The organism is Streptomyces flaveus, from assembly GCF_014647675.1.
Classification (GTDB): Bacteria; Actinomycetota; Actinomycetes; order Streptomycetales; family Streptomycetaceae; genus Streptomyces; species Streptomyces flaveus.
In genome coordinates this window covers 1-54,725 of record NZ_BMPQ01000023.1, presented here as the reverse complement: position 1 = coordinate 54,725, position 54,725 = coordinate 1, and the positions used below count along the sequence as shown (strand labels likewise).

Here is a 54,725-nt window from a genome sequence, read left to right as displayed (position 1 = left end):
CTCGTTCCTGCGCCTCGAAAGGGTGCCCGCGTGACCTTGTACTACTTCGGCAACTGCCGGACAGCGGAGCAGCGCGCGGAGATGGAGCGACTGGACAACGAGGGCATCTGTCTCTTCTGCCCGGAAGTCATCCGCGAGCACGAGCAACAGCAGATCCTCTGGGAGACAGCACACTGGATGGTCACGCCCAATGAGTTCCCGTATGCCGGGACACGGCTGCATCTGCTGCTCATTCCCAAGGAGCACGCCACCGATCTGCTCGAACTCTCCTCCGACGCCCGCGCGGACTTCTGGGAAGCCCTGGCGTCCACGAAGGATCGGTACGGCCTGGACCACTACGGCTTGGGCGTCCGCAACGGTGACTGCCGGTACACGGGCGGGACCATAAGGCATCTGCACGTGCATGTTCTCACCGGCCCGGGCGAGGTCGCAGCCGACAAGGAATTCACCCCGGTTCGCATGAGATTCACTTCGGCTCCGGGGCGCTAGAGGTACCGTCGAGAGCCATGTCGACCCAGATCAGCTCGACGCCCCCCGACCGAAGGACCTCCTCCCCGTCCAGCATCGAGTAGGGACCGGCGAAGAAGCACTTCTGGAATCCGGCCTCGGCCACGAGCCGGGCACAGGCAGGACAGGGGAACGTGCTGACGTAGAGGTCCGAACTCGCCAGGCTCAGCCCCTCACGTGCCGCCGTGGCCACCAGGGATGCCTCGGCGTGGATGGCGGTGGACAGGTCCGGCCGTACCCCTCTGCGGAAGTCGTTGCGTGGGTCGCCATCGATGTACGGCGTGTACTCGGTTGGATGGTGGTGGTTGTGGGCGACCTTGAGGACCTGTCCGTCGCGCACGGCCACCGCGCCGACCTGGCGCCACCAGTCCGAACTGCGCCGCGATTCCCGCTCCGTCCGGGCCATGAACCGGCGGTCCAGACTCGATCGCGAGATCCTGTGGTCGAACCGGACGGGCTTCGTCGCACGACTCCATTCCCGGTCCCAGCGCAGGAACGTCGACTCGAATCGAAGCTGGGTCTTGTCAGGGAAGCCCGGAAGCTCGACGAGCCGGTGCATGATTTCCTCGTCCGGCAGTACGACGAGGTCAGCCAGTACGGCGTCAGCCAGATCGGCCGGCTCGACCAGCCGCACACGAGCCTTGGGAACGATCAGGCGGGCATGCTCCACCGCACGCTCCGGGCTCAGGCCCCGGATCTCCTTCGCGAGTTCAGGGAAGACGTCACTGAATCTCCGGCCCAGAATCAGGATCTCGTCGGAGTCCGCATGCCGGTTCAAAAACGCTTCATAGCCGGCGTGCACCACAGGCAGGTAAAGAATCGTCTGCTTCACTGGCGTGCTGAATCCCTCTACGCCGAGCTGCCGGGGAGCTGCTGTCCAGGACCCGGTCCGCTGCCGTCGGCCCATTCCGTGAGGCCCAGTTGGAGCCGGCGCAGGCGGGCCGAGGTGCTGACGGTCGCCATGCGGTCCAGGACCTCGACGCGGCCACAGTGCTTTGCTTCGAGCTCGGCGATCTCGTCGGCCGTGTAGGTGTCCGCCGTGGCGACCAGTACATCGGGGCGGACGGCATCGATCAGGGACCAGCGAGGGTGGTCGACCTGCTTCAGGGTAACGAGGCCGACACCACGTTGATGGGTCACCATCCGCAGCCGCTCCATCTCCGGCACGGCGGGGCGGTTGGGGCCCTTGCGTTGCCTGATCTTCTCATCACTGTCGAGGCCGACGATAAGGAATTCACCAAATTTCCGGGCAGCCTCGAGATACATCGAATGCCCCTCATGTATGATGTCAAAAGAACCACTTGTCAACACGACTCGCATATTCAGAACGCGGAGCGCCTCAACAATTTCTGTGATCTTTTCGTAATCCTCCACAAAACGCAAGTCGAAGTGGGATTCGTCTGCGAAAAGATCTTTGCCGAACATAGGATCCTCGCGAATCAAGTCATTGGCCCATGGGGCATATTTTGACCTGCTCGTCATTTTCCTCTGGACCTCATCGGGATCTGTCTGGGGCGGGCTCGTGAATCACGTATTCTCATTCAATCTCAAGATCACCTTACCTCCTTCGAGGTTGAGGCAACGCGTTCGATGGTAGCCGCGCATCTTACCGGAGCGCCCCCTCTCGGTCTTGTCGCATCTCCGAACGGCCCGTCGCCGCGGCCCGCCCCGCCCCGTACCGGCGCGCATGGCACTCCAACCCCCTTCCACAGCAGGCGAGTTCACCGTAGGGTTGGGTCCCTGAAGAGCGCGAGGGAAGGCCAGGTAATGGTTGCTGAAAGTGGTCGGCGTCCGCGGCGCCCTGGTTGCCTCCTCTCCCAACAGGATCTGCTCACCGAGCTGCAGGGCTCCGAACGCATCTTCCGGTCGACGTCCTGGAAGCCCGAACAACTGCTCGGTGCGGGATACTCGGTCCGACTCGGCGACGATTTGCTGGTCATTCCGGACAACCCCGGGGAATCCAAGTACACGGCCATCAAGGGCAACAATGTGATGCCCGAATTCACGCTGGCCCCGGGAGACACCGCGCTGATCTCCACGATCGAGAAATTCTCGCTCGATTTCGATGTCACCGCGACCATCGGCGACAGGTTCGGCCTCGCGGCCAAAGGGCTTCTCATCCTGCACGGTTCCACCGTGCACCCCGGTTACGGCCGGGAAATCGACCCGGAGAACGGGAGTTGGCGTCTCAAGGCCGACGAGCGTCTCTACTTCATCGTGGCAAATGTCGGCCCGAAGAACATCACGATGCGAAAAGGCGACTCGATTGCCTATCTACAGTTCTTCGACATCGAGCGGGCGCCGGAAACCCCCGTGGCCAACGTGGGATTCGACCACTTGAGCACACTGTTCGGGGCGGGCCAGCACACGGAAGACGGCGGGCTGTCCTACTTTCGCAACGTCAAGGACCTCCGCGCCGAAGTCGAAAGTGAGCGCCAGAGGATCGACAGCGGGCTTGCGGACATGGGGCGCACCGTTGAGGCCAACCACGCGGAGATGAGGAGCCTCGTGACCGATGCCCAGACTGCCGTGGACCGCGTCACCAACACGAGCAACATGATCGTCGTGTTCGGAGTCTTCCTGATCGCGACCACCTTGCTGGGAGTCGTGCTCGTGATGCTCGGCGACCTGGTCGACAAGCTCTCCGACATGGACGTCTGGAAAATAGTCCTGCTCTCGTCGCTGGCGTCGCTGTACGCCGGAGCCACGGTCACGGGATCGGTACTGGTGGCCAGGGCGGCAGGACGAGCGGTGGTCCCCGGGGCGACGAGGGGCAACAGCGGCGACGGCTGACCGCCTCGCCCGTGAGCGGCCGGAGGGGCTCTGCCGTGTGCGCTGCAGCGCCCCATTGTGCGTCAGCCGTCCATCAACAGACCCCGAAGCCCGGGCCCGGTGCTGCGTGGATGCGGTACAGTGGGCGAGCGCTCAGGCGCGGAGCGATCGGCACCAAATGCGGGTGTAGTTTAATGGTAGAACATCAGCTTCCCAAGCTGAGAGCGCGAGTTCGATTCTCGTCACCCGCTCCAGAATGAAACCCCAGGTCAGTGATCTGGGGTTTGTTTGTTGTCTAGTCCAATTTGGGGGGTTGCGTGCCCTCTGCGTGCCCTAAGCGGATGAAAGACGCTGTCGCGCACGTCGCCGAAGCCCTCGTCACCGCCCTGTTCCTGCGCGCCGCCGGACTGGAATGGGGAGAACAAGGAGACGTTTGGGGGCAGATCGAAGCCCGACGACCACTCCCCGAAGACGTGTCCCCAGACCAGGTCAGCCGCATGACGGACACGCTACAGCGCCTCCTGACGCTCGACCCCGGCTCCGCACTCACCGGCGGCCCACTTGTGCCGCTGGGGAACTGGGTGACCGGCATGGAGCGGGGCGGCTGAACCCTCGCGGACGCGGCACGCGCGGGCAGCCTTCAGCTCGGCCTGCGCGGCATCCTGGCACGGCACATCCTCTTCCACTGGAACCGCATGGGCTTCACCACGCGCCAGCAAGCCATCTGGGCCCGAGCGGCACGCGAGACGATCCTCGGTAACTGAGCACGTTCTACGCCGACTTCCGTGAGCCGCGGTTCAGCCAGTGGACCACCGCCCGCGCGGCGGCCAAGTTGCAACAGCTTGTTCTGGACGAGCCCGACTCACGCGGTGAGCGAGGTCAACCTGAGTACCGGCGTAGACCGTCATCAAGCCGATCGCGTCCGCCTTCGACTTCCGCGATGCCGAACGCCGGCGCCCCCGCACACGGCGTGCGACCACACGCCGAGCCCGCAGGCACCTCCTCACGGTCACCTGTTGAGAACCGGATAACCGATCGCTTGCCTCTAGGAAACCGATCGGTGTACCGTGATGGAAACCGATCGGTTCCAAGGGTCTCGTGACCCACGGACATCGGCGCAGCGCCAGTCGGCCGGTGCCGTTGATCGCCAAGCCGATGCGGAGATCCGTCCCGAACGCACCGCGCCCAGCGCGTGCTGATCGCGTACGTACTCAACCTCCGGAGTCAAAAACCATGTCTTCTCATGCCACCTCCACCATCTTCGTAGTAGGCGGTACGGGGGCCCAAGGGATACCCATCGTCCGCGCTCTTGTCGCCGACAAGAAGTACTCCGTCCGGGTCCTCACCCGGGATGCCACCTCCGCCCGGGCCCAGGCTCTCCTCGCGCTCGGCAACGTCTCCATCCTCGAGGGGTCATTCGCCGACGAGGACGTGCTGCGCGAAGGATTTCGCGGCTGTGACGGGGCGTTCATCAACATCGACGGGTTCAACACCGGCGAGAAGACCGAGACCTACTGGGCCATCCGCACTTACGAGATAGCGATCGAAGAAGGAATCAAGTTCTTCGTCTACGGAAACCTCGACTACGCCCTCAAGAAGTCAGGCTACGACTCCAGGTTCCGCACCGGCCACTATGACGGCAAAGGCCGCATGGCCGAGTGGGTACTGTTCCAGAACGAGAAGAACAGGGACCGCATGGGGGCAGCGGTCTTCACCTCGGGTCCCTACATCGAGATGGTGATCTCGCCGCTCACGCCCATGCAACCCAGCATCGAGGACGGCGTCGTCACGTGGCGAGTTCCGCTCGGCGAGGGAGCCGTTCCGCACGTGGCTCTCGAGGACTGCGGATTCTATGTCCGTTGGCTCTTCGATCATCCGGAACGGGCCAATGGCATGGACCTCGAAGTCGCCATCGAGCACATGACCTACACCGATATGGCTGCGGCGTTCGAGAAGGTCACCGGGCATCCGGCCCAGTACATCGACACCGATCTGGACACCTATTGGAACAGTCCGGACCTGAAGGGGATCGCTGATCACCCTGCCGGATACAACGCCGATCCCAACGACAAGAGCAGCATGAGCTTCCGCGACAATTTCACGGGCTTCTGGAACGTGTGGAAACACGGAATCATCACCAGGGACTACGCCCTGCTCGACGAAATCCACCCCAACAGGATCAAAAGCGCTGAGGAGTGGTTCCGCCGCGAAGACCAGTTGGGAAGGGAGCTCGGCAAGGGAAGTCTCTGGGAGAGGGTCCAGCCGGAGAACTGGACCATGGACTCCGCGGTCCTCAAGAGCAGCGCGGATTTCAGGACGGGCAAGTTGTAGACGGACGCGATCGGCGCCGCCCACGGCCCGTCCAACACGGTCAGGAGTGGGCGATCGGGCATTCCGGCAGGGGTCGCTCGGAGGCATCGGCCTACCTCGTCGAAGACCTCGGGGCGGCCGTCCGCCCCGGCGATCTCAACGACCTCGACGGGATCCGCCAGGCCGCAGCGGCGGCCGACGGCATGGTCCACCTGGCGAATACGCCCAACTGGCCGGTGAAAGATCATTCCGCGGCTCTGGCACGTGGGCTCTGCCCGGGCGAGTCCGGACGGGCCGACGGCCGGTGCCGTACGACCGGGCCTCTGCACCCCCGATCCGGGCTTGCAGGACCGCGACGCCGCGAAGGCGGCTTGGAGGTTGAACTCATGCCACAGGTGACACAGCGACCGCCGTCTGGTGAGGACTCCCTGACCAGTGGGTCCCAGTCAGTTGACCGTGTCCGTCATCGGACGGTTCGGGCAGGCGGGCTGGAGGTCCCGATCCTTGAGGCCGGCAGCGGGCCGCTGGTCCTCTGCCTCCACGGTTTTCCCGACCATGCCGCCAGCTGGGCAGGGCTCCTCGACCGTCTTGCCCAGGAAGGGTACTGGGCGGTCGCGCCCGCACAGCGCGGAACTGGCCCGGCGGCGCGGCGCCCGACGGCTCCTATCGCGTGTCAGCGACCGGACAGGACGTCCTGGACCTGATCGAAGCGCTCGGGCGCGAGCAGGCGGATCTCATCGGTCACGACCTCGGTGCCAGGGCGGCGTATGCGGCAGCGAGCCTCGCCGCGACACGTGTCCGCAAACTTGTCGGTATGGCGGTTCCCTATGGCCCTCAAGCGCGAACCGCATTCATCACCAACGGTGACCAGCAGCGACGCAGCTGGTACATGTTCTTCTTTCAGACACCCATGGCGGAGGCGGCCATCGAGCTCGACAACTTCGCCTTCATCGACCGGCTCTGGCGGGAATGGTCACCCGGCTACGAGCTGCCGGATGCGGAGCGTGTCGCGCTCAAGGAAACCCTCCGTGTTCCAGGAGTTCTGACCGAGATCCTGGGCTACTACCGCCAGTTGTTCACGCCTCCCGCGGACGAGGCGGCCCGAACCCTGGAGACCCGGGCGAGCGGTGCCATCACCGTCCCGTCGCTCTACCTCCATGGGGCCGACGACAACTGCATGTCCGTGGAGTTGAGCGACGGCATGGACGCCCAGTTCACGAACGGCTTCGAACGCATCGTCGTACCGGGTGCAGGGCACTTCCTGCACCTCGAGCAGCCCAAGACAGTCTCCGACCACATCCTGGGCTTTCTGAACAACTGACCCCCAACCAGCCTGGCCGCCAAGAAGAAGCCGGTGGAGTCCTGGGACCTGTCCGACCTCGGCATCGAGGCCGACGAGGTCGGTCTGGAGAACGCCCGCACGGTATCGGCGGGTGTCCGGCTCGCCTCGCAGTCCGCCTTGTTCGTGGCGCTGCCGGATCTCCAGCGGGGTGAGGTAGCCCCAGGCCGGGTGCTTCCGCAGCTGCCGGCGGTTGTAGAAGGTCTCGATGAACGCGAAGATCTCCGCGCGGGCGGTGGACCGGTCGGCCAGTGGCGGGTGCCGATCTCCTCCTTGAGGAGTGCGACGAACGATTCGGCGTCAGTCTCACAGTCCCAGCACTGCCCGAACTGGCCAAGTGCGGCGACGGCACGGACGCGATCGTCACAGCCGGCCTGGTCAACGGTTCGGGCAGCGGCTGTCCCGTCGGGCGGACGCCCTACGGCATCGTGTGGTCGATCGGCGCCATCCGCTCGATCGACAGCCGGGTGAGCCGCATGGCCTCGATGAGTTCCTCGGTCCTCGCGGAGTTGAGCCGGTCGATGGGGATCGAGCAGCTGATCGCGTCGATCGGGGGCGTGGTGAACCGGAGTGAGAATCCGTAGCAGACGACGCCGACGAAGTTCTCCTCGTTGTCGATGGCGTATCCGCGCTCGGCGGTGGCCCGCAGGTCCTTGATCAGGGTGTCGTGGTCGGCGTGGGTGTTCGGCGTGAGGGGCTTCAGCGTGTCGGGAACATGGTCGGCCAGGTCGGTGTCCAGCCGCTCGGCGAGCAGCGCCTTGCCCAGTGCCGTGCTGAAGGCCGGGAGCCGGCGGCCGACCCGGCTGAAGGAGCGGAGGTACTGGCTGGATTCGTGCGTCGCCAGATAGACGATGTCCGTGCGGTCCAGTCGCCCGTAGTGGATGGTCTCGTCGAGCTTGGCGCTCAGGTCGTTGATCAGCGGCTGGACGATGCGCAGATAAGGGTCCGCGTCCAGGTAGGTCGTCCCCGCGAGGAGGGCGCGGATGCCGACGCTGTAGAGCGTGCCGGAGGGATCGGTGCGGACCCAGCCGTGTTCCGTCAGGGTCCGCAGCAGAGCGTAGACGCTGCTGCGTGGGGCGCCGAGGGCCTCGCTGAGTTCTCGCAGCCGGGCGGGCCGGTTCTGCCGCGCGGCCAGGAGCTCGAGCAACTCGACCGTACGGGCTGCCGACTTCACGCCCCGTACGCCGCTGACCGCCTCAGGCTCACTCATCGCTACCCCTTCCGAACGCACTCGAAGAATTCTTGCACCGATGCTTGACGGTTATCAGCCATGTAGCCATGCTCTCCATCACGAGACGGCTGTCTACATATGGAGACAGGTGGCGCGCATGGAGACGACTCGGGATATCGAGCGTGACCGTGAGACGGCGGATCGGTTGCGCAAAGGGATGGCGCAGGGTGTCCTGTCCTTCCCGCTGACATCCTTCAACGCCGAAGGCGGCCTCGACCTCGACGGCTTCCGCACCCACCTGGCCGCGCAGCTCGCCGCCGGCCCGGGTGCCGTCTTCGTCGCCTGCGGAACCGGTGAGTTCTTCTCGCTGTCCGCAGAGGAGTACCACGCCGTCGTACGCACCGCCGTCGAGGTCGTGGCGGGACAGGTCCCGGTGGTGGCCGGTGTCGGGTACGGCTGGTCGCTGGGGCTGCAGTTCGCCCGGCTCGCAGAGGGGGCCGGTGCGGACGCCGGGCTGCTCATGCCGCACTACCTGATCTCCGCCCCGCAGTGCGGATACGTGGACCATGTTCGTGCGGTGGCGAGCGGCTCGCCCCTTCCCCTGATCGTCTACCAGCGCGGGCAGGTCAAGCTGAGCACAGCCGCGGTCAGGGAACTGGCCACGGTGGACGGCGTCGTCGGCCTCAAGGACGGGCACGGCGACCTCGACCAGATGCAGCGGCTGCGGCTGGTGGCGCCCGGCGACTGGCTGTTCTTCAACGGCGTGGCCACAGCCGAGATGCAGGTACGGGCGTACGCGAGCATCGGCATCCCCGCCTACTCCTCGGCGGTCCACGCCTTCGCACCCGAGATCGCGGGTGCCTTCTACGCGGCGCACCGGGCCGGAGACCACCCAAGAATGGAACACCTGCTGAGGGAGTTCTACCTGCCCCTCGTCGAACTGCGCGACCAGGGCACGGGCTATGCGGTGTCCCTGGTCAAGGCGGCGGCCCGGCTCCGCGGGGCCCCGGTCGGCCCGGTCCGCGCACCCCTGATGGAACCGGCCCCTGACCACCTGGGGCAGCTCGAGGCCCTCCTGCACACCGGCCTGGCGCTCGCAACGGGCAAGTGAGGGAACGTCGTGCTCAGCAGCGCGCCTCGCACCGTCAAAGTGACCGTCACCCCCATCCTCATCAGTGGCTCGCCGCCGCTCAACATCCTCGGTGTGCATCAGCCGTACACACCCCGCAGCATCGTCGAGACAGAGACCTCCGACGGCGTCGCCGGCACCGGTGAGACCTACGGCACCCGCGACCACCCCGACGAGGAGATCGCCGCCGTCCGCGCCCTGGCTGACACCTTCACCGACGGCGGCCCGGAGGTCACCGACACCCCGGGCCCTGCGTCGAACCCGCCCGGGATGCGCCGGCCCGCCCGCACGAACGGTTCGACCGGATGCCGCAGTGCCACGACCGCGACGACGTCGCGGCCATGCGGCGCAAGCACCCCGACTGGACGCAGCCACCGCTCCCGCGGTGGTGACCCCGGCTGGCCAGAACCTCATCCATGAAGGAGAACAATCATGTTCCAGGCCCGACTGCGCCAGGGCCGGCACCTCGCCGGCGCGGCTGTCTGCGCCGCTGCGCTTCTCACCCTCACCTCGTGCGGAGGGGTCCAGGGCGGCGGGGGAAGCGGCGAAGCCGCCGAGAACTATCCCACCAAGACCGTGGAGTGGACCGTGCCTTCCGACCCGGGCGGCAGCACCGACCTGATATCGCGCGCCGCCGCCAAGGCGTTGGAGGACCCCCTGGGACAGTCCGTTGTGGTGGAGAACAAGCCCGGCGCCAACGGCGCCGTGGGCGGCAAGGAGGTCCTCGGCCGCAAGCCCGACGGCTACAGCCTGGTCATGCTCTCCCAGTCGCTCATGTCGATCGGCCCGCACACCGTCGTCGACGATGACCCAATCAAGATGTCCGACATGGACGTCATCTCCGGGCTGACCGTGGAGGACTACGTCCTCGTCGTCCCGGCGAAGTCGGACATCGAGACCCTCGACGACCTGCTCGCGAAGAAGTCGGTCAAGTACGGCACCACAGGCGCCGGCACCGGCAGCGAGCTGGCCCAGGCCCTCCTCTTCGGCGACGCCGGCGTCAAAGCCGGCGGCATCCCGTTCGACGGCGGCGCGCCCACTGTGACCGCGCTGCTGGGCAGCCAGGTGGACGTCGGCGCCGTCCACGTGGCCGAGGCCGCTCCCCATCTCACGTCCGAAAAGCTGCGGCCACTGGCGGTTTTCGCCAAGGAGCGCATCGACTTCCTGCCCGACGTGCCCACCGCTGTCGAGTCCGGCCACGATGTCGTCGTGGACCAGCGCCGCTGGGTCGCCGGTCCGGCAGGACTGCCGGACAACGTCGTCTCCGAGCTGCGAGCGGCGGTGAAGAAGGCCTTCAAGGACCCGGAGTACGGCAAGTTCCTGGAGAACAACTACATCGGCCGCTGGGAGGCCTCGCCGGACGCCGTCGTCAAGCAGGTCGAGACCGCCAAGAAGCGCTACGGCGAGCTCATCGACGAGTTCGGTCTCGACTTGAAGACCGAGGGCTGACCATGAGGACCCAGGCACGGCTGGGGGCGCTGGTGCCGCTCGGCATCGGCGCCCTTGCTGCCCTGGCGGCCGTATCGATGGGGCTGGGTTCGCCTGCGGACCCCGGCCCCGGACTGTGGCCCCTGATCGTGAGCCTCACCATGGTGACGCTGTCCGCCTCGCTGCTCCTCAATCCCGGCGCGGACACCGAGCAGGAGCCGTTCAGCAGGCAAACCGCCGTGGTGGCCCTGGGCGCCCTGTCGCTGGTCGCGTACACCCTGCTCATCGAACGGGTGGGCTTCGAGGTCATGACGGTGCTGCTGCTGGTGCTGTGGATGCGCGGCTTCGGCCGGGACAGCTGGCGGCTCAGCCTGGCCGTGGCAGTGGCCGCGTGTGCAGCGTCGTATCTGCTCTTCATCGTCGCGCTGGGCGTCTCGCTGCCTCATCTCGTCGCGTTCTGATCCCTCGACACCTGTGAGAATCCGATGGACTTCCTCACTCCCGCTCTGGACGGCTTCGGCGTGGTCTTCGAGCCGCAGAACCTGCTGTACTGCCTGATCGGGGTGACTCTCGGCATGCTGGTCGGCGTGCTGCCCGGCCTCGGCCCGGCCGCCACCATCGCCATCCTGCTGCCGGTCACGTACACCCTCGAACCGGCCTCGGCGATCATCCTGCTCGCCGGCATCTTCTACGGCGCCCAGTACGGCGGCACGGTCACCTCGGTGCTGCTCCGCCTGCCCGGAGAGGCCTCGACGGTGGTGACCGCCATCGACGGCTACGAGATGGCCCGCACGGGCCGGGCCGGATCCGCGCTCGGCATCGCCGCGATCGGCTCCTTCATCGGCGGCACCGTAGGCATCGTCGGACTGACCGTGGCGGCCCCGTTGGTGGCGGGCTGGGCTCTGGCCTTCGGCCCGCCGGAGTACGCCGCGCTCGCGCTGCTCGGCATCCTGATGATCTCCACCCTGAGCACCGGATCCCTGCGCCGCAGCCTCCTTGCGGGCAGCATCGGGCTGCTGCTCGCCACCGTGGGCCGCGACCCGCTCCTGGGCAGCGCTCGCTACACGTTCGGCAGCGACCAACTCGCCGACGGGCTCGACTTCGTCATCCTCGCCATGGGCCTGTTCGGCATCGGCGAGATCCTGCACAGCCTCGAACGCCTCCGCCAAGGCGCCCCGCCGGAGCCCCGCGTCGGCCGGGCCCGGCCCAGCCGGGCGGAGTTCCTGCAGTCGAGGTGGGCGATCGCCCGGGGGACGGTGGTGGGCTTCCTCCTCGGCATTCTTCCCGGCGGCGGCGCCACGATGTCCTCGATGGTCGCGTACACGGTCGAGAAACGCTCCTCCAGGACGCCCGAGCGGTTCGGCAAGGGCGCGATCGAGGGGGTCGCGGGTCCGGAGGCGGCCAACAACACCGCCGCCACCTCCTCGTTCATCCCGCTGCTCACCCTCGGCATCCCGGCCAACGCGACCATGGCCGTCATGTTCGGCGCCCTGCTGCTGGCGGGCGTGACCCCGGGCCCGCAGATGATCGACGAACATCCCGAGGTGTTCTGGGGCGTCATCGACTCCATGTACATCGGGAACCTGTTCCTGATCATCCTCAGCATGCCGCTGATCGGGCTGTTCGTCCGCGTGCTGCGCGTCCGGGCCAGCGTCCTGGCGCCGCTGACCGTGCTCATCACCATGATCGGCGTCTACACGATCCGCTCCAGCATGTTCGACATGCTCGCCGTGGTCGTGCTCGGCGTCGTCGGCTACCTGATGAAGAAGGTCGGACTGCCACCCGGCCCGCTCGTCCTCGCCTTCGTGCTCGGCAACCTGCTGGAGACGGACTTCCGGCGCTCGATGCGGATGTTCGACGGCGACGTGACCGGCTTCCTGGGCCGCCCCGTCTCCGCCACGCTGCTCGCCTTCGTGGTCGTCTTCGCGGTCGCCGTGCCCCTCCTCAGCCTCCGCAAGAAGCTCCGGCAGCCCGCACCTCCCGACACCACGACCACTCTGGAGCGAACCCCGGACCACCCCCGTACGGCGGCCGAACCCGGCGGCCCCAGCGAGGAGCGACAGCATCCGGGCTGAGCCCTGGACCGGCCGTGAGGATGGCGCCTCGTCGACCTGCGCAGTCGGGCGGCCGCACCCGGCGTCAACCCGTCTGCGGGCACTCCCGGCGGGACATGCTCCACGTGCTCCGACACACCTACGCGAGCGTCCAGTCCGAAGCTGGTGAGTCCATCGAACCGTTCCGGGTTGGCCTGAGACTCAGGACTGTCCCGGCTTGCGCGGAGTCGCGTTACTGGGTTTCACGCTACAGGTGCTGTGCGTAGCTCGTACTCCACCAGGCTGAGCATGCCCAGCGCGGCGTGTCTGCGTTGCCGGTTGTGGAAGATCTCGAGGTACTCGAACAGGGCGGTGGACAACTCCAGCCGTGTCCGCCATCGCCTGCGGTTGAGCAGTTCGCCCTCGACCACCTCGATGCCTGCCTGGTGCCGGTGCCGACCCGTCCGGCACCGGCCCTGACGGGCCACGACCACTAGCCCATGGAAACCGAGCATGCGCTGGTGCCTCGGCGCGGCTTCCCTTCGAGGCTTCTACGGGAAGATCGCCTCTCGGATGCAGGCCGCCTGGCCGAGGGCTGCCAGTTCCAGATTCCGCTCCGGCGATGGGCACTTCGGCGGCCAGGTGCGCGCTCAGGGCGAGGCCCATCGACACCGCTTCGGAGCCCGTGACCTCCTTGCTGGTGAGGATCAGGTCCAAGGCGCGTTCCCGGCCCACGAGCTGCGGAAGCGAGACGGTCGCCCCAGAGGGTCACTGCTCTTCGTTTGTGACCAGGTGCGGAGGATTGAACGGGCGGCCACCGGCTGCAGACAGGTCGGAGACCGTGACCGAGTCGAGCAGGATGAAGACGTCTTCTGCATCGATGCCTGCCCGTAGGGTGAGGTTCTCGGCAATAGTGCGATAGAGGGCGTGCTTGCGCTCCACGGGGCGGTCTTTGCCGACGACGATGCGGATCAGCACGAAGTCTTCGGTCCGCGGACCGCCAAGAAAGTCCGGGCTGTAGATGAACTCGTGCGGCTCCTTCTGATGGATGACCTGAAACCGGTCTTCGACCGGGATGCCGAACTGATCGACGAGTGCCTGATGCACGCCGTCAGCGATCGCCCGGAGGACGCTGCGGCTCCGGCCGCGCCTGACCGTGATGTCGACGACGGGCATTGCCGACTCCTTTCTGATCACCAACGGAATAATGCCGTGGCTTTGTCCGGGGAGTACCGGTGGTCAGCAGTGGGCTGCCCCGAGTCGGGCAGCGACCCTCGGTGGCGACAGCCACCGAGGGTCGGTAAGCCGGACCGGCTGTCACCCGGCCCGGCAGGGGCCCCGGTCATGTCCTGCTCGTTTGCGCGCCAGGACGTCGGCGGTCAGGCCGCCGCGTTCAGCAGGTCGGCCAGCAGGTCGGGCCTCTCCAGAGCGATGAAGTGGCCCACTCCCGGCACCTGTGTGAAGTCGGCGGCAGGCAGCAGTTCCTTGTTGGCCTCGCGGTCCGAGGGCCGGGACCAGTCCTTCTCCCCGTAGACGAGGTGGATGGGGGCCTTGATCTCGGGGTAGTGCGAGCGGGCGGCGATGAGGCTGGGCAGGCTCTGGTACACGGCCCGGGCGACGTTCGGGTAGCCGGGGCGGCTGCCCACCTGGAGGAGTTCGTCCAGGTAGTCCTCCCGCAGCGCGCTCTTGTCGCCGAGGCCGCCCTGCAGGATCTTGCTGAGGGCGGCCCTGGGCTCCACCCCGGCGACCACCGGACCCACCCCCGGGGCGAGGACACCGCTGACGACCACACGGGCCAGGAGACTGGACCGGGCGATCCCGCCGCGGAAGTCGTAGGTGTTCACCGCGACGACGCGCCGTACTCGCTCCGGCAGATCGGCCGCCGTGGTCAGGGCGAGCACCGCCCCCATGGACTCCCCGACCAACGTCACGTCATTCAGGTCGAGTTCGGTGAGGAGCCGCTTGACGCCCGCGCGCATCGCCGGCTCGTCGTACGAGGCGCCGGGCACGATCTCGGAGTAGCCCATCCCGGGCAGGTCGAGGGCGTACACCGTGTACTGATTCGAGACCAGGGGGATGAGGTGGCGGAAGTGTTCGGCCTGGGTTCGCACGGTGTGCAGCAGGACCAGGGGGGCGCCGGTGCCCGCCTTGAGGTAGCGCAGGGTTCCCTCGCGGCCGTCAAGCCCCGCACGCGGGGCGAGGGTGTGGCTGGTGGTTCCCGGAATGTGAATCGTGGGACGTGACTCGTGGCTGGGCATCTCGCCGACTCCTTGGGTGTGAAGGGGTTACTTCGACAGCTGGGCGTACAGTCCCGCCAGGTCGCCGGCCAGGCCCGCCTTGACCTGGCGCGAGATGTCGTCGGCGAGTACCTCGTACGCGCCCGTCTCGACGCCATCGAGGGCGAGGGAGGCGACGTCACGTGGGTCGGACTTGGGTGCGTCGACGTCGGCCGCCAAGTCCGTGTCGGCGTAGCCGACGTGCAGTCCGGTGACGGCGATGCCGCGCGGCTGCAGTTCCAGGCGCAGGGAGTTGGTCTGCGACCACAGGGCAGCCTTGGAGGCACTGTAGGAGCCGCCGAGGGCCAGCCAGGAGAGCACGGAGTGCATGGTGAGGAGGTGGCCGCCGCCGTTGCGTTCGATGACCGGCACGAAGGCCCGGGTGAGCAGCAGGGGGCCGTAGAAGTTGGTCTCGAACTCCCGGCGTACGTCGTCGACCGGGGAGTCGAGGAAGGGCGCCCCGACCGCGGCACCGGCATTGTTGATCAGTACGGTGACATCTTCCGCCTGTGCGGCGGCGGCCGCCACGGAGGCCGGGTCGGTGACCTCCAGCGCCACCGGCACCGCGTCCGGGTGCGTCACGCTGCGCGGATCGCGGGCCGTGGCGTACACCTTGCCGGCACCGCGCGCGTACAGCTCCTCCACCAGCGCCTTGCCTGTGCCTCGGCTGCCGCCTGTGACGAAGACGTTCGCGCCCTTCAAAACAGTCATGACGCTCCCCGAAGAATGAGAAACCGATCGGTTTCCAGAAGAGTAAACCGATCGGTTCCCCGACACAAGCTCAAGCGTCAAGCCGATCCCCGCCGAATCGGCAGCTGAGCTCGGGCCGAGGGCGACCCTGGGAGATCTGGTGAATGAAGAGTGGGCCCGGCTGGAGGTGCATCTGCCGAAGGCCGGGCTGCGCGACGGTCGGTGGGCCGCATTGACTGGTCCATGATGTCCGTGGATTCCACCACCTGCCGGGTCCACCAGCACGCGGCCGGGGCACGCGAGAAGACCACGAGGGTGCCGGGAAAGGACACACTCCCCGGCAGCACCGCCCCGACGATGGCCTCGGACGCTCCCGGGGCGGTCTCACCAGCAAGCTCCACCTCGAGGGCGGGGGGCGGACGACGCCCCAGAAGGGGCCGGCTGTCCATGTGCACACGCAATGGCTCCGCGCAGTCGGCCCTGGCACGGACGACCCCATGCAAAAGGTGGGCCACTTCAGCGCGGCACCTACCCGTCGCCGAGCGCCGTGCCCATGGCGTGCCCATAAGACCGGTAAACCACGGTCAACTACGGTGCGATCGTGCACTCCCGGTTGCCACTCCAGAGTACGTATGCCCAGGTCAGAGGCTATCCGGCTCCTCAAGCGCCGTAGCTTCCCAAGCTGAGAGCGCGAGTTCGATTCTCGTCACCCGCTCCATGCGAAACCCTCAGGTCGATGACCCGGGGGTTCTTTGCTGTCTGGTTCGGTGGGCGGGGCGCGGCCGTTGTCCGAGCCGTTGAGGTCGGTGGCGTTGCCGCCGGGCGCGACGTCGGTGTCGAAGGAGCAGGTCACGTACGTCTCCGTACGTCGCCCACATCTTCACGCTGAAGCCGCGGGCGATCTCGTTGCCGGTGTTGGTGACGGAGAACGGCACGGTGAGGCTGGACCGGGTGGATGCGCGAATCCGGCAAGGGCGCCGTGATGCCCGGTCAGCTGATCCCCATCGAGTCCGCCGATCCCCGACGCCGTCGACGCCACCGGCCGCCACGGCATCGCCGTCACCCGCGAAGACCGACCGCTGACCTGCGCCATGCCGGGTCTCTTCAGGGGCAGTCGTACGTGAAGTGGGTGGTGACCGTGCGGTGGGTAGGGGACTGGAACTGTAGTTCGGCCTTTGCCGTGTAGTGGCCCTTGCCCTGGAAGGTCCACCGCAGGTGCAGACGTGCCTGTCTCTGGCCTCGGACCACCACTTCGCGCAGGACGCCCGAGGCGGTGCCGTCACTTCGGATCCAGCGGTAGGAGAGCGTGCCCGGCCGGCCGTTCGTGGCGACGAGGGCGACTATGTCCGCTGTCCCGTCGCAGCCCAGATCCGTCGGCCGGGCCGTGACCGCCGCCGTGCGCACCGCGACGGAGGGCCCGAGGCGCTGCCAGGCGAGGAAGGCGATGACGGCGATCAGCACGAGCGCGGGCAGAGCGTGTCTTCGCAGACGTCGGCGCGGGGGTATGCGAGGCGGCGCCACCGCGGGCAGCGTCCTGTGGGTACGGTGCGCGACGGCGGCTGTCACCCCCGGGCCGAAACGCAGCACGGTGCCTTCGGCACGGTCGGGCAGCGTCGGCGGCGGCGGCAGGATCCCCGTAGAGGGCGGCCCGAGGAAAGTGGTGTCCGGCTCGGGCCTCTGGATCCAGTGGCTGGCCAGCACCGTGGCGCTGTACTCGGCGTCGGCGGAGCCGAGTTCGTCGCTCGGGGCGTGTTCGTCGGTGGGGCCGAGGTGGAGGGTGGAGTGGTCGTCGGCCGGGTCGAGCACCCGGGTTTCGTCGGCGGAGCCGAACACCTGGGTGGGCTCCCAGTCCTCGGCAGACACGGGAGTGCGGTCGTTGTGAGCGCTCATCCGATGACACACCCCCTGGTCAGAAGCTGCTGCGAGGCGCCGCCGTCGGCGGAGGCCGGAGTGGTCGTGGCCTGCACCGTCCAGTAACAGCCGTTGCCCTGGAAGGTGTGATCGACGGTGAGCGTGTACTGGGTGGCGCCGCTGCGCTCGAACGTCTGGGACGCACCGTCCGGGGTGCCGAGCTGTCCCCCGGCGTCACCCGTGGACCACGAGACGGTGATGGAGAGCGGTCCGGTGCCGTCCGTGGTGATGTCGATCGTTGCCGAGGCGGTCGTCGGACCCGTCTGCCGGAAGCCCGACACCGCGACGTCCTTGACGGCGGGGGCGGTCGGCCCGGTGGGGGCGTCCGGCGCGGTGGGTGCGTCCGGCGAGGTGGGGGCAGCGGTCGTCGGCGTCGCCTCGGTGGTCGCCGCGCCGGGTGTCGTCGTCTCCGGGTCCGGGTCCGTGGTGGCGGCGGATGCCGAGGGCTCGCCGGTGCCGGCCGTCGCCGAGTCCGAGGGCGACAGACTGGGGGACACGGTGGACGCCGGGGGCGGCGGGGACGAGTTCGCCGACGCGGTCGGCGGAGCGATGAGCTCTCCCGACTCCACACCGGGCTGGGCTCTGCTGGTGGCCAGCGCCTGCGCCGCCTGCTGCGGATCCGCTCCCAGCGGAGTGTGCTGGATGCCGTAGGCCAGGACGACAGCCAGAAGCACGGCCGCACCGGCCACCAGCATCCCTGGCCGGCCGGGACGCCATGACTGCGCCCAGCCGAGGCCCGGTTCACGGCTCAGGACCGTGCGTGCGGTGTCCGTCGTGGTACGTGGGGCACTGCGGGCCGAGGGCAACAGCAGCGGCAGCAGGGCCACCAGCGCGGCGAGCCGACCGCGGCCGCGTTCCTCCCAGTCGGGCCCGTAGGCGGCGCCGGCCACCGCCTCCAGTTCCATGACGAAATCCTCGGCGTGTGTGGGCCGTTCCCGCGGGTCCTTGGCCAGACCACGCCGGACCAGTTCCCGCACCGCCTCGGGGGCCTCCTCGGCGGGGACGGGCGCGTCGACGTGCTGCAGCGCGAGTTCGGCGAGATTGTCACCCGAGTACGGCTTGTGGCCCGTCAGGCACTCGAAGAAGGTGGCCGTGGCCGCATACACGTCGGCGGCGGGAGAGGCGGGCGCGCCGGTCCACTGCTCCGGGGCCATGTAGGCGGGGGTTCCCGCAACGCCGACGCTGGTGCCCGCGTCCACCGCGATCCCGAAGTCGACCAGCTTGGACGATCCGTCCGGTACGACCAGGACGTTCGCCGGTTTGTAGTCGCGGTGGACGACGCCGATGCGGTGCGCGTCGGCCAGGCCGAGCAACGACCCCTTGAGGACCACGAGCGCGGCCTCGGGATCGAGCGGACTCTCCCTGGTCAGCAGGGTCCGCAACGAGACACCGTCCACCAGCTCCATCACGATGGCGGCGCCGTCCGGGCTCTCGACGTACTCGTACAACCCGGTGACGTACGGGCTCTCCAGGCCGCCGAGCAGCCGTGCCTCCGCCCTGAAATCGCGTACGAAGCCCGGCCGCGTGCGCAGTGACTCGCTGAGGTACTTCACCGCGACCGGCACGCCCGTCTCCTCGTGCACGGCCAGGACGACCCGCCCGCTCGCCCCTGATCCGAGCTCCAGTGACTCGGTGTATCCGGGCACTCCCCATGTGTTCATCCCAGCCCCCCAAGGCCGCATGTGCTACCGGAAACTCACCCGCCCCGGAGCTTCGGCCACGCGTCCAAAGACACGTTTTCAGCCACTGCGGTTGCGGTGCGGCATCCGATATCCCCGTTCCGGACACCGGCAGCCGGGATATCGGAGGAGCACCACTGGATAGTGCCTCAGAACCTGTACAGATCGACCCGGAACGCCGGTAACAGTCCGGCGCACGGCCCGCGTCCCACGCGGGTGCCGGACCGGTCCGACCCGTTTCCTGCCGCTTTTGCCGCGGCTGCGGAGTGAATCGCGGATGGCTGAAAAGATCACACGGATCGAGCGGAGGCGCCACCGGTGACCGGAATTCCGGCCCCAGAAAAGGAGCGGCACGGCGGTACGGTGTCGGCTGCCCCCGCAGCACCATGAGGCACAGCCGTGGCCCCCGCCACGGAATCCGGGGGCACGGTCGCGGCACCCGCCACGGCACCGGAAGTCGGTCCGGGCTCGGACGAAGAGCGGGACCACGCATTCCGCGTCCCTCAGAGCGGCCTGCAGGACCGGGTTGTCGTACACCCGCAGGTCCGCGGTGGACAGGGCGACGCAGACACGCACGGTTCCCTGAGCCACCCTCAGTGGGTACGGGCCGGTTCAAGGGCCGCCGATTCGGCCGCGGTGGCGATGTTGCGGGCCATGCCGCCGAAGACCGCGGCGTGGAAGGGGGCCACGCCCCACCAGTAGGCGTGCCCGGCCAGGCCGTGCGGATGGAACAGGGCCCGCTGCCGGTACACCGTGCGCCCCTGTGGATCCCGGTCGACGGCCATCTCCAGCCAGGCCAGGCCCGGCAGCCGCATCTCCGCGCGCAGCCGGAGCAGTCGGCCCGGCTCGATCTCCTCCACTCGCCAGAAGTCCAGGCTGTCGCCGACCCGCAGCCGGATCGCGTCCCGGCGGCCCCGGCGCAGGCCGACACCGCCCACCAGCGTGTCCAGCCAGCCCCGCAGGGACCAGGCCAGCGGCGAGGAGTACCAGCCGTTCTCGCCGCCGATCGCCTCCACCACCCGCCACAGCTCCTGCGGCGACGCCGCGACCGTGCGCTCGCGGTGATCCGTGTAGAGGCTCCCGCCCGCCCAGTCGGGGTCGGTCGGCAGCGGGTCGCTGGGGGCGCGGGGAGTCGAGGCCGAGGACCACCTGGTGGCCACGTCCGCGTCCTGCACGCGCCTCAGAGCCAGCCGGATCGCCCGGTCGAGGGTGACCGGTCCCTCCGGCGGATCCAGCACATAACGGACGATGTCCTGCTCGGCGCAGACCACCTCGTGCTTCAGTGACTCGACCAGCGGACGCGCGAGAGCGCCCGGCACCGGGGTGACCAGACCGACCCAGAGGCTGGACAACCGGGGGGTGAGTAGCGGAACGGGCAGGATGACCCGCTTCGGCAGCCGCGCGATGGCGGCGTACCGCCGCATCATCTCCTCGTACGTGACGACATCCGGCCCGCCGATGTCGAAGGCTCGGTTCACGTCGCACGGCAGCCGCGCGCACCCCACGAGGAGGCGGAGTACGTCGCGGACGGCGATCGGCTGGATGCGGGTGCGCACCCAGCTCGGGGTCACCATCACGGGGAGCCGCTCGGTCAGGTACCGCAGCATCTCGAACGAGGCCGAACCCGACCCGATGATCACGGCTGCCCGCAGTACGGCGGTCGGCACGCCCGAGGCCAGGAGGATGCGGCCCACTTCGGCGCGGGACCGCAGATGGGGTGACAGCGCGTGCTCGGGTACTCCGGAAGGGCTCAGCCCGCCGAGGTAGACGATCCGCCGGATTCCGGCAGCACGCGCCTGCTCACCGAAGATCCTGGCCGCGCGCCGGTCAGTCTCCTCGAAACCCCGCCCGGTGCCCAGCGCGTGCACCAGGTAGTACGCGACGTCCATTCCCTCCATGGCCGCGCGTACGGACTCCTCGTCCGTCACGTCACCGCGCACGGCCTCCGCCTGCCCGGCCCACGGATGGTCCCGCAGCTTGCCGGGCGAGCGGGCCAGGCAGCGCACCGAGTACCCGGCGGCCAGCAACTCCGGCACCAGCCTGCCGCCCAGGTACCCGGTGGCGCCGGTGACCAGACAGCGCGGCGGCCGGTCGTCGTCGGTCATGCCGATCGCGCCCATGCCGGTCGAGTGCGCCTTGTCCGGCGATGGCCGGCAGGCCGGGCCGCAAGAAACGTCATGGCTCTCATGTCTTCCCGGGACGTGCCCCTTGGAGGGGCTCTGTCGCTGTTCCCCTGAGCCCATGCTTGGGGCCGAGGACGAGCACCGCAACCTCGCCGAATTCCGGCCGGAGGGGACGGCGGGGTCGGCAGCGCGCCGTGCAGGTGCTCGCCCCCATCGCCGAGACCGCACGCGACGCAACGGACCTGCGTCCGCCCGGCTTTCCCACCGGCACGGCGGTGCCCGCACCGCTTCCGAGGCCTCTCCTGGTGGCCTTCCTGCCTGACTGCACGTGGCTCGAAAAGCTTGTCCCTCGCTGCGGCTGTTGAGCTAACTTTTCTGCCGCGGCACCAACGGTCATGAGGCGACCAAGCGCCCCCGCAGCATCCACGACAGGAGGAAGATCCGCCCAAGAGCACCCTGGGGGAACCATGAACACCCGCACGACCACCACCACCGCGGCCCTCGCCGGTGCCTTACTGCTCACCGCCTGCAGCGGCCTGACCCGGACCGCCACACCCGACGCCGAGGCCGCGCCTGAGAAGACCGTCACCGCCGCAGCGAGCGCGTCTCCGTCTCCCGGTTCGGCGGGCGGGTCCAAGGTCGGCGAGGAAGTCCGCAACGGCAGCGCGGTCGTCAAGATCAGCAAGGTGCACGAGGTCGACGGGATCCTCATGGACGGAGGCACCAGGAGCGCGGGTACCGAAGCGAAGTACGTGGCCCTGGAGACCGTCGTCTTCAATGACACGAAGTCCGGTATGGACCTCACGTGCTCGCGGCCCATCGTCAGCAGCCTGATCGACGACCGGGGCCGCCGTTACGACCCCATCGACGACCTGAACAGGATTCCGGGGAACCCGCAGTGCGACGAGCGGCTTCAGCCCGGCTCCAAGGACCAGATGGTGTTTGCTTACCGCGTGCCCAGGAGCGCCAAGATCACGGCTTGGGAGTTCCCCGAGTCCGACCGGGAGCCGTCCACCATCGACCTCGGCGGAACCTCCCCGACGTAGCTTGACCCCTGGCTGCGATCCGACCAGCAGGTGTGGGCCTCGCTGTCCTCGGTGATCAGTTGCCTCGCGCCGGATGCGTGTCCGCTCCTCCGAGTCCGAGCTGCGCGCAGGCCAGCAGAGCCACCTCGATGTCCAGTCGGTTCTCGGTGAGCGGGTGGCCGAGGATCTCCTCGGCCTTGCGTATGCGGTAGTGGACGGTGTTCTTGTGGACGTGCATACGTGCGGCGGCGTCGGTGAAACTGCCCTGGGCGTCCAGGAACACCTGCACGGTCTCGCGCAGGCGGACCGTGGCGCCGTCGTCGTTCATGAGGCCGCCGAGGACGCGTCCGGCCCACGCCCTGACGTCGGCTAGGTGATCGACGAGGAGGCCGGCGAGCGCGACCTGGGAGTGGAGGACGAGCGCGCGGTGCGGGTCGGCCGCGGTGACGGCGACCGTGCGGGCGCGCTGCGCATCCCTGAGGGTCTGACGGAAGCCGTCGAGCCCGGGGGACGGGTCGTCGCCGACGGCGATCCGGAGTGCCGGGTGCTTGTCAAGTTCGTGTTGGAGGAGGGGGAGGTCCAAGGTTGGTTTGGCGGTGGATGAGATCCAGGCCCAGTGCGTTCGCTCGTCCGCCGAGATCGTCAGTGGAGCCTTGCCGGTGGCCGCGGACAACATGGCTGCGCCGGCGCGCAGTTGGGCCGCGTCCGGATCGGGTGAACCGGGCTGCGTCCAGATGATCGCGGCGAGGTGCCAGCCGCGCAGGGACGTCGACAGCATCTTCTCCGCCGACGCGAGGTCGAGCCCCTCGGTGTCGAGCACCGCGCGGACCTGGGCGGCGCGGGCCGCGTCGGAACGGGCGTCCCACCGGCTGCGCTCGTCCTCGTAGATGTCGATGATGCCCTCGATGACCTGGTCGATGTACCTGTTCGTCAGTCGCGCGATCTGGCTGGTCGTGGCCAGGGCGGCTTCGGTGGGCAGATCGAGACGGCCAAGGGTGGTCATGGCCCGCTGGACGACCATGTGCTCGCCGAGGCGGTAGGCGCGCAGCAGTGCCTCCAGTGACAGGCCGTGCTGGGCGAAGCGGCGGGCGTACTCCGCCGCGGCCGGTGGGACGGTGATGTCGTCGAGGGAGATGTTCAGCTCCAGCATGTCGACGATCGCCGCCAGGTTCGACGCGGTGCTGGCGACCATCAGCCGTCGTACGGCGTCGTCGTGGCGGAACTCGGGGATGACGTCGACGAACATGGAGGTCATCTCGGCGGTGAGGTTCTCGAGATCGGCCTGGGTGCGCCTGGCGACGTCCCGCACGATCATGTCGACGTTGACGTTGGCGGCGCTCATGGCCGGACCGTACCCGAGACGTCCGCCTCCCGCTTTGTGACGGCGGCACAAAAAGGCGGGTTCGGGCTGGGACGCGAGCCCATGGTCGGACGCGTATTCCCTGCCTACCTTTCAGTTATTGCGTTGGTCTATTACCTTCGTCACGGTGCGACTCAATGGTGAGGAAATCGTGCAGCACATCGCCGAATTGCCGGACGTCCGGGCCGGCCGGAATCCCACCGGACCCTGTATCGCGGATGATCGCGAGCAGCTGGACAATGAAGCTTTTCTGAAACGGGTCCGGTCCGCGGCGAGTGTCCTCCGCACTCATGGAATCGGTATCGGCGATGTGATCGCGGTGGCTCTTCCGAACCGTCTGGAACTCGTCGTCATCATGTTCGCGGCATGGCGGCTGGGCGCCGCGGTCACGCCGGTGAATCCCGGGCTGACCGATGCCGAGGCCCGCCATCAGATCGAGGATTCCGGAGCCAAGGTGGTGATCACCGATGACCGCGGCATGGGAACCCTGGACGTGGCCGCGTTCGCCGACACTCCCGCTGACCGGTCCCCGGACGCCGTCTCCCCCGCCTCCGACGCCCTCGCCCTGATCATCTACACGAGCGGGACCACCGGCCGCCCGAAGGGCGTCATGCTCGACCACGCCAACATCGCCGCGATGTGCCGGATGATCGTCGACGGCATCGGTCTGGACGAGACCGATCACAGCCTGCTCGTTCTGCCGTTGTTCCACGTCAACGGGATCGTGGTGAGCGTGCTGTCGCCCCTGCTGGCCGGTGGGCGGGCGACGATCGCGGGGCGCTTCCGGGCGCCGGCCTTCTTCGCCTCGGTCGAGGCCGCAGGGCCGACGTACTTCTCGGCGGTACCGGCGATCTACGCCATGCTCGTCTCGCTGCCGGACGACGTACGCCCGGACACCTCGTCGCTGCGCCGGGCGATCTGCGGGGCCGCGCCGATGCCCGCCGAGCTGATCGCCCGGTTCGAGAACCGGTTCGGGGTGCCGGTCGTCGAGGGCTACGGGCTGTCCGAGGGCACCTGCGCGTCGACGTTGAACCCGCCCGCCGGGCCGCGCAGGCCGGGGACGGTCGGGCTCCCGCTGCCGGGGCAGACGGTCGCCGTGATGGACGCCGAGGGCCATCTCCTCGACGCCGGGTCGGTGGGCGAGGTGGTGGTCCGTGGCCCGAACGTCATGCGCGGCTATCTCGGGCTGCCGGACGAGACGGCCAGGACCGTCGTCGACGGCTGGCTGCACACCGGCGACGTCGGGCGCTTCGACACGGACGGCCATCTTGTTCTGGTCGACCGGATCAAGGACATGATCATCCGAGGCGGGGAGAACATCTACCCGAAGGAGATCGAGAACGTCCTGCACACCCACCCGGCGGTGCTGGAAGCGGCGGTGGTCGGCGCGCCCGAACCGGTGCTCGGTGAGGTGCCGGTCGCCTACGTCACGCTGCTGCCGGGTGCCGCCGCCACGGCCGAGGAGCTCGTCGACCACTGCCGCGGCTCGCTGGCCCGCGTCAAGGTACCGGTGTCGGTCGTGGTCACCGAGTCGCTGCCGAAGAATCCGGTGGGGAAGATCGACAAACCCCGACTGCGCTCATTCACCGTGAGCTCGTAAAGCACAATCACCCCGCATCACGCCCACATCACCACCCCACATCACCCGGACATTTTTCCATGCGCATTTCCGGTGTGGATCAGCACGCCCGAAAATCGGTACGAGAAAGGCGAGAACAATGGGGTTCAAAACAGGTGACTTCCCGCCGGTCGATCCGCAAACATTCCTGGACAAGCCTCTTCAGGAACGCATGAAAACGTTGGCCCTGCACTGGGTCGAGTACGGTTTCGGCTCGCCGAAGATGATTCCCACCACGTACGTGGTCAAGGTCCTTTTCCTGTACGTCCTCGCCGGTACGGCCCTGGTGACCTGGACCTCGGACGCCGGACCGTTCTGGGACGTCGCCCACTGGTGGGACCAGCCGGACGTCTACCAGAAGCTCCTGCTCTGGACGGTCTTCCTGGAGGCGCTGGGCGTGGCCGGCTCCTGGGGCCCGATCGCGGGCAAGTTCAAGCCGATGACCGGCGGCATCCTGTTCTGGGCCCGGCCCGGCACCATCCGGCTGCGTCCCTGGAAGCGGGTGCCGTTCACCGACGGCGACCGCCGCACGCCGGCCGATGTCGTCCTCTACCTGGCCTTCCTGGCGTCCCTGCTGACAGCCGTCGCGGCGCCCACCGACGGACTGGTGCGCCCGGCCCTGCTGATCGCGCCGATCGTGCTGTACGTCGCGTGCGGCCTGCGGGACAAGACGCTCTTCCTGGCCGCCCGGGGCGAGCAGTACCTGCCCGCGCTGGTGTTCTTCGCCGTCCTGCCCCTCACCGACATGATCGTCGCGGCGAAGCTGCTGATCTGCGTGGTGTGGATCGGCGCCGGGGTGTCGAAGTTCGGCCTTCACTTCACCAGCGTGGTGTCGCCGATGGTCTCCAACAGCCCCTGTGTCCCGTCGAAGCGGATCAAGCTCCTCCACTACCGCGACTTTCCCCATGACATCCGCCCGTCGAAGGTCGCGACCCTCATGGCGCACGTCGGTGGCACCACCGTGGAAATCATCACCCCGCTGGTGCTGCTCTTCTCCACGAACCACTGGCTGACCGTCGCCGGCGTGGCGTTGATGGTCGTCTTCCACCTCTTCATCGTCTCGACATTCCCGCTGGCGGTGCCGCTGGAGTGGAACATCCTGTTCGCGTACCTGTCGGTCTTCCTGTTCCTCGGCTTCCCGGCCCAGGACGGCTACGGTGTCGGCGACATGTCCTCGCCGTGGCTGACCGCCGGGATCGCCGCCGCACTACTGTTCTTTCCCGTCCTGGGCAATCTGCGCCCGGACCTGGTGTCGTTCCTGCCCTCGATGCGTCAGTACGCGGGCAACTGGGCCTCCGCACTGTGGGTCTTCGCGCCGGACGCGGAGCAGAAGCTGAACTCGCTGCCGCACCGCCCGACCACCAACCAGGTCGACCAGCTCCAGGCGATGGGCTACCCGGCGGCTGTCGCCGAGATCACCATGCAGCAGACGATCGCCTGGCGGTCGATGCACAGCCAGGGCCGCGGCCTGTTCTCCGTCCTCATGAAGAACCTTCCCGACCTCGACCAACGGACCGTGCGTGAAGCCGAGTTCGCGTGCAACTCGCTGATCGGGTTCAACTTCGGCGACGGCCACCTGCACAACATCGACCTCGTCAACGCCGTGCAGTCCCAGGTCGGGTTCGCCCCGGGCGAGTGGATCGTCGTATGGGTGGAGTCGCAGGCCATTCACCGCAAGGTGCAGCACTACCAGGTGATCGACGCCGCGCTCGGGGTCATCGAGCGGGGTACGTGGAAGGTCGCAGACGCGGTCAAGGAGCAGCCGTGGCTGCCGAACGGCCCGATCCCACTCGACGTGACCTGGACCCGCGGGCAGTCGTCGCCGGTGGTGGGGCAGCAGGGCACGGTGGAAAGCTTGGCGACATGAGTACGGCAATCGTGGTCGGCGCCGGCCCCAATGGGCTGGCCGCCGCCATCGCACTGGCCCGGGAGGGCGTACAGGTCACCGTCCTCGAGGCGGCCGACGAGATCGGGGGCGGCACCCGCTCCGGTGAGGCGATCCTTCCCGGGCTGCTGCACGACCACTGCTCGGCCGTCCACCCGATGGCTGTCGGCTCACCGTTCCTGCGCGAGCTCGGCCTGGACCGCTACGGGCTGCGGTGGGCGCTGCCGGAGATCGACTGCGTACATCCGCTGGACAGCGGCACGGCAGGGGTGCTGCACCGCTCGGTCGCCGAGACCGCGGCCGGTCTCGGCGGCGACGGCCGACGCTGGCGGTGGCTGTTCGACGGCCCGTCGGCGGCATACGACACCTTCGACGCCGACATCCTCGGCCCGCTGCTCCGCGTCCCACGGCACCCCGTCCGACTCGCCCGCTTCGGCGTCCCCGCGCTGGCTCCCGCGTCGCTGCTGGGCAAGGCGTTCGCGACCGAGGAGGCGCGGGCGCTGTGGGGCGGGGTGGCGGCACACGCCTTCCACCCTCTCGAGCGGCCACTGAGCGCCGCCATCGGACTCGGCATCCTCACCGCGGGGCACCGGCACGGCTGGGCCGTGGCCGTCGGCGGATCACGCCGCATCACCGACGCCATGGCCGCGCTGCTGACCGACCTCGGCGGGAAGATCGAGACAGGCGTACGGGTGCGGTCGGCCTCCGAACTGCCGCCCACGGACGTGACCCTCTGGGATGTGGCGCCCACCGCACTGGCCGACATCCTGGGCGACCGGCTGCCGCCCCGGGTCGCCCGTGCCTACCGGCGGTTCCGGTACGGCCCGGGGGCGTTCAAGGTCGACTTCGCGGTCGAGGGCGGCGTGCCCTGGACCGCCGAAGCGGCGCGGCGGGCCGGCACGGTGCACGTCGGCGGCACGTACGCCGAGATCGCCGCCACGGAGCGGGACATCCACGCCGGACGGATGCCCGATCGGCCGTTCGTCCTGGTCGGCCAGCAGTATCTGGCCGATCCCCTGCGGTCGGCCGGCGACGTGCACCCGGTGTGGACCTACGCCCACGTACCAGCCGGTTGGTCCAGCGACGCCACAGGAGCGATCACCGCCCAGATCGAGCGGTTCGCCCCGGGATTCCGGGACCGGATCGTCGGCACCGCAGTGCGCACCACCCCCGGATTCGCCGCGTACAACCCGAACTACGTCGGCGGCAACATCATGACCGGCGCCAAGGACATCCCCCAGCTGTTGTTCGGCCCGCGGCCCACCCTGCACCCGTACGACACGGGTCTGCCCGGCCACTACCTGTGCTCCGCGGCCACCCCGCCCGGCCCCGGCGCACACGGAATGTGCGGAGCCCACGCCGCCGCACGAGCTCTGCGCCACCTCCAAGGGCAGACCTGGGACCCGTGACGCCGAGGCGGGGAGCGGCACCGGGGGTGAAGAAGCCGCAGCATGTACGCGTCTGCCTGCCCCGCCCGGCCCTGCGGCAAAGGACCGATGACTGTCCGCGCGCACCCGGCCGCCCGCCGGTCGGAAGGAAGTAGGCCCGCCTCCGAGTCAGACCCGTTGTCGGAGGGTGTCGTTGCGACCTCGAGCTGACCTTTCCGGATACCCGCCCGAGGCTCATCGGACGGAATTCGCCAGTTTGGTCGCGCCGTTGAGCAGGTACTCCAGCGGTCCGCGGCGGAAGAAACGAGACCAGACCGCCGCGAACAGGGTGGCTCCGACGATGAACCAGAACAGCAGCGCGGTGGAGGCGGATCGCGGCGGGGTGGCCGCTTCGCCGGGCAGGGCGAGGATGACCAGGATGTGGCCCACGTAGATGGTCAGGGACATCGTGCCGACGGCGATGATCGGAGTTGCCGGCCGCCGCAGCCACAGCAGTCGGTCCATCGCCACCGTCAGGCACAGGAGCACGGTGATCGCGATCCCGATGCTGCCGATGAGGTCGAACGTGGAACCGGTGTGCGGCTCGGCTGCCAGCAACCCCCATGCGTCGGGGCCCCACAGCCCACCACCGACCGGCATGTCGAAGGATCCCGGTGCCATGCCGGGATCCTTCATTGCAGGCATCCCGGCCATGATCTTCTGATCGCCGCCGGACAACCGGAGCGCCAGCCACGAGACGCCGTATCCGAACCCGATCAGCACGGGACCGACCACGGCCAGCCGCCGCTGCACCGCGCCGGAGGTCAGATCCAGCCGGCCCAACGTCATGCCGGTGACCACGAACGTCATCCAGGTGATCGCCGGGTAGAGGCCGGTGAGCAGGAGGTCGAGCAAGCCCACGCCGGAGAGTCGCGCGATCGGGTCGTACGCGTCGATGCTCTTCACGATCGACTCGTTGAGCAGTGCCCTGAGGCCGAACGCCAGCTGCGGCGTGACGACCGCGAGCGCGACCGCGATGATCGCGAGCGTCCTGGCCCGCAGCCGCAGCAGGGGTAGGGCCAGCAGGAAGTACAACGCGTAGAAGTTGAGGATTCCGGCGCCGCCGAAGTTGGTCATCGCCAACGCGCTGCCCAGTACCAGCAGGATCACGGCCCGGATCACGATCCGAGCCTTCGCCTGCCGGCCGGCCAGTCCGGTCTTCGGCTCACGGCGGCCGGCGATCAGCATCAACGAGAACCCGGCGAGGGTGGCGAACAGCGCCGAAGCCCGGCCGCTCGCCAGGCCCAGGAACCAGTCGCCAACGCCGCCCCCGGGCGTGGGGAAGGGACCAACGTGCACGGCGAACATTCCGAACACGGCCAGTGCACGGGCGAGGTCCACCCCGACGAGCCGCGCCATCGGCGCTGGGCGTTCCGTCGCCGTGGCGGACTCGGGTGCGGATAAGGAACGCGGAGGCGCCTTCTTGGCGGTTTCGATCTCAGTCACTGGGACAACGTTGCTGAAGCGCGGGGGCGGTCAACCATCCGACGGGCTTCGGGAGGTGCCCCGCCGGTCGGTCGACCGACCCCCGCCGATTGGCGGGGGCCGGTCGGCCGTACACGAATGACTGCGGTCGCCGACCTGCGCGTCGAAGCATCCCGAGCTCGCCAGAGACCACAGGGCACCAGCCTCACCCGGCTGCTGATCAACGCCTGCCGCACCACGAGGTGGCCTGAAAGGACTTCCCGGCTCGGGGCAACCCTTTGCGGAGCCTGTGACCACAAGGAGTCGGATCCGGCCATTCCAGTGCCTGATTCCGCCACTCCCCTGGTGAACAGCGTGCAAGGAGAACACCTCCCCATGGAGAACCCCACGAACGGCGGGCGCCGCGGGCGTCACCGCCGTCGCTGGACCGCGACCGGTCTGCTGCTCGGCGTGCCCGCCATCGTCGTGCCGTATCTCCTGTTCTCGCAGGAGGATTCGCAGGCCGCGACGGTCGACGGCGAGGCCTACTACCGGCTGGTTTCCGTACGCAGCGGCAAGGCGATGGACGTCAACGCCTTCTCCACCGCCGACCGCACCCGCATCCAGCAGTGGACCGACCAGAACACCGCCAACCAGCAGTGGAAGCTGAGACCCACCGGGGACGGCCACTACGAGCTGGTGAACCGCAACAGCGGCAAAGTGCTGGGCATAGCGGGCGATTCGACCGCCCAGGCAGCTGCCGCTGAGCAGCAGACCGACAGCTCCTCCACCTCCCAGGAGTGGCGGATCGACGAGGTGAGCGGTTCCGGCGCCGTCACCTTCACCTCCCGCAGGAGCGGCCAGGTCCTGGACGTCTCCGGAGGCTCCACGGCCGACGGCGCGGCAGTCATCCAGTATCCCGGCAAGGGCAGCACCAACCAGCAGTGGAAGCTGGTGAAAACGGCCGAGACCCAGACGGCCGGGACCGGCACCGCGCAGACCACGGCCGCGGCCGGACCGTATGTGTGGAACAACACTCAGGTGGTGGGCGGCGGTTACGTCACCGGGCTGGTGTTCAACCCTCGGGAGAAGGGCCTGCTGTACGCGCGCACCGACATGGGCGGCGCCTACCGCTGGGACGTCGCGGCCGAGCAGTGGATCCCGCTGACCGACTGGGCCGGCGAGAAGGACTGGAACCTGCTGGGCATCGATTCGGTGGCCACCGACCCCGTCGACCCCGACCGGCTCTACCTCGGGGCGGGCACCTACACCAACAGCTGGGCGGGCAACGGCGCGATCCTGCGCTCCACGGACCGTGGCCGCACCTTCCAGCGCACCGATCTGCCCTTCAAGCTGGGCGCCAACGAGGACGGCCGCGGGGCGGGCGAACGTCTGGTGGTCAACCCCGCGGAAAACGGCACCCTGCTGCTGGGGACCCGCAAGAACGGCCTGTGGCGCAGTACCAACCATGGCGTGACATGGAGTCAGGTCTCCTCGTTCCCCGTCAAGGACGGGGCGAGCAGCGGCGCGGGCATCTCCTTCGTGACGTACGGCCCGGCCGGAAGCAAGACGGTCTATGTCGGCGTCGCCGACAGGTCCACCTCCCTGTACCGCTCCACCGACGGCGGCAGCACCTGGCAGGCCGTCTCCGGGCAGCCCACCGGCCAGATGCCGCAGCACGGCGTGCTCTCCGGTGACGGCTCGCTGTACCTGACGTACACCAACGTCGTCGGACCCAACGGCGTGACCGCGGGCTCGGTGTGGAAGTACACGCCGACCGGCGGGGCGTGGAAGAACGTCTCGCCGTCCCAGGGCGGCTACGGGTTCTCCGGTCTGGCCGTCGACCCGCAGAAGCCGTCCACGGTGATGGTCACCACCCTCGACCGCTGGTGGCCCGAGGACGAGCTCTACCGGACCACCGACGGCGGCACGACCTGGAAGGCGCAGGCCGCGAAATCGGTGCGGGACGCCTCCGCCGCTCCCTACGTCGGTACCGGCACCGGGCACTGGATGACCGCCCTGGCCATCGATCCCTTCAACTCCGGGCACGTGCTGTACGGCACCGGCAGCGGCATCTGGCGCAGCAAGGACGCCAACGCCACCGACAGCGGCGGCACCAGCCACTGGATCGTGGGGTCCCGAGGGCTGGAGGAGACCGCGGTGCAGGACGCGGTGGCCCCGCCCGGCGGGGCCACCGTCATCTCCTCCATGGGTGACCTGGGCGGTTTCCGCTACAGCTCCTCCAGCTCCCTGACCGAGGTGCCCGCCGGGCGGCTGAAGAACCCGATGATGATCACCAGCACCGACATCGATTTCGCCCAGTCCAACCCGTCGGTGATGGTCCGCGTCGGCCGTGGCGGCGATCAGGACGGCGCCTACTCCACCGACGGCGGCAGCAGCTGGAGCGGCTTCAAGGCTGAGCCGGTGGGCAGTGCCGACAGCGGCCAGGTCGCGCTCGCGGCGGACGGCTCCGCCATCGTCTGGACCGAGGAGGGTCAGGCCCCGTACCACTCGACCGACAAGGGGGCGAGCTGGTCGAAGGTAAGCGGCCTGGGCACCGGCGCCGTGGTCGTCGCCGACCGCTCCTCGGCCCAGACCTTCTACTCACTGTCCGGCGGCACGCTCTACGCCAGCACCGACGGCGGCGCGACCTTCACCGCCCGCGCCACGAACCTGCCCACCGGCCGGCTCACGGCCGTCCCCGGCATCGCCGGGGACCTGTGGATCGCCGGCGATGCCAAGGGGCTGCTGCACTCCACCGACGGCGGCCGCACCTTCACCACGCTCGGGGCGGTGCAGTCCGCCTCCGCCCTCGGCTTCGGCAAGGCCGCGCCGGGCGCCTCGTACCAGGCCCTGTACCTGATCGGTACCGTCAAGGACGTCACCGGCGTCTTCCGCTCCACCGACAAGGGCGCCACCTGGCTCCGTGTCAACGACGACGCCCACCAATGGGGCAGCATCGGTGGCGTCGGCGTCGTCACCGGCGACCCCGACACCTACGGCCGCGTCTATGTCGGCACCAACGGACGCGGCCTCCAGTACGGCGACCCGTCCTGACCCCAACGCCCGAGCGGGGCCGCAGGCACAACGGCCTGCGGCCCCGCCCTGGCTGAGAAGCCGTATCTCAACCGATTGCGATGGACCGCGGACGACCGCCTACCGTCCCAGTGCTTGGCCAGCGGGGCCGCCGAGAAGGAGTCGTCCGTCTTCCGGCCGACCGCCCAAGCGTCGGTCCTGCTCCTCGCGTCGACATCCATGAAGTCACTCGAAGCCGCCTCGGAAAGCGGTAACGCGAGCTTCCAGGGCGTCTCCGCCTGGGCCTGGGCGGCCCACGGTGTGAGGGCGAGGGCGCAGGCCGCGAAGACGGTGGCCACGCGGATGCCGCGTGAGGCAGACCCTTGTGCGGGGGTTCTCATCAAGTCGCTCCTTCTGGAGGTGTGTTTCCGTGACAGGCCCGGCGGTGCCGGGCCCGCGCGGGGGAGTTCAGTGGCGGGCGTTCTCCGGCACGGTGATCTGCCGCTGCGCCCACTCCATCCGGGTGGTCGCCGAGTAGGACACCGTCGTGCCCGCATCCAGCCCCGCCTGCCACACGGTGGCCGACGGTTCGGCCAGGACAACGAGCTCGGCCAGCAGAGCGCCGGTGGACGCATCCACGACCAGCCGCTCCTCCACACTCCCCAGCGGGGTCTCCGGGTTGTCGGGAAGCGTGATGCCGATGCCCTCGCGGCCCAGCGGGTCGGTGACGGAGCCCTGGACGCGGATGCCCGGCAGGTCCGCGAGCAGGCGGTACGCGGCGGCCCGGGTGCCGGACTTCACCGGCATGGTGATGAGGTTGGCAGCCTGGCGCAGCATCCAGGTCGTACGGTCGCCGCTGTTCTCGCCGCCGCCGTCCCGCTCGTACAGCCGCTCGAACTGTCGGCGCAACTGCGCGCTGTCGGTGGGCAGTTCGCGCAGACCTGGTAGGAGACGTTGTCCGGGCCGAGGGCGTAGATCTTGTTGTCGTGGTCGGTGCGCATGACCATGGCCCGCCTGGTTCCGATCGTGAGCCCGACCCTCATCCCACCGTCGGCCCCTGCCGGGCTCTCCACTTGCCGCGGTGAACCGGCGTCCCGCCAGCGTTCCTCGTCCGCCGCCTGCCACGGTGTCCTCGGCCGCACGGCCGCACGGCCGCACGGCGTGAACCGCGTCACCGTCCATGACGCCCGGAGGGGCCACCTGGCCCACCTGGGGGCCGGCCGTGCCGTCTCGGCCGTGATCGTGCGCGGATCCGCCCTCCGTGAGCGCCGCGGAGCTCACGGGGCGACGGTCAGCAAGTACCGTCCAGGTCGAACCGACTGCCGCCAGCGGTGGGTAGTTGCCGTCTTGGCCGGTTCGGCCTCGGCGAGCTTCGGAGCTTCTTGCGGGCGCGCGCGAGCCGGGAGTCGACCGTACCGACCGGCACGCCGAGCTCTTCCACTCCGGCGGGCGAACCCGCGAGACTCTCGCCGAGCGGTACGGCATCCTGCACGAACTCCCGGGCGCCCCCTGCACCGACGCCCAGAACGCGCTCGTCCTCCCCCGGGCCATCGCAGTTTCACGACGGCCGCAGACAGAACAACTCCGGTCCTACAAGGTTGACTTGTCATCGCCGATTCATGCGGTCGGACTCGTCGACGGCAGCAGCGACAGGAGTACGCCGCATCATGCAGCCGCAGCCGACCGCCCTCGTAACCAGCCGCACTGCCGCGGGAATCCGGTTCACCCGTTGTTGGCTCCGTTACGCGCCCGGCATCCCGGTGCAATATCCGGGCCGTTCCCTTCCCTGACACATCAACCGTCCGGCGCCACGCCGGGAGGGGATGGGGCACAGCAAGGAGGAGCAAGACATGACGGCCACCGACAGTGCGGGCTCTGACAGCGCCGCTACGCCGCCGGAGTACTCCCCCCGTCTCTACAACGCGGACCTCGCCCCCGCCACCGAGCGCAAGTGGGGCGCCTTCAGCATCTTCAACGTCTGGACCTCGGACGTGCACAGTCTGTACGGCTACTTCCTGGCCGCCAGTCTGTTCCTCGTCGCGGGCAACACCTTCAAGTTCCTCATCGGCATCGGTGTGGGCTCGCTGATCATCTACTGGCTGATGACCCTCATCGGCAAGGCGGGCGTCAGGACCGGTGTCCCCTACCCGGTCCTCGCCCGCGCCTCGTTCGGCACCTTCGGCGCCAACGTCCCGGCACTCGTACGGGCCGTGGTCGCCACCTTCTGGTACGGCGCCCAGACCAGCGCCGCCGCCGGCGCCGTCGTCGCCTTCCTCGTCCGCTACGACGGCCCCAAGGACCTGCACGAGACCACCCGGCTCTTCGACCACAGCGGCCTCGAAGTGCTGTGCTACCTCGGCGTCTGGGCCGCCCAACTGCTCATCATCAGCAAGGGGATGGAAACGGTCCGCCGTTTCCAGGACTTCGCCGGGCCGGCGGTCTGGCTGATGATGCTGATCCTGGCGATCGCGCTGTCCGTGGAGGCGGGGGTACTGTCCTTCTCCGTCGACATGCCGAGCGGCGACCTGGCCACACTCGCCAAGAGCGCCACCGGACTCGACGTCAGCCCCGGCTCACTCGCCGCGATCGCCGCGATAGCCGCCACCTGGGTCACCTACTTCGCGGCCCTGTTCCTCAACTTCGGCGACTTCGCACGCTTCACCCCCGACGAGAAGGCCCTGAAGAAGGGCAACCTCTGGGGCCTGCCCGTCAACCTGATCCTCTTCTCCCTCGTCGCGGCCATCACCACGGCCGCCGCCAGCAAGGTGTACGGGGAGGTCATCCTCGAACCGGCCGTCATCTCCGCGAAGTTCGACAGCGCGTTCCTCGTCCTGCTCGCCGCCCTGACCTTCGCCGTGGCGACCCTGGGCATCAACGTCGTCGCCAACTTCGTCAGCCCCGCCTTCGACTTCGCCAACGTGGCCCCGAAGTATGTGACCTTCCGGCGGGGCGGCCTCATCGCCGCCGTCATCGCGCTGCTGCTCTACCCGCTTCACCCCTGGGACAACGCTCCCAGCTTCGTCAACGCCATCGGCTCGACGATGGGCCCTCTCTTCGGCGTGATCGTCGTCGACTACTACCTCATCAGGAAGGCACAGCTGAACGTGCCCGCGCTGTACCAGGAGCACGGGGAGTTCCGCTTCCAGGGCGGCTGGAACATCCGGGCGTTCGCGGCCGCCGCGGTGGGCTCCGTCTTCTCCAGCATCCTTCCCGTCTACGGGCCGTCCGGATACGGGACGAATCTGGGTCCGTACTCCTGGTTCATCGGCGTCGCCGTGGCCGGGGTGCTCTACTTCGCGTTGAGCGGTGGCAGGAGCCCGCTCACCGCGAGGACGGCGGAAACGGAAGCGCCAGAGGCGACAAAGGCATAGGAGCCGGGTTCTTCCAACAACCCGAGCAGGGCGCCTGATCTGGGCTGATGCCTGCCAGGCGCCCTGTTTTGTCGGGCGGGTCCGCCGTCCCGAGCACGCTCCCGAACGGGTCGCGCGGGCTCTGTGTTCACCCGACGTTGTTGTCGACCTTGAGGTTGTAACTGACCCGGTTGCCGTTGACGGCGGTGGCAGTGACGATGACACCGCGGGTGTCGCTGCTGGTAGTGATCTGGCAGCGGATCGTGGCGCCGACCCGGGCCGGGAGGTGCTCGGCGCAAGTGACCATTTTGGGACGCTTGCCGGTGTCCGCGGCGACCTTGTCGGAGATCGTCAGCGCGACTCGGGCCTTGTGGACGGCCCCCTCCTCGCTGACGCCCGTGTTCTCGGGCTTTGCGGGGTCGTCGCCGACCGGCTTCTCCTCGGCCGTCGGCTGCTCCTCGGCCGGGTCCTCCTCGACAGGGGCTGTTTCCTCGCTGGCCGTCGCCTCATTCTTCTTCTTCTCCGCGTTGCCGATGCTCAAGGAGCATCCAGTGGCGAGAAGCACCGTCAGTGCGCCCAGCGCAGCCGCGGCCGCAATCCTCTTTTTACGCCCCGTGTGCCGCATTATTTCCCTCTATTTGTGAGTGATGAGAAAAGAACAGGAAGACGCAATCGACTGAATCGGTTCTGCGTATAAGCAGTTGGCGGTGCCGTCCGCCATGCCCAGCTCATACTGGATCGCGTAAGAAGTCGGCGCGGCCGATGTAGCGGCCGTTGAGCCGGCGCTGGACAGCCTGCACGGCCGAGCTGCCGGCCCGGTCGCCTCAGGTCACCAGCACAAGCGTCGTGCCAATCACGTAGCTGTACGTGTTGTTCACGAACTGCCGTGCGCGCAGCACCAGTTAATCCACGATGATCCACCTTCCGGCTTCAAGTGCGGCCCCTTACCGTCCGGTCTCCGCGTCGGCGGCACAACAAGCCACCCCTTTTCGGCCAAACCATAGGACGATGGCCGGGCCCGGAATGTGTCACGCGTGCGGGAAACTTTGTCAGCAGCGCTACATCGACATCGGCTGCCCGTCGGGGGCCGTCGGCGCAACCCGGCGCGGCGGTACACACCGCAACCGGCCACGCGTCCGCCCCGGGGCCGGTGAGGGCGCGGGTGAGCTGACGTCGTGCCAGATGGCTGCCCTGGGGGCGACCTCGATGCCGTTGCACAGCGAGACGGCGGCCTGCCATGCTGATCTTCGCGACCGGATCGTGTTGAGGGGGGCTTGTGAGGGCACGGAACGACGCATCACCACGCCGGCCCCATGGCCGATTCAGACGAAGGCCTGCCCCATGAGCCCGGTCCTGGACACTGCGCTCGTACCACCGCGAGACCGGGAGGAGACGATCCGGCATGCGGTATGGGAATCCGTCGTGCCGGTCGATATCGATCACCATCTCCCGCCCAAGGACCTCTCGGTTCATATCGGGCTTGGCACCGTCGGGCCCATCAGGATCTGCTCGGCGCGGGCGACCGCACTGACCGTGCAACGGACGGAGCGGCTGGCCAGGGAAGATGAGGAGCCGGCCGTCTTCATCGGCCTTCAGCTGACGGGCACCAGCCTGGTGACTCAGAACGATCGCCAGTCCCTACTGAGACCCGGCGACTTCGCCCTCTACGAAACAAGCGCCCCCTATACCCTTCACTTCAACGAGGGCGTCGCCCACCACTTCTTGCGTTTCCCCCGCGCGGCACTCGCGCTCCCTGAACGATCGCTACGAGACATTGCCGCAGTCCCCCTCGGCTCCGACAACCCCGTCGCGAGCCTCGCCTCCACGTACTTTTCCCAACTGGCCGTCAGCGAAGAACTGCGCCGAGGCCTGCACGCCGACGCAATCGTGGAGCCCAGCATCGAACTCGTTCGCGCCGTCGTGGCGTCCCAGCTCGGAAACTCCAGCCTGGCCAGAGCGCCGATGGAGGCAACGCTCAACCTGCGGATCACTCAGTACATCCGAGCGCACTTGGCTGATGCCGACCTGTCGGCCGCGAGGATCGCCACCGTGCACGGCATCTCGGTCCGCCACCTCTACACGGTGCTGGCCCGTTCGGGTATCAGTCTTGGCGACTGGATACGTTCACACCGGCTGGCGGAATGCAGACGAGAGCTGGCCGGCCCGAACGGCCGGCTGCGGACCATCGCGGCGATAGGCCGGAGTTGGGGATTCGTGGACGCGACCCACTTCAGCAAAGTGTTCAGACAGGCCTACGGCGTCTCGCCCCGGGCTTGGCGCGACCAGAACCGTCCCCGCCCCTCCGCCTGAACCGGCCAGCACGTCGATCGCCTGAGGTCCCCCGGGACGCGGCGGGGCTTCACGGCGCACACGCCTCCCAGTCGAGAGTCAGGCCGTGCCAGATCCGTGCCAGATCCTGCGGGGAACACCGGGAACACCGGGGAACCAGTCGACCGCCCACCAGGCGCCGACACCCCTCCGCCGCAGGCCAGACCCGGAGCCGACCCCAGATGCCCTTAGCTTCCCGAGCTGAGAGCGCGAGTTCGATTCTCGTCACCCGCTCCATGAGCAAGGCCCAGGTCAAGGAGCCCTCCCCTCCTCGTCGGTGAGTTGCGCACGCGTCACACGAACCCGACGATCCGCACCACTCGCTCCAGCAGCCGGGTCTCGGTCTCCCGCACTCGGGCCAGGAACTCCAGGCCCCGCACGGCCTCATGAGCGGCCTTCTCGCGCGGGAGGAACAGCAGCCGCAGCCTGAAACCCCGCACCTGGCGGTCCAGCTCGCGGTAGGCGTCGAGGGTGCCGGCCAGCGGCTCGTGCAGGGCGCAGGTGCCGGCCAGGTGGGTGAGGCGACGCAGGACCATTCCCTTGTGTTCGGAGAGCAGATGGAACATGCGGTAGTCCAGACCCGCCGTCCCGTCTTTCACCTGAGCTAGGTGGAGGACGAGATGGTCGTACGTCTTCACCCCGTCCTTGTTTTCGAGATCGGCCGGGTCCGGTGCCGACACGGTGGGAGCGGACCACCAGGTTCCGGTGTCCTGGGTCTCACCGGGTGTGCCGGCGAGGTAGTCCTGGAGTGCGCGGGCCAGGCGGGCAGGGCTGAAGCTGTGCGGGACCGGGCGGGGCCTCAGAAGCTGGACGGGGCTGCGGACTTCCGAACGCCCCTCGTGGACGGCCGACTTCGCCTGGCGGAAGGCCCTGGCGAAGTCGTCGTAGGGGATGCGGAGTTTGCGGAAGACGCGGGGTCTGCCGCCGAACCCCACCACGTCGACCTCCCGTCTCCGGTCGTCGTATCCGAAGACGAGGTACTCGTGCAGCCGGACGAATGGCCGGCCGCGCAGATGGTCGTCGTCGACGAAGACGGTGCAGTGGTGGCCGGCGGAGATCCGGTCGCGGATCAGGTCGATGACCGACGGTCCCGCTGCGGAGACGGCGGCCCAGTCGAGGGTCCGGCACTCCAGGACCTCCGGATAGCCGAAGGAATCAGCGAAGTCGAGGTGCGGTTGTTCGCCGCTGCTCGGGGAGTAATCCGAGTGGAGCTGGACGTAACGCTCCAGGTACCAGGGGAAGGTGTCCTCGTGGGCCAGGGCCACGCACAGCGGGAGGGCACCGAAGAGGTAGGAGGTGTACTCCCGCTGGACGTTGGTCTTCAGGCAGGGCACGGCGGGATCCCCGGAGTCAGGAGAACGTACGGACGACGTCCCGGACCCGCGCTACGGTGTCGCCGTACGTCCCGAAGTGGGCCAGCACACTGAGGTGTTCGCGCAGGTGCAGCAGCGGCATGCGGTCGCGCCAGCCGTCGGGCAGGGGGGAGATCTCCTCGTAGGCGCGGAAGAAGCGGTCCGGCGGAGGATCGCAGCAGTACATCATGCTGAGGTCGGACTCGGCCCACATCCAGCACACCGCCGGGTCGAGGAACACGGGTTCGCCGGCCGGGTCCGCGACGATGTTCGCGCGCCAGAGGTCGCCGTGGTTGAGCACGCTGGGAGACGTCGGGACGAGCTGCGGAAGGCGTTCACAGATCCGCTCCAGGCCCGCCAGGTCGGCCGGTTCGAGGGCGCGGCGTACCTTGGGCTCGCGCAGGTAGCGGCGGATTCGGTGTTCGGCGAAGAACTCGTGGCCGTCGTCGGCCCAGCCGTTCTCCTGGGGAAGCAGGCCGAGCCATCCGTCGGTGTCCCAGCCGAACCGGTCGCCGCGCACCGTGTGCAGGGTGGCGAAGGTGCGGCCCGCCGCCTCCCAGAACTCGTCGGTGTCGGGCCGAGGATGCAGCGCTTCCATGAGGACGTGGTGCGCACTCACCTCGAACACCTGGGGAGTACGGATGCCCGCGCGTTCATGGAGCGCCCTGAGTCCGGCCGCCTCCAGCGGGAACAGGTCGGGCGGAGCCTCGACGGACCCCTTGAGGACGTACGCCCTTCCGTCGGCGAGGGTCAGCCGCCAGACGTCGTTCACCGCGCCGCCGGAGAGCGGCTCGGCGTCGACCACGTCCGGGACGACGTCGCTGGGCAGACTCTTCCAGAGGGTGTTCACGCGATCAGCTCCGACAGGGCGTTCCACAGGGTGCGGGCGGAATGGAGCATGGCGAACATGATCCTGTCGTCGGGGAAAGTGACGGCGAACCGCTGCTCGAGGTCGACCACTATGTTGACCGCCGTAAGCGAGTCCAGGCCGTTGTCCGCGCGGTCCGAGGGGGTGGTCTGGCGGTTCCGTACCGGCATCGGCATGACCTCCACCATGGCACGGGCTCATCAGAAAAATGGGGGGATGAAGACAGCGAGGCCGCATGGGCCTTCCAGCCTCCCGCAGACCCGGACATCCGAGCCATGGTCATCGCCGAGCTGCACCGCCACCCCGTCGACGGCCGACCCGCATGGGAGCTACGCGCCCTCGGCCAGGGCTGGGCGGACGGCCTCGACGGCCTCGCTCGCTCCTACGGAGTCGACATCGAGTGACAGCTGGGGGCAGGCACCCGTGCGCGTCTGCAATCAGCATCTCTGGCTGGGCTGAAGCGCATGGATGCGGACACCTCCGAAGGTCCGTCGGCCACTCCCAGACCGCTTACTCCGACGCCGTGCCCACAGCATGCCCGTAAGGGCGGACAACCACGGTCAACAGCGGTGCGATCCGACCCGCGCGACCACCGAGAGGGAAGACCTCTGTGCAGGTCAGAGCCACAGTGACTACCCAAGCGCCGTAGCTTCCCAAGCTGAGAGCGCGAGTTCGATTCTCGTCACCCGCTCCAGGTTGAAACCTCAGGTCAGTGGCCTGGGGTTTGTTTGTTGTCTAGGCCAATGGGGGTGGCCTGCCCTCTGTGTGCCCTAAGTCGAGGCGATGGCAGCCAAGTCGCATGCACAAAGGTCGACTTGGTGGCGGTGCGTAGCCCCTGCTTTGGCCGTTGTGCCCCGGCGGTGTGAGCGGGTGGTTCACGATGCGCCCCATGTCCACCAGGTACGGCCGCTCTCGAAGACGGCGAGCGGCGCCGCGCTGCGGACGTCCCACCAAGAAAGGGACTCCATGCAAACTCCCCCAGGAGATCGGCCGAGGTTGCCGCCACCACGCCACCCGAGCTGAGCGCGAGGCCGCTCTGGAGGCGGCAAAGGCGCGAGCCGGGAGAGCAAGACAGCGGGCAGAACGCGAGCGGCGGACGATCCACGGCGGCCTCGCGCTCGTCACCCTGGCGTTGTTAGCCGACTTGGGTTCGCGCCTGGAGCACCTGGAAGGAAGACCAGCACGAGGAAGAAGCGCGCCATATCGTCACCCTCGGGCTCATGATCCTGCTCACCGCACACCCCCATGGGACTTCGGCCCAGGCTTAGGCGGCGCGTTGGGCGCGGTGGCGGACTTCCCTGAGTCGGACCTTCGACGGGAGGCGGTCCAGGCCGGCCGAGTCCCGCGCGTGTGCGAGCGTTTCCCCGCTCAGTCGCCCCAGAGTCCGCGCTGGATCCGCGTGAGGCTCCAGCAACAGCCGCACGCGTGCGGTCGGAGCAGTACGTCGGCCCATCAGCCGTACATGAGCCTGCGAGACCCCGCCCAGGGCCTGCGCCTCTTCCTTGATCACGTCCTCCAGGGTGCGGCCGTTGAGCCGGGCCGCCGCGCCGTCTTCGCCGTCGACGAGGACCTGGCCCAGGCGGTGTCTGCGCTGCGCAAGGAGCCACCACAGCAGCAGGGCCAGCAGCACGGCGAGCACCGCGATGACGGTCGGCCACCACCAGCCCTCTTCCCGCCACCGGGTGCGTCCCTCGGCGCCCAGCACCACATCGTCCGGCCCACGGAAGGGCCACCAGCCCGGCATGCCGAAACCCCAGCGGCGCTGCAGATCCAGCCCGCCCAGCAGCACACCGCCACCCAGGGCGAACAGTCCAAGGCCGAGAAGCCCCAGCAGCACCCGGTTCACTGTCTTGAGCATCAGGATCACCTCAGCCCTTCTTCGGGCGCCGGACGCGCACCGTCAGTGTGGGTTGCCGGGCGAGACCCAAGGACGTCACGGCTTCCCCCAGCGTGGCGTCCAGGTCCGCTCGGACCTCCTCGAGATCACGGAAATGTGCCCGTGCCCGGGCTTTGACCTTCCGGCGGCCGACAGCGACCCGTGCCGACTGGACACCGGGCACCTGCATGGCCCGGTCGCGCAGAACCAGGGCGGCCGCGCGGCGGTCGAGCCCGGCATGGACCTCCTCTGCCCCGGGGATACCGGTGGGCTGCCGCATGGGCAGCAGCCTGCGCAGACCCGGCGTCACCGCCAGCAGGAAAAGCCACAGGCCGAGGGCCATCGCCACTGCGGCCCCGACGATCACCCAGATGTCATCCAGGGGCCGTGTGGCCAGTTCCTCAGCGAGCCGCCGCCGCCAGCGCATCGCAGACCGGCCTGCCCGCACCGAGACCACGTCGTACAGGAGCAATCCAATGGCCGCGACGGACAGCAGGGCCACCAAGGCCGCGGGAATCCGCCGCGCTGACCAGAAACGGCGCGCCGACCGGCCTCTTTTATCGATCGCTGCCGTCGCGCCCGCGCCCGGGGTGCCATCGGCGGACGGAGCTGCCTGTCCGGAATCGGAGGGAAGGTCGCTGTCACCGGTCGGCTGCCGCCAGGTGTTCGCGCTCATCTCACCCTCTCCTGGTCCGGGTACCGCGCATGCACCGAGTGCAGCCTCTCGACCGACACCGCGAGGTCGGACACCTCCATGCCGGCCCATGTCCTGAGCCGTTCGGTAACCTCCCGGCGCACCGCGGCGCACTGCGCCCCGATGTCGGACGGATAGCCGAGCTCGACGGTGATGCGCAGCCGTGCCTCGCCGATAACCGCCTGCCGCCCGACGGCAGACTCGGCGTCTCGTCCTGCGGTATTTCGCTCTGGTGCCCGCCGCACGGCTGTGGTCACACGCGGCGTCCGGCGGCCGGGTGGTACGCGGCCGGCCGACTCGGTGAACCGGCTCAGCGCCTCGTGCGCCACCTGGGATGCGATCTTCGCAACGACCCGGTCGGTAACGGTGATCGCACCGCGCTCCCCGCGGGGGATGCCGGGACGCCGATCGGCTTCACCGGTCACCGCAGCCAGTCTCCCCGAGCCCGTCGCCGGTCATCGCGGATCCGCTCCTGCCGGTCTCGGCGGCGGACGAAGTCGCCCGGTTCGAGATCGCCTTCCATAAACCGCCCGACCACGAGACCGACGACGCCCAGTCCCAGCACCAGCAGGAAAGCCCAGAAGTCACCGAAATACGCGGCGAAACCCAGCGCCATTCCGGCCATCAAGCCCACCACGGCCCTGCTCATCACGCGCTCCTTCACTCAAGCGTGCTGCTCCGCCCCGGCTACTGGATCCGTTGCCGCTCTTCCCCTTCGTCCTCCTCGTCGGGCAGCTTCACGTCGCTGACCATGATGTTGACTTCCACGACTTCCCGGCCCGCCATCCGCTCCACTGCGGCGATCACGTTCTCCCGCACCGCACCGGCCACGTCCGTGATCGAGACGCCGTAGTCGACGACGATCTCCAGATCGATGGCCGCCTGCCGCTCTCCGACCTCGACACTGACCCCGCGTGTGACGGACTTGCCACTACCGGCGCCAGGCATCCGCTCCCGCATGGATCCCATCGAGCGCGCGAATCCGCTGCCCAGGGCATAGACGCCGAGCACGTCCCGTGCCGCCATTCCGGCGATCTTCTCCACCACCACATCGGCGATGGTCGTCCGGCCGCGAGAACCGGGCGCACCGCCATGCCTTACGCCGGTGTTCTCAGTCATCAGGGCATTTCTCCCTTGAGAGTAAAGTTTGCACCCTTTGTTCAGATTATATTCGTTTTAGTGGATTTGCTCGAGATGCGGACTGCGAGGCGGGGTGGTCCAACGAGTGGCCCGAACGTCCCCGCCCGGAGCCCTCGCGGAACACTCCTGGCGCAGTGCGGCGGGAACCGCGGCCATGGAAGAAAGAGGGTGAGAGGCCGGTGACCGAAGCGTGGACGCAGGCAGTACGGCGCCAGCTCGGCCTGGGCCGGCTGCTCCCGCTCGGCGGGCCCGACGACGGGACATGGATCACCGAGCAAGCGGCCGTCCGGGCCCTCGGGCGCGCTGCCGCTGAGATTCCCGGTGTTCGGCTGGGGTCTCTGCGCATCGGGTCGGCACCGCTGGAGCCCGTGTCCGAGCCGGCCGTCCGTCCGCCGGCCAGCGCGCTACCGCCTGGCCCGCTCAGGATCGAAGCCGCCTTCACAGCATCCCTCGGGCAGCCGCTGCCTGAGACCGCCGACCAGTTGAGGAGCGCACTGCTCAACGCGGCCGCTGAACGGCTCGGCCTGGCCACCGTGATAGCCGACCTGCGCGTCACGGATCTCCATGAGGGCCCGGAGACAGGCATGAAGTCGCGGACCGCAGCGAGGGCCATGAGGCCCGCGCCGGAAGCTGCAGCCGCGCGAAGCTCGCCCCCGGTGACCGGAACAGGATCCATGCGGGGGCCCGTCGGGGAACTGGCGGACATCGCGACGGGTGTTCCGGGCGTCGCCCGCCTCGCCGCCGTGCTGGGAAGCCGCCCGGTCAAGGTGGAGGACCATGACGATCCACCCGGCCGACACATCGAGGTCCAGCTCGCGGTCGCCCCGGGGCAGCATCCATTGGAAGTCGCCCGCGCCGTCCGGGCCGCCGTAGCCGACGCAGCCACCACTGACACTCCGGGCCCGGTCACCGCGGCCGTCCTAATCACAGAAACCGCGGCCTAGCCAGCCAGGTATCAACGATGGCTCGACGCATTCCGTGATCCGGTCCCATTTGTGGCGGGTTCAGGCTCTGAACTGGGCGAACGACCCGGACGGGGCCTCGTTGGGCTTGGCTGCTTTCACCGCTTCGGCACCAACGCCCCGCTGGCCCGCGCCGCCAAGGACACCGCCCCCGACGCCTGGCGCCGCGGCATCGCCTTCATGCTCGACGGCCTACGCACCGAAGGCGCCCACCCGCTTCCCACCGGCCCGCTGCCCCCGCAACAGCTGTACCAGGGGATGGGCAACCTCACCGGCACGCCATGATCAGCGCGGCCGCGAGACGGGCGTGGTGTCCCAGGACGGCTCACCCTTCCCGGGTGGCGTCCGGGTTGATGGCGTTGGCTTGAAAGTGAGGCACAACCAGCGGATCGCGGCATTTCACTACAGTGAGCCCTGCCGTGGATCGGCCGACGAAGCTGGAAGACCCGGCAGTCGGCGGGGCCTGCAGGATCGCCCCGCGCCACCACCCACCGCGAGCCCCGAGACGGGGACGGGGATGGCCAATGATGTAGGGCTTTCTCCTCGCTGGAGGCGGTGGGGTGTGGCGCGACGGTCTTATCGCCCATAGTCACCGTTGTCACGTCGTCCTGAAGAACGAGGTCACCATGAAGCCACTGGAAGTCCCCTCTGCCGGGCACGCCGAAGTACGCATCGTGGCCGCGTCCCCCGAAGTCTCCCGTACGGTTGCGGAGGTTCTCCGTCGTTGCTTCGCCTCCGTCGAGCAGCGCAGCTATCCGGAGGGCAGCGAGGGCGGGACCCGTCTCCACCTCACCGTGGACACCACCCGCCCGGCGGAGCCGGCCCGGTCCTGGCTGGTGACCAGTCAGTCCTCGGAGGATGACCGCAAGCAGACGGACGAGGTCTGAAGCGTTCTCCTCATCGAGGTCGGCATGGCCCCGCAGTCCTGCCTCTTTGGACTTCGGGTCGTCCCTTGGTCTCCTGGTCGGTTCGCGGCACTCTTTCTCTGCTCCTGCGGAGGGTGGCGGCACTCATCAGAGGTGTGCAGGGCAGTGTTCACAACCCGCGCCTCACCGGGGCCCGTTCGACGTCCCAGCGGAGTAGCGTGAAGGCATCGAGAGTATTTCGCACACTGGCCTCCATGTCGGTGTCGTTCTCGGCGAGTGACGACACCGGGCCGAGCCTGTGGCAGCGGTCTGGAGACGGGTTCGCGCGATGTCCGCGACCACCGACCTTGCCCCGCTGCGGATGGTGCCCTTCAGGGTTCCGAGCACCCGCCTCGCGCTGAAGCCCATGAGCACGTCCCGACGGGGCCTGGACGGCGCCTGGTGGCCCCGCTCCCGGGACCTGCCAGGCGAACTCTCCGCTCTGGCCGACGTGCTGGATCCTCTGTGGGGACGGATCACCCGGATCGCCGTCAACCCTCAGCACTGGCCGGTCATCCCGCGCAAGGTGCCCGTCAACGGTCATGTGGTGAAGGTCGGTTGGTTCGCGCGGGAGCTGGACCCGTACAAGATCATGCTGCTGTCCTACACCGCCGGCCGGTGGGACCTGCTGGTGATACCGCCGGAGGTCAGCCCCCCGGCAGCCGCCCGGCTGATGGCCGCCGCGAGCGACGGCTCCGGCCCTCCGATGACCGCGAGCGAGCTCATGGCGACGGAACATGCCCTCCACGGCAGCCCGACGGGTTATCGGGCACAGGTTCCTGCGGAGGCGTGGGAGGGCAGGGAGGGCACTTCCTCGTGTTACCCGGCCACCCCGACCGGGCCGAGGCGACTGATCACAGGGATGTGACCGTGATCCTGATCGTTGCCGCGCTCCGGCCCTCGGCGCGACAACCGGACGGCGGCCGGGCCCGATTACGCCCCACCGCCGCAGAACGGGCTGTTGGGACGACCTTGGCGGGTGAAGCTGCCGTATGGTGCTCCGTCTCGGCAAGGATGACCAGCGGCGACCGGTGCTGTCTCAGGCAACCACAGCTGGCCAGGGTGGGCGAGGCCCATCGCGCAGCTTCGCCATACGGACGGCACTCCCCGCGCACCGCTCACGATCAGATGGGGTCGTCGCCCACGGCAGCGGCCATGAGCGGCTCGGCCGTATCGGGCGGGGTGTCGGGCGGTACGACCAGCAAGTCCCAGCGCCCCCGGCTGGGGGCCAGGAGGCAGACCGTGTCCGGGGCGGACATAGTGGTGGACCTGCGCAGGCGCACGACCTGGTTGAAGACGAGCATCCGGCCGGGGGTCACGGACCACGTCGCCCCGTTGACCGTGACACTGCTGATGTGTCCCCAGGCCTGCGGCAACCCGGCGAGCAGCCGCGGGAGTTCCACCAGCAGGTCGTACGAGCGAGGCCACCACACTCCGTCGATGCGGCGCGGCATGCCGGCGCGGGGTGCGAGACGCAGACGGAGGAGGGGGTACGAGGGAAGCGAGGGCTGCAGTGCGGTCGTCATGAAGGCTCCTGTCAACTGCCATGAGAAACGCGAGAAAAGGGGAAGGCCGGGTCCACACGCGGCGGGCGGCGCGCGGTCCGGTGCCGGCCAGCGCACGTCGTACACCCAGCCGAGGCGTTCGAGGAGGCGGATGACGGCGGCTGGACGGCGTTCGACGGGACGGCCGTTGAAGGGGGTTCGGCCATGGACTTGGCGGAACTGAGCGACATGCGGAGTTCCTTGACCTCGATGCGGGTGGCTCGGCCGGGGTCCCGGGCTGCTCCTGTGTGGACGGGTGGTGTGATGCGGAGGGCCGGTCAGGTGTTCTCGTTCGGATGCGTACGGTCCGTCGGCCGCCTGCTGGTATCGATACGGGCCGCAATCGGCGCGAGGATCGCGATGATCACGAGCGCGAGGAGTACGAGGGAGCCAGGGGCAGGCGCAGGTCCGTGGCTTTGGGGCCCGCCCGGTAGCTGCTGTCTTCGTCGAAGGCGAAGAACCAGCGGAGCGCATCGGCGACTTGTCGTGTCACTTCCGGGTACGGCGAGACGAATCGGACCTCGGCCGACGGCCCGTCGGATAACGGAAGGGCTTCGGCGGTCATTTGGCGGAACCTGCCTCGAGCGCGAGCACCCGCTGTCGTGGAACCGCGAGGCCGAAACCGGCCTGGCACCGGCATACGAAGGGGCCTCGCTTGCTCCACCGTACTCCTGCCTGCCGCGAAAGGAGGCGGACCCGGCTCGCGCGGCCGATCACCGGGCGTCTCGCACCGCATCACCGGGCGCCGCACGCCGCACGCGGGTCGTGGTGATCCTGGCCGGTCTACGGGGCTTCCGTGGCGATCGGGAGCACTCGACCGGTACCGGTGTCGATGAGGATCTGCGCCGCCTGCGTGAGGTTGTCGGCGCAGACGGCCCTCGCCATCGCGTCGCGCGCCGCGTCGGGTGTCGCGTGCGGCGGTACCACGAGCAGGGAGAAGAGATCTCGATCGCCCCGGCTGACGAGGACGGTGTCGTCGCCGACCGGAGAGGAGTCGATGTGCACGACACGGTCGTCGATGATCAACCGCGTCGGCAGTTCTTCCCAGGCGCTGGAGTCCAGGCCGACGCGCGTGACAGGCCCGAGGTGTTCGGTCATCGCGGCGATCAGGCCGGGAAGCTCCGCGCCGATGTCGCGGGACCGTGGCCACCACGCCCCGTCGAGGATTCCCGCGCGGTCGTGTGTCGTTTGCAGCCGCAGGATGGCTGTTCCGGGCCGGACGGCCTGGTGGATCGCGTCCGGCAGGAGCTTCGCCTCACGTGACGGGTCGGGGTCGGGCATCGTCATCGCCTGTCTGCGGGTTCGGCGGCTCGCCGACCGCCTGGGGCGATGTCGGCGTCACCGCCGGGGAAGCAGAGACGCTTCCTGGGTCCACGATACTCCGCACCGGCCACGACGAAGCTCGCACAGACGCTGCCGCCCAATGCTCCGGTACCCGAGAAAACCACTGGTCAACGCAGGTGCTCGGGGCCCGGCCCGGAGTACAGTGAACACCAGGAGTTCCTCGTACCCCAGCTGACTTTTCGTCGGTGCTCGGCACGCGTGGCGGCAATCATGGCAACACTGCACGAGCGGAAGCACTACCGCGAAGCGATCATGAAAACCCTGTACGAGGCCACGGAAGGCAATCGCCTCCTTGGTGTCACCGGGGCGAAGCTGCGTGACGACTTGGGGATCCCCGAGCAGGATCTGGCCGCGGCCTGCACATATTTGGTGGGCGAAGGGCTTGTCACAGCCGATTGGACCCGGGGAAATGCACCCACGATGGTCACGCTGACACATCAGGGGATTCGGCTCATGGAGGCCGATGAAGAGGAGCGCGACTGACGCGACAGGGCCACTTCAGGACACCGGAGCCAGGGGCCGTATTACCCGAAACCGCCTGTACCAGAAGGGCGTTTCGGTCATACGATGACAAGTGGGTCGGCGCACTCTCACGTGCAATGGCCCGGAAGGGCGGCCCCGGTGTGTATACACCGGGGCCGTTGCATCACCGGCGGCGCGCAGACAGGGAGCGGGACATGATCCGTTCAGCCGACATCCGCGAGTGGCGCGACCATGACGTGGTCGACCCGAAGCAGCACAAGATCGGCATGCTCGAAGCCATCTATGTGGACACGACCACCGACGAACCGGCCGTGGCCACCGTCAGGACCGGGCTTCCCACCCGCCAGCGGCTGGTCTTCGTCCCCCTCGACGAGGCAGTCCTCGGGCCGGACTACGTCAAGGTCTCCCACACCAAGCGACAGGTACGGGACGCCCCATCGATCGGGACGGACGACGTACTGCCCGCCGAGCAGGAAGAAGCGATCTTCCGGCATTACGGCATGGCGTACCAGCCGGGCGCCAACGGCGAACGCAAGCTCGCACGCCGCTGACCGTCCAACACGTAGCACGCAGTACGAGGAGGTGGTTCGGGTGATGGTGCTCTTCCTGCTGCTCGTCCTTGTGGCCGTCGCGCTGGGAATCATCGGCTCGGTGGCGGAGGGCCTGGGCTATCTGCTGGTCATCGGTATCGTGCTCTTCGTGGTCGCTCTGGCCGTCGTCATAGTGCGAGGGTCCCGGCGCGCCGGGCGGCGTCCCCTCCGCTGACGACGACGGCGGCGGTGCCTGAGCTCTTCGGCAGGTGTCCTCGCGACGGTAGCCGGTGTCCTCACAACGGTCCGTCGGACACTGGCCAGGAGCAGCCTCAACTTACTGGGAGCACTTCGTACACCGGCCTTGATGCCTGTGTCGTTCTCGGCGATTCACGACACCGGGCCGGCTCACACGGTGAAGGCCGCCTGGTTCGTGACCGGACTGGACCCGGTCAAGATCCGGCTGTTCTCCTACGGCGTCGGTCACCGGGACCTCCTGGTGATCCCGCCGGCCACCGATGCCGCCTCGGCCGCCCGGTTCATCGCCGCGGCCACCGACCCGCGGCACCGCGAGCGCTCTCATGGCCGCCGAGGACCACCGGACCGCCGCCGAGCACGACGACGCGTACGAACGGAGCTGTGAAGAAGGGTGGGAGTACGAGGACGGTGCCCTGCCGAGCCGTCTGCGGCAACAGCGCCAAGGCGTAAGCGGCAGGGCGTCACACTCCTGATCCCGACACTCGGTCGACCCCCTGTCCTGACGCCCGGTTTACCTCGTCGGCTCCTGCTGTCACCATGCCGAATCCGGGGATGTTCGTCCCACGGCCGGGAGAGGCTCGTATGACAGACGTGTACTTGCGCAGACTGTCCCGTTGGCAGGCCGAGCAGCAGCGGGACGTCGTCGCGGACCTCCACGTCACGGCGTACCGCGGTGCCGCGGGTGCCGAATACCGTGACCGCCAGAGCTTTCTGAACCGGTTCGAGCAGCATGTGCAGCGGACCGACTTCGACATGGTGGTCGCCGACGCGGCGGGCTTGGTCGGCTGCGCCTACGGGTTCCGCGTGGCTCGTACCGGCGAGTGGTGGTCTGGCTTCCGGGACGAGCTGCCGACGGAGATCGAGGAACTCACGGCCGCGGGCCGGACCTTCCTGCTGGCCGAACTGATGGTGCTGCCGTCCCAACGACGCCGCGGCATCGCGACCCGCCTCGGCGAGCGGTTGCTGGCCCGCCTCGACGCCGATCTGGTCGTCGCGGCCGTGGACCGGCCCGGCGAAGGCGGCCGCAAGACCGCGGCGGAGGAGACCTTGCGCGCCTGGGGATGGTCGAAACTCGGCGAACTCGACCCTCGAATCGCTTCAGACGTTGGTCCCGGTTCGGATGCCGGTGCCGACCGGGAGACGGCTGCCCGGGAGGTGTGGATCCGCAGGCCGCTGCGATGATCCCGCGGCGTCCCGGGAGGCGAGGCCCCACCCAGCAGCGCTCCTCACCGAGGCGAGCGGTCGGTGTCCGTACGACTTGTTCGGTCGGCGCCTCGGCCAGGGCTGGGCGGACGGAATCGCCCACGCCCTCGAATTCGATGTCGAGTGGCCGCCGGGCCGCCGCGCAGAGCGCGGGGGCAGCCGCCGGCTCGCGCCAAGGTCATGCCCGTCGGTCATGCCCGTCAGGGACGGAGCAACCCGGCTTGCCGATCGTCCACGGCTGCGTGAGCGTAGGTGGTTGGAGAGTGACGAGGAACGGAGAGGCGGCATGGGCAGTGTGCTCCGGCACCTGGCGCGGCCCGTCTGGCAGGGCGCCGGGCGGCTGACCACCCCGTTGCTGCCTGACGACTTTCTGGCCGTCGTCGATCCCCTGTGGTCGGCCAGGTGGCCGGCGGGCCGGGTGGAGCTGGTACGGGCGGAGACGGCGGACGCGACGACGCTCGTGGTGCGGGCGGGGCGCGGCTGGTCGAGGCATCGCGCGGCCGGGCAGTACGTGCCGGTGGGGGTGAACATCGACGGCGCACTGCACTGGCGGACGTACTCGATCACGACCCCGCCGGACGGCTCCGGGCGTTTCGCGATCACCATACGGGCAGTCCCGGACGGGCGGGTGTCCCCGCACCTGGCCCGCCGGGTCCGGCTCGGGCAGAGACTGCGCCTCGGTCCTGTCCAGGGGGATTTCGTGCTGCCCGACCCGCCGCCTCCGCGCCTGCTGTTCCTGACCGGCGGCATCGGCATCACTCCCGTGGTGGCCATGCTGCGCGCGCTCGCCAGGCGCACGGGCCGCCGTCCGGACACCGTGCTGGTGCACAGCGCGCCGGACGCCGACCGGGTCGTCTTCGGCGGTGAGCTGCGTGCGATGGCCGCCCGCGAAAGCTGGTTGACGCTGCACGAACACCACACCCGCCAAGAAGGGCGGCTGGATCGGGTACGCCTGGGCGCTCTGTGCCCTGACTGGGAGAAGCGCGAGAGCTGGGCCTGCGGGCCGGAAGGACTGCTCGCGTTCGCCGAACGGGCCTGGCGCGACCCGGATGCCCGGCACCGACTGCACCTGGAACGGTTCCGGCCGCCGTCACCGGCCGTGCCCGGCAGGGGATCGGGCGGGCACGGCGGGCGGGTGCGCTTCACCCGCAGCGGTGTCGAGACAGACGCCGGACCGGCCACCTCCCTGCTGAATGCCGGTGAGGCGGCGGGTGTCGTCATGCCCAGCGGCTGCCGTATGGGCATCTGCCGCAGCTGCCTCAGCCCGCTGTCCGCCGGCCGGGTCCGCGACCTGCGGACCGGCGACGTACACGGCGAGCCGGGCGATGTGATCCAGACCTGCGTGTCGGCCGCCTGCGGCCCCGTGCACCTCGACCTGTAGAGACCCACCCGCGCATATCGACCTGCAAAACCAACTGTCGAGCCTCGTTGCCTGTCGGGCCTCGAGTCTTTGGGAAGGGAGAACCAGTGGCCGCTGCGCTTGCTCTTGCGCCGTCCGAAGCCGACGCCTTCGGGCAGGAACTGGACCGCATTCGCGCCGAGGTGCTGGCCGAGCGCGGCGCCGAGGACGCCCGCTACATCCGTACCCTCATCACCGTGCACCGCGCCCTGGAGGCCGGCGGCCGGGCGGCCCTGGCCGTCTCCCTGCTGCCGCCCGCCTGGCCGGCCGGTACGGCGATGCTCACCACCGCCAAGATCCTGGAGAACATGGAGCTCGGCCACAACATCCTGCACGGACAGTGGGACTGGATGCGGGATCCGGCCATCCACTCCACCACCTGGGAATGGGACTTCCCCACCCCGGCCACTGCCTGGAAGCACACCCACAACGACCTGCACCACACCTGGACCAACGTGGTGGGCCGCGACCGCGACCTGGGCTACGTGGCCATGCGGATGAGCGAGGACCAGCCCTGGCGCCCCGTCCATCTCCTCCAGCCCCTCTACGGCGGGCCGCTGCTGGCCCCGGTCTTCGAGTGGGCCATCGCGCTGTACGACCTGGAGCCCGAGGCCGTCGTCCAGGGTCGCAAGTCCGTGCGCGCGTTCCTGGGCGACCTCGCCGGGATGGCCCGCAAGGGCACACGGCAATTCACCAAGGACTACATCCTCTTCCCGCTGCTGGCCGGCCCGTCCGCCCTGCCGTGCCTGCTCGGCAACCTCACCGCCAACACCGCCCGCAACATCTGGGCGCACACCGTGATCTTCTGCGGCCACTTCCCCGCCGGCGCGGAATCCTTCACCGAAGACGAGATCGAGGGCGAGTCGCGCGGCGAGTGGTACGTACGGCAGGCCCTCGGCTCGGCGAACATCGAAGGCGGCCCTCTCCTGCACATCCTCACCGGCAACCTCAGCCACCAGATCGAGCACCATCTCTTCCCCGACCTGCCCAGCAACCGCTACGGCCAGATCGCTCCCCAGGTGCGCAAGCTGTGCGAGAAGTACGGCATCCCCTACACCACCGGCCCGCTACTGCGCCAGTACGCCTCCACCTGGGCCCGCATCTGGCGCATGGCGCTCCCGTAACACCCCCGTACCAGCCGGTTCCCCGGCCGCCGTCTCGGACTCCGGCCCCGCCCCCGTCTCGGCGGGGGCGGCCGCGCCGATCGCCGCGATGCCCAGGGCCAGGCCCAGGTCGTAGGCCGTCTGGCCGGTCGCCGCGGCGGCCCCCGCCTTCTCCTCAGGCGCGGCGCCGACCGCCAGTACCGTGCCGAGGACGCTGATCGGGGCGACCCCGATTCCGGAACGGAGGCCGAAGGGGCCACCGACGGCGAGCCCCGTGGCGCTTC

General features: G+C 68.7%; 55 protein-coding genes, 1 tRNA gene and 4 pseudogenes (1 of these 60 running past the window's edge). 33 read left to right on the top strand and 27 right to left on the bottom strand.

Features of this window, described 5'->3' with window-relative positions:
* On the top strand, positions 1-34 hold the 3' end of the coding sequence (locus IEZ21_RS33425) for a dihydrofolate reductase (protein ID WP_189325566.1). The gene continues 485 nt to the left of window position 1, outside the view; the window shows 34 of its 519 coding nt (coding positions 486-519); its start codon lies off the left edge, out of view; the stop codon is at positions 32-34.
* The gene (locus tag IEZ21_RS33420; protein WP_189325565.1) at positions 31-489 is read left to right on the top strand and encodes an HIT family protein; all 459 of its coding nucleotides are present in this window, start codon (positions 31-33) and stop codon (positions 487-489) included. Before IEZ21_RS33425 ends, IEZ21_RS33420 begins: the two co-directional genes overlap by 4 nt.
* Here the strand turns inward: IEZ21_RS33420 and IEZ21_RS33415 are convergent.
* Positions 467-1,285: a deoxycytidylate deaminase gene (locus IEZ21_RS33415; RefSeq protein ID WP_246568400.1), complete on the bottom strand. Its 819-nt coding sequence runs from the start codon at positions 1,283-1,285 to the stop codon at positions 467-469. The genes IEZ21_RS33420 and IEZ21_RS33415 overlap by 23 nt on opposite strands.
* A 71-nt stretch (positions 1,286-1,356) precedes the next feature.
* The gene (locus IEZ21_RS33410) at positions 1,357-1,989 is read right to left on the bottom strand and encodes an adenylyltransferase/cytidyltransferase family protein (protein WP_189325563.1); all 633 of its coding nucleotides are present in this window, start codon (positions 1,987-1,989) and stop codon (positions 1,357-1,359) included.
* Between the two features lie 285 nt (positions 1,990-2,274).
* Between IEZ21_RS33410 and IEZ21_RS33405 the strand changes: the two genes are divergently transcribed.
* The 6 genes and pseudogenes from IEZ21_RS33405 to IEZ21_RS33380 form a co-directional block, all read left to right on the top strand.
* Positions 2,275-3,300 (top strand): dCTP deaminase domain-containing protein, encoded by a 1,026-nt coding sequence (locus tag IEZ21_RS33405; RefSeq protein WP_189325648.1) that lies wholly within the window; start codon positions 2,275-2,277, stop codon positions 3,298-3,300.
* A gap of 159 nt (positions 3,301-3,459) precedes the next feature.
* Positions 3,460-3,533: transfer RNA gene (locus IEZ21_RS33400), tRNA-Gly, on the top strand.
* Positions 3,534-3,620: 87 nt separating this feature from the next.
* A complete protein-coding gene (locus tag IEZ21_RS47980; RefSeq protein WP_246568396.1) occupies positions 3,621-3,887 on the top strand; it encodes a hypothetical protein in 267 nt (88 codons plus the stop codon).
* Between the two features lie 625 nt (positions 3,888-4,512).
* Positions 4,513-5,610 (top strand): NmrA family NAD(P)-binding protein, encoded by a 1,098-nt coding sequence (locus IEZ21_RS33390; RefSeq protein ID WP_189325562.1) that lies wholly within the window; start codon positions 4,513-4,515, stop codon positions 5,608-5,610.
* Positions 5,611-6,121: 511 nt separating this feature from the next.
* Positions 6,122-6,910, top strand: a complete 789-nt coding sequence (locus IEZ21_RS33385) for an alpha/beta fold hydrolase (protein WP_213089389.1) — start codon at positions 6,122-6,124, stop codon at positions 6,908-6,910.
* A gap of 12 nt (positions 6,911-6,922) precedes the next feature.
* A pseudogene (locus IEZ21_RS33380) lies at positions 6,923-7,012 on the top strand (electron transfer flavoprotein subunit beta); the annotation flags it as partial.
* Between the two features lie 334 nt (positions 7,013-7,346).
* On the opposite strand, the gene IEZ21_RS33375 reads toward IEZ21_RS33380, so the two are convergent.
* Entirely contained in the window at positions 7,347-8,138 is a 792-nt protein-coding gene (locus IEZ21_RS33375) for an IclR family transcriptional regulator (protein WP_189325561.1), read from the bottom strand.
* A gap of 118 nt (positions 8,139-8,256) precedes the next feature.
* On the opposite strand from IEZ21_RS33375, the gene IEZ21_RS33370 reads away from it, so the two are divergent.
* The 5 genes and pseudogenes from IEZ21_RS33370 (at position 8,257) to IEZ21_RS33350 (ending at position 12,731) form a co-directional block, all read left to right on the top strand.
* Positions 8,257-9,210, top strand: a complete 954-nt coding sequence (locus IEZ21_RS33370) for a 5-dehydro-4-deoxyglucarate dehydratase (RefSeq protein ID WP_189325560.1) — start codon at positions 8,257-8,259, stop codon at positions 9,208-9,210.
* 39 nt (positions 9,211-9,249) lie between these two features.
* Positions 9,250-9,384: pseudogene (locus IEZ21_RS47970) on the top strand (glucarate dehydratase); the annotation flags it as partial.
* A gap of 276 nt (positions 9,385-9,660) precedes the next feature.
* A complete protein-coding gene (locus IEZ21_RS33360; RefSeq protein ID WP_189325558.1) occupies positions 9,661-10,677 on the top strand; it encodes a Bug family tripartite tricarboxylate transporter substrate binding protein in 1,017 nt (338 codons plus the stop codon).
* Positions 10,678-10,679: 2 nt separating this feature from the next.
* Entirely contained in the window at positions 10,680-11,117 is a 438-nt protein-coding gene (locus tag IEZ21_RS33355; RefSeq protein ID WP_189325557.1) for a tripartite tricarboxylate transporter TctB family protein, read from the top strand.
* Between the two features lie 24 nt (positions 11,118-11,141).
* The gene (locus tag IEZ21_RS33350) at positions 11,142-12,731 is read left to right on the top strand and encodes a tripartite tricarboxylate transporter permease (protein WP_189325556.1); all 1,590 of its coding nucleotides are present in this window, start codon (positions 11,142-11,144) and stop codon (positions 12,729-12,731) included.
* A 221-nt stretch (positions 12,732-12,952) separates the two neighbouring features.
* Here the strand turns inward: IEZ21_RS33350 and IEZ21_RS33345 are convergent, their stop codons facing one another.
* The 4 genes from IEZ21_RS33345 to IEZ21_RS33330 all read right to left on the bottom strand — a co-directional run bounded on the left by IEZ21_RS33345 (position 12,953) and on the right by IEZ21_RS33330 (position 15,676).
* On the bottom strand, positions 12,953-13,204 hold the full coding sequence (locus IEZ21_RS33345) for an IS3 family transposase (protein WP_189325555.1): 252 nt from the start codon (positions 13,202-13,204) through the stop codon (positions 12,953-12,955).
* 253 nt (positions 13,205-13,457) lie between these two features.
* Positions 13,458-13,865, bottom strand: coding sequence for a tautomerase family protein (locus IEZ21_RS33340; protein ID WP_189325554.1), 408 nt, complete (start codon positions 13,863-13,865; stop codon positions 13,458-13,460).
* Positions 13,866-14,068: 203 nt separating this feature from the next.
* Positions 14,069-14,947, bottom strand: a complete 879-nt coding sequence (locus tag IEZ21_RS33335) for an alpha/beta fold hydrolase (protein ID WP_189325553.1) — start codon at positions 14,945-14,947, stop codon at positions 14,069-14,071.
* A gap of 27 nt (positions 14,948-14,974) precedes the next feature.
* Complete coding sequence (locus IEZ21_RS33330; protein ID WP_189325552.1) at positions 14,975-15,676, bottom strand: SDR family oxidoreductase; 702 nt, start codon at positions 15,674-15,676, stop codon at positions 14,975-14,977.
* A gap of 204 nt (positions 15,677-15,880) precedes the next feature.
* Between IEZ21_RS33330 and IEZ21_RS47965 the strand changes: the two are divergent.
* A pseudogene (locus IEZ21_RS47965) lies at positions 15,881-16,083 on the top strand (IS5/IS1182 family transposase); the annotation flags it as partial.
* Between the two features lie 676 nt (positions 16,084-16,759).
* Here IEZ21_RS47965 and IEZ21_RS33325 read toward each other — a convergent pair.
* From IEZ21_RS33325 to IEZ21_RS33315, 3 genes are all read right to left on the bottom strand, one after another.
* Positions 16,760-17,545: a hypothetical protein gene (locus IEZ21_RS33325; protein ID WP_189325551.1), complete on the bottom strand. Its 786-nt coding sequence runs from the start codon at positions 17,543-17,545 to the stop codon at positions 16,760-16,762.
* The gene (locus IEZ21_RS33320) at positions 17,542-19,227 is read right to left on the bottom strand and encodes a serine/threonine-protein kinase (protein WP_189325550.1); all 1,686 of its coding nucleotides are present in this window, start codon (positions 19,225-19,227) and stop codon (positions 17,542-17,544) included. The genes IEZ21_RS33325 and IEZ21_RS33320 overlap by 4 nt, the downstream gene beginning before the upstream one ends.
* A gap of 611 nt (positions 19,228-19,838) precedes the next feature.
* On the bottom strand, positions 19,839-21,350 hold the full coding sequence (locus tag IEZ21_RS33315) for an SDR family oxidoreductase (protein ID WP_189325647.1): 1,512 nt from the start codon (positions 21,348-21,350) through the stop codon (positions 19,839-19,841).
* A 485-nt stretch (positions 21,351-21,835) separates the two neighbouring features.
* Here IEZ21_RS33315 and IEZ21_RS33310 point away from each other — a divergent pair, with 485 nt between their 5' ends.
* Positions 21,836-22,414 carry a hypothetical protein gene (locus IEZ21_RS33310; protein ID WP_189325549.1) on the top strand — a complete coding sequence of 193 codons (579 nt, stop codon included), beginning with the start codon at positions 21,836-21,838 and terminating at the stop codon, positions 22,412-22,414.
* Positions 22,415-22,469: 55 nt separating this feature from the next.
* Here the strand turns inward: IEZ21_RS33310 and IEZ21_RS33305 are convergent, their stop codons facing one another.
* A complete protein-coding gene (locus IEZ21_RS33305) occupies positions 22,470-23,735 on the bottom strand; it encodes an RsbRD N-terminal domain-containing protein (protein WP_189325548.1) in 1,266 nt (421 codons plus the stop codon).
* A 145-nt stretch (positions 23,736-23,880) separates the two neighbouring features.
* On the opposite strand from IEZ21_RS33305, the gene IEZ21_RS33300 reads away from it, so the two are divergent.
* The 3 genes from IEZ21_RS33300 (at position 23,881) to IEZ21_RS33290 (ending at position 28,665) form a co-directional block, all read left to right on the top strand.
* Positions 23,881-25,353, top strand: coding sequence for a class I adenylate-forming enzyme family protein (locus IEZ21_RS33300; protein ID WP_213089388.1), 1,473 nt, complete (start codon positions 23,881-23,883; stop codon positions 25,351-25,353).
* 118 nt (positions 25,354-25,471) lie between these two features.
* Positions 25,472-27,238 (top strand): DUF3556 domain-containing protein, encoded by a 1,767-nt coding sequence (locus tag IEZ21_RS33295; RefSeq protein WP_189325547.1) that lies wholly within the window; start codon positions 25,472-25,474, stop codon positions 27,236-27,238.
* The gene (locus IEZ21_RS33290) at positions 27,235-28,665 is read left to right on the top strand and encodes a phytoene desaturase family protein (protein WP_189325546.1); all 1,431 of its coding nucleotides are present in this window, start codon (positions 27,235-27,237) and stop codon (positions 28,663-28,665) included. The genes IEZ21_RS33295 and IEZ21_RS33290 overlap by 4 nt, the downstream gene beginning before the upstream one ends.
* A gap of 213 nt (positions 28,666-28,878) precedes the next feature.
* Here the strand turns inward: IEZ21_RS33290 and IEZ21_RS33285 are convergent, their stop codons facing one another.
* A complete protein-coding gene (locus IEZ21_RS33285) occupies positions 28,879-30,129 on the bottom strand; it encodes a DUF418 domain-containing protein (RefSeq protein ID WP_189325545.1) in 1,251 nt (416 codons plus the stop codon).
* Positions 30,130-30,483: 354 nt separating this feature from the next.
* Between IEZ21_RS33285 and IEZ21_RS33280 the strand changes: the two genes are divergently transcribed.
* Positions 30,484-33,144 (top strand): RICIN domain-containing protein, encoded by a 2,661-nt coding sequence (locus tag IEZ21_RS33280; RefSeq protein ID WP_189325544.1) that lies wholly within the window; start codon positions 30,484-30,486, stop codon positions 33,142-33,144.
* Between the two features lie 426 nt (positions 33,145-33,570).
* On the opposite strand, the gene IEZ21_RS33275 is transcribed toward IEZ21_RS33280, so the two are convergent.
* Together IEZ21_RS33275 and IEZ21_RS48945 are read right to left on the bottom strand one after the other, a co-directional pair.
* Complete coding sequence (locus IEZ21_RS33275; RefSeq protein ID WP_189325543.1) at positions 33,571-34,011, bottom strand: hypothetical protein; 441 nt, start codon at positions 34,009-34,011, stop codon at positions 33,571-33,573.
* Positions 34,012-34,393: 382 nt separating this feature from the next.
* Complete coding sequence (locus IEZ21_RS48945) at positions 34,394-34,543, bottom strand: sigma factor-like helix-turn-helix DNA-binding protein (RefSeq protein WP_373302343.1); 150 nt, start codon at positions 34,541-34,543, stop codon at positions 34,394-34,396.
* A 409-nt stretch (positions 34,544-34,952) separates the two neighbouring features.
* Here IEZ21_RS48945 and IEZ21_RS33270 point away from each other — a divergent pair, with 409 nt between their 5' ends.
* On the top strand, positions 34,953-36,473 hold the full coding sequence (locus IEZ21_RS33270) for an NCS1 family nucleobase:cation symporter-1 (protein WP_189325542.1): 1,521 nt from the start codon (positions 34,953-34,955) through the stop codon (positions 36,471-36,473).
* A gap of 127 nt (positions 36,474-36,600) precedes the next feature.
* Here the strand turns inward: IEZ21_RS33270 and IEZ21_RS33265 are convergent, their stop codons facing one another.
* On the bottom strand, positions 36,601-36,993 hold the full coding sequence (locus IEZ21_RS33265; RefSeq protein WP_189325541.1) for a DUF4333 domain-containing protein: 393 nt from the start codon (positions 36,991-36,993) through the stop codon (positions 36,601-36,603).
* An 800-nt stretch (positions 36,994-37,793) separates the two neighbouring features.
* On the opposite strand from IEZ21_RS33265, the gene IEZ21_RS33260 reads away from it, so the two are divergent.
* Complete coding sequence (locus IEZ21_RS33260) at positions 37,794-38,762, top strand: AraC-like ligand-binding domain-containing protein (RefSeq protein ID WP_189325645.1); 969 nt, start codon at positions 37,794-37,796, stop codon at positions 38,760-38,762.
* Positions 38,763-39,073: 311 nt separating this feature from the next.
* Here IEZ21_RS33260 and IEZ21_RS33255 read toward each other — a convergent pair whose 3' ends face one another.
* Genes IEZ21_RS33255 through IEZ21_RS33245 form a run of 3 tightly spaced genes read right to left on the bottom strand, consistent with a single transcriptional unit; the run spans position 39,074 to position 41,188 of the window.
* Complete coding sequence (locus IEZ21_RS33255; RefSeq protein ID WP_189325540.1) at positions 39,074-40,114, bottom strand: hypothetical protein; 1,041 nt, start codon at positions 40,112-40,114, stop codon at positions 39,074-39,076.
* A 16-nt stretch (positions 40,115-40,130) separates the two neighbouring features.
* Entirely contained in the window at positions 40,131-40,982 is an 852-nt protein-coding gene (locus tag IEZ21_RS33250) for a fructosamine kinase family protein (protein ID WP_189325539.1), read from the bottom strand.
* The gene (locus IEZ21_RS33245; protein ID WP_189325538.1) at positions 40,979-41,188 is read right to left on the bottom strand and encodes an acyl carrier protein; all 210 of its coding nucleotides are present in this window, start codon (positions 41,186-41,188) and stop codon (positions 40,979-40,981) included. Before IEZ21_RS33245 ends, IEZ21_RS33250 begins: the two co-directional genes overlap by 4 nt.
* 87 nt (positions 41,189-41,275) lie before the next feature.
* On the opposite strand from IEZ21_RS33245, the gene IEZ21_RS47215 reads away from it, so the two are divergent.
* Entirely contained in the window at positions 41,276-41,404 is a 129-nt protein-coding gene (locus tag IEZ21_RS47215; protein ID WP_220450460.1) for a TerD family protein, read from the top strand.
* A gap of 860 nt (positions 41,405-42,264) precedes the next feature.
* Here IEZ21_RS47215 and amaP read toward each other — a convergent pair.
* The 5 genes from amaP to IEZ21_RS33220 are packed head-to-tail and all read right to left on the bottom strand — an operon-like array spanning position 42,265 to position 44,689.
* Entirely contained in the window at positions 42,265-42,858 is a 594-nt protein-coding gene (gene amaP / locus IEZ21_RS33240) for an alkaline shock response membrane anchor protein AmaP (RefSeq protein WP_189325537.1), read from the bottom strand.
* Between the two features lie 10 nt (positions 42,859-42,868).
* Positions 42,869-43,552 (bottom strand): DUF6286 domain-containing protein, encoded by a 684-nt coding sequence (locus IEZ21_RS33235; RefSeq protein ID WP_189325536.1) that lies wholly within the window; start codon positions 43,550-43,552, stop codon positions 42,869-42,871.
* The gene (locus IEZ21_RS33230) at positions 43,549-43,995 is read right to left on the bottom strand and encodes an Asp23/Gls24 family envelope stress response protein (protein WP_189325535.1); all 447 of its coding nucleotides are present in this window, start codon (positions 43,993-43,995) and stop codon (positions 43,549-43,551) included. Before IEZ21_RS33230 ends, IEZ21_RS33235 begins: the two co-directional genes overlap by 4 nt.
* Entirely contained in the window at positions 43,992-44,219 is a 228-nt protein-coding gene (locus IEZ21_RS33225) for a hypothetical protein (protein ID WP_189325534.1), read from the bottom strand. Before IEZ21_RS33225 ends, IEZ21_RS33230 begins: the two co-directional genes overlap by 4 nt.
* 38 nt (positions 44,220-44,257) lie before the next feature.
* Positions 44,258-44,689: an Asp23/Gls24 family envelope stress response protein gene (locus tag IEZ21_RS33220; RefSeq protein ID WP_189325533.1), complete on the bottom strand. Its 432-nt coding sequence runs from the start codon at positions 44,687-44,689 to the stop codon at positions 44,258-44,260.
* Positions 44,690-44,889: 200 nt separating this feature from the next.
* Between IEZ21_RS33220 and IEZ21_RS33215 the strand changes: the two genes are divergently transcribed.
* From IEZ21_RS33215 to IEZ21_RS33200, 4 genes are all read left to right on the top strand, one after another.
* Positions 44,890-45,654 carry a hypothetical protein gene (locus IEZ21_RS33215; RefSeq protein ID WP_189325532.1) on the top strand — a complete coding sequence of 255 codons (765 nt, stop codon included), beginning with the start codon at positions 44,890-44,892 and terminating at the stop codon, positions 45,652-45,654.
* A gap of 51 nt (positions 45,655-45,705) precedes the next feature.
* Positions 45,706-45,957, top strand: coding sequence for a hypothetical protein (locus IEZ21_RS33210; protein WP_246568394.1), 252 nt, complete (start codon positions 45,706-45,708; stop codon positions 45,955-45,957).
* Between the two features lie 341 nt (positions 45,958-46,298).
* On the top strand, positions 46,299-46,559 hold the full coding sequence (locus IEZ21_RS33205; protein ID WP_189325531.1) for a hypothetical protein: 261 nt from the start codon (positions 46,299-46,301) through the stop codon (positions 46,557-46,559).
* A gap of 307 nt (positions 46,560-46,866) precedes the next feature.
* Positions 46,867-47,445, top strand: a complete 579-nt coding sequence (locus tag IEZ21_RS33200) for a DUF5994 family protein (RefSeq protein ID WP_220450459.1) — start codon at positions 46,867-46,869, stop codon at positions 47,443-47,445.
* A gap of 256 nt (positions 47,446-47,701) precedes the next feature.
* On the opposite strand, the gene IEZ21_RS33195 is transcribed toward IEZ21_RS33200, so the two are convergent.
* The 3 genes from IEZ21_RS33195 to IEZ21_RS33185 form a co-directional block, all read right to left on the bottom strand.
* A complete protein-coding gene (locus IEZ21_RS33195; protein ID WP_189325530.1) occupies positions 47,702-48,103 on the bottom strand; it encodes a DUF5994 family protein in 402 nt (133 codons plus the stop codon).
* 382 nt (positions 48,104-48,485) lie between these two features.
* The gene (locus tag IEZ21_RS33190; protein ID WP_033320556.1) at positions 48,486-48,686 is read right to left on the bottom strand and encodes a hypothetical protein; all 201 of its coding nucleotides are present in this window, start codon (positions 48,684-48,686) and stop codon (positions 48,486-48,488) included.
* A gap of 218 nt (positions 48,687-48,904) precedes the next feature.
* Complete coding sequence (locus tag IEZ21_RS33185) at positions 48,905-49,402, bottom strand: DUF5994 family protein (protein WP_189325529.1); 498 nt, start codon at positions 49,400-49,402, stop codon at positions 48,905-48,907.
* A 273-nt stretch (positions 49,403-49,675) separates the two neighbouring features.
* Here IEZ21_RS33185 and IEZ21_RS33180 point away from each other — a divergent pair, with 273 nt between their 5' ends.
* The 7 genes from IEZ21_RS33180 (at position 49,676) to IEZ21_RS33150 (ending at position 54,462) form a co-directional block, all read left to right on the top strand.
* On the top strand, positions 49,676-49,948 hold the full coding sequence (locus IEZ21_RS33180; RefSeq protein ID WP_189325528.1) for a hypothetical protein: 273 nt from the start codon (positions 49,676-49,678) through the stop codon (positions 49,946-49,948).
* Positions 49,949-50,142: 194 nt separating this feature from the next.
* On the top strand, positions 50,143-50,499 hold the full coding sequence (locus tag IEZ21_RS33175) for a PRC-barrel domain-containing protein (RefSeq protein WP_189325527.1): 357 nt from the start codon (positions 50,143-50,145) through the stop codon (positions 50,497-50,499).
* Positions 50,500-50,539: 40 nt separating this feature from the next.
* Positions 50,540-50,713: a hypothetical protein gene (locus IEZ21_RS33170; protein ID WP_189325655.1), complete on the top strand. Its 174-nt coding sequence runs from the start codon at positions 50,540-50,542 to the stop codon at positions 50,711-50,713.
* A 132-nt stretch (positions 50,714-50,845) separates the two neighbouring features.
* Positions 50,846-51,121, top strand: coding sequence for a DUF5994 family protein (locus IEZ21_RS33165; RefSeq protein WP_189325526.1), 276 nt, complete (start codon positions 50,846-50,848; stop codon positions 51,119-51,121).
* 197 nt (positions 51,122-51,318) lie between these two features.
* Positions 51,319-51,918: a hypothetical protein gene (locus tag IEZ21_RS33160; protein ID WP_189325525.1), complete on the top strand. Its 600-nt coding sequence runs from the start codon at positions 51,319-51,321 to the stop codon at positions 51,916-51,918.
* Between the two features lie 307 nt (positions 51,919-52,225).
* Entirely contained in the window at positions 52,226-53,320 is a 1,095-nt protein-coding gene (locus tag IEZ21_RS33155; protein ID WP_189325524.1) for a ferredoxin reductase, read from the top strand.
* An 86-nt stretch (positions 53,321-53,406) separates the two neighbouring features.
* Complete coding sequence (locus IEZ21_RS33150) at positions 53,407-54,462, top strand: fatty acid desaturase family protein (RefSeq protein ID WP_189325523.1); 1,056 nt, start codon at positions 53,407-53,409, stop codon at positions 54,460-54,462.
* Here the strand turns inward: IEZ21_RS33150 and IEZ21_RS47955 are convergent.
* Positions 54,406-54,725, bottom strand: a pseudogene (locus IEZ21_RS47955) (hypothetical protein); the annotation flags it as partial. The gene IEZ21_RS33150 and the pseudogene IEZ21_RS47955 sit on opposite strands and share 57 nt — an antisense overlap.

Excerpts from the sequence above, each read along its gene's own strand:
- IEZ21_RS33410 (WP_189325563.1), bottom strand. The coding sequence starts at position 1,989 with ATGACGAGCAGGTCAAAATATGCCCCATGGGCCAATGACTTGATTCGC.
- IEZ21_RS33405 (WP_189325648.1), top strand. The coding sequence starts at position 2,275 with ATGGTTGCTGAAAGTGGTCGGCGTCCGCGGCGCCCTGGTTGCCTCCTC.
- IEZ21_RS47980 (WP_246568396.1), top strand. The coding sequence starts at position 3,621 with ATGAAAGACGCTGTCGCGCACGTCGCCGAAGCCCTCGTCACCGCCCTG.
- IEZ21_RS33390 (WP_189325562.1), top strand. The coding sequence starts at position 4,513 with ATGTCTTCTCATGCCACCTCCACCATCTTCGTAGTAGGCGGTACGGGG.
- IEZ21_RS33375 (WP_189325561.1), bottom strand. The coding sequence starts at position 8,138 with ATGAGTGAGCCTGAGGCGGTCAGCGGCGTACGGGGCGTGAAGTCGGCA.
- IEZ21_RS33370 (WP_189325560.1), top strand. The coding sequence starts at position 8,257 with ATGGAGACGACTCGGGATATCGAGCGTGACCGTGAGACGGCGGATCGG.
- IEZ21_RS33360 (WP_189325558.1), top strand. The coding sequence starts at position 9,661 with ATGTTCCAGGCCCGACTGCGCCAGGGCCGGCACCTCGCCGGCGCGGCT.
- IEZ21_RS33355 (WP_189325557.1), top strand. The coding sequence starts at position 10,680 with ATGAGGACCCAGGCACGGCTGGGGGCGCTGGTGCCGCTCGGCATCGGC.
- IEZ21_RS33350 (WP_189325556.1), top strand. The coding sequence starts at position 11,142 with ATGGACTTCCTCACTCCCGCTCTGGACGGCTTCGGCGTGGTCTTCGAG.
- IEZ21_RS33345 (WP_189325555.1), bottom strand. The coding sequence starts at position 13,204 with ATGCTCGGTTTCCATGGGCTAGTGGTCGTGGCCCGTCAGGGCCGGTGC.
- IEZ21_RS33340 (WP_189325554.1), bottom strand. The coding sequence starts at position 13,865 with ATGCCCGTCGTCGACATCACGGTCAGGCGCGGCCGGAGCCGCAGCGTC.
- IEZ21_RS33335 (WP_189325553.1), bottom strand. The coding sequence starts at position 14,947 with ATGCCCAGCCACGAGTCACGTCCCACGATTCACATTCCGGGAACCACC.
- IEZ21_RS33330 (WP_189325552.1), bottom strand. The coding sequence starts at position 15,676 with ATGACTGTTTTGAAGGGCGCGAACGTCTTCGTCACAGGCGGCAGCCGA.
- IEZ21_RS33325 (WP_189325551.1), bottom strand. The coding sequence starts at position 17,545 with ATGAGCGCTCACAACGACCGCACTCCCGTGTCTGCCGAGGACTGGGAG.
- IEZ21_RS33320 (WP_189325550.1), bottom strand. The coding sequence starts at position 19,227 with ATGAACACATGGGGAGTGCCCGGATACACCGAGTCACTGGAGCTCGGA.
- IEZ21_RS33315 (WP_189325647.1), bottom strand. The coding sequence starts at position 21,350 with ATGACCGACGACGACCGGCCGCCGCGCTGTCTGGTCACCGGCGCCACC.
- IEZ21_RS33310 (WP_189325549.1), top strand. The coding sequence starts at position 21,836 with ATGAACACCCGCACGACCACCACCACCGCGGCCCTCGCCGGTGCCTTA.
- IEZ21_RS33305 (WP_189325548.1), bottom strand. The coding sequence starts at position 23,735 with ATGAGCGCCGCCAACGTCAACGTCGACATGATCGTGCGGGACGTCGCC.
- IEZ21_RS33295 (WP_189325547.1), top strand. The coding sequence starts at position 25,472 with ATGGGGTTCAAAACAGGTGACTTCCCGCCGGTCGATCCGCAAACATTC.
- IEZ21_RS33290 (WP_189325546.1), top strand. The coding sequence starts at position 27,235 with ATGAGTACGGCAATCGTGGTCGGCGCCGGCCCCAATGGGCTGGCCGCC.
- IEZ21_RS33280 (WP_189325544.1), top strand. The coding sequence starts at position 30,484 with ATGGAGAACCCCACGAACGGCGGGCGCCGCGGGCGTCACCGCCGTCGC.
- IEZ21_RS33270 (WP_189325542.1), top strand. The coding sequence starts at position 34,953 with ATGACGGCCACCGACAGTGCGGGCTCTGACAGCGCCGCTACGCCGCCG.
- IEZ21_RS33260 (WP_189325645.1), top strand. The coding sequence starts at position 37,794 with ATGAGCCCGGTCCTGGACACTGCGCTCGTACCACCGCGAGACCGGGAG.
- IEZ21_RS33245 (WP_189325538.1), bottom strand. The coding sequence starts at position 41,188 with ATGGTGGAGGTCATGCCGATGCCGGTACGGAACCGCCAGACCACCCCC.
- IEZ21_RS47215 (WP_220450460.1), top strand. The coding sequence starts at position 41,276 with ATGGTCATCGCCGAGCTGCACCGCCACCCCGTCGACGGCCGACCCGCA.
- amaP (WP_189325537.1), bottom strand. The coding sequence starts at position 42,858 with ATGCTCAAGACAGTGAACCGGGTGCTGCTGGGGCTTCTCGGCCTTGGA.
- IEZ21_RS33235 (WP_189325536.1), bottom strand. The coding sequence starts at position 43,552 with ATGAGCGCGAACACCTGGCGGCAGCCGACCGGTGACAGCGACCTTCCC.
- IEZ21_RS33225 (WP_189325534.1), bottom strand. The coding sequence starts at position 44,219 with ATGAGCAGGGCCGTGGTGGGCTTGATGGCCGGAATGGCGCTGGGTTTC.
- IEZ21_RS33220 (WP_189325533.1), bottom strand. The coding sequence starts at position 44,689 with ATGACTGAGAACACCGGCGTAAGGCATGGCGGTGCGCCCGGTTCTCGC.
- IEZ21_RS33205 (WP_189325531.1), top strand. The coding sequence starts at position 46,299 with ATGAAGCCACTGGAAGTCCCCTCTGCCGGGCACGCCGAAGTACGCATC.
- IEZ21_RS33200 (WP_220450459.1), top strand. The coding sequence starts at position 46,867 with ATGTCCGCGACCACCGACCTTGCCCCGCTGCGGATGGTGCCCTTCAGG.
- IEZ21_RS33195 (WP_189325530.1), bottom strand. The coding sequence starts at position 48,103 with ATGACGACCGCACTGCAGCCCTCGCTTCCCTCGTACCCCCTCCTCCGT.
- IEZ21_RS33190 (WP_033320556.1), bottom strand. The coding sequence starts at position 48,686 with ATGACCGCCGAAGCCCTTCCGTTATCCGACGGGCCGTCGGCCGAGGTC.
- IEZ21_RS33185 (WP_189325529.1), bottom strand. The coding sequence starts at position 49,402 with ATGCCCGACCCCGACCCGTCACGTGAGGCGAAGCTCCTGCCGGACGCG.
- IEZ21_RS33180 (WP_189325528.1), top strand. The coding sequence starts at position 49,676 with ATGGCAACACTGCACGAGCGGAAGCACTACCGCGAAGCGATCATGAAA.
- IEZ21_RS33175 (WP_189325527.1), top strand. The coding sequence starts at position 50,143 with ATGATCCGTTCAGCCGACATCCGCGAGTGGCGCGACCATGACGTGGTC.
- IEZ21_RS33165 (WP_189325526.1), top strand. The coding sequence starts at position 50,846 with ATGCCTGTGTCGTTCTCGGCGATTCACGACACCGGGCCGGCTCACACG.
- IEZ21_RS33160 (WP_189325525.1), top strand. The coding sequence starts at position 51,319 with ATGACAGACGTGTACTTGCGCAGACTGTCCCGTTGGCAGGCCGAGCAG.
- IEZ21_RS33155 (WP_189325524.1), top strand. The coding sequence starts at position 52,226 with ATGGGCAGTGTGCTCCGGCACCTGGCGCGGCCCGTCTGGCAGGGCGCC.